General features: G+C 42.0%; 51 protein-coding genes and 1 other annotated feature (1 of these 52 running past the window's edge). Of the genes, 6 read left to right on the forward strand and 45 right to left on the reverse strand.

All coding sequences use genetic code 11. The features are described 5' to 3' along the window. Positions 1-534 precede the first annotated feature (534 nt). The 5 genes from NR125_RS15080 to zapA form a co-directional block, all read right to left on the reverse strand. Positions 535-942 carry a DUF350 domain-containing protein gene (locus NR125_RS15080; RefSeq protein ID WP_009333198.1) on the reverse strand — a complete coding sequence of 136 codons (408 nt, stop codon included), beginning with the start codon at positions 940-942 and terminating at the stop codon, positions 535-537. Between the two features lie 72 nt (positions 943-1014). Next, positions 1015-3372, reverse strand: coding sequence for an endonuclease MutS2 (locus NR125_RS15085; protein ID WP_256815616.1), 2358 nt, complete (start codon positions 3370-3372; stop codon positions 1015-1017). A gap of 29 nt (positions 3373-3401) precedes the next feature. Further along, on the reverse strand, positions 3402-5120 hold the full coding sequence (gene polX, locus NR125_RS15090; protein ID WP_071156176.1) for a DNA polymerase/3'-5' exonuclease PolX: 1719 nt from the start codon (positions 5118-5120) through the stop codon (positions 3402-3404). Between the two features lie 397 nt (positions 5121-5517). Next, positions 5518-6060, reverse strand: a complete 543-nt coding sequence (locus NR125_RS15095) for a CvpA family protein (protein ID WP_009333201.1) — start codon at positions 6058-6060, stop codon at positions 5518-5520. A gap of 2 nt (positions 6061-6062) precedes the next feature. After that, complete coding sequence (gene zapA, locus NR125_RS15100; RefSeq protein ID WP_009333202.1) at positions 6063-6329, reverse strand: cell division protein ZapA; 267 nt, start codon at positions 6327-6329, stop codon at positions 6063-6065. A gap of 159 nt (positions 6330-6488) precedes the next feature. Between zapA and rnhC the strand changes: the two genes are divergently transcribed. Next, entirely contained in the window at positions 6489-7427 is a 939-nt protein-coding gene (gene rnhC, locus NR125_RS15105) for a ribonuclease HIII (RefSeq protein ID WP_009333203.1), read from the forward strand. 169 nt (positions 7428-7596) lie between these two features. Here the strand turns inward: rnhC and pheT are convergent, their stop codons facing one another. From pheT to NR125_RS15120, 3 genes are all read right to left on the reverse strand, one after another. Further along, positions 7597-10011, reverse strand: coding sequence for a phenylalanine--tRNA ligase subunit beta (gene pheT / locus NR125_RS15110; protein WP_019383095.1), 2415 nt, complete (start codon positions 10009-10011; stop codon positions 7597-7599). Positions 10012-10155: 144 nt separating this feature from the next. After that, a complete protein-coding gene (pheS, locus tag NR125_RS15115) occupies positions 10156-11193 on the reverse strand; it encodes a phenylalanine--tRNA ligase subunit alpha (RefSeq protein WP_009333205.1) in 1038 nt (345 codons plus the stop codon). Positions 11194-11701: 508 nt separating this feature from the next. Next, entirely contained in the window at positions 11702-12451 is a 750-nt protein-coding gene (locus NR125_RS15120; protein ID WP_019383093.1) for a TrmH family RNA methyltransferase, read from the reverse strand. A gap of 141 nt (positions 12452-12592) precedes the next feature. Between NR125_RS15120 and sspI the strand changes: the two genes are divergently transcribed. Further along, the gene (gene sspI / locus NR125_RS15125) at positions 12593-12799 is read left to right on the forward strand and encodes a small acid-soluble spore protein SspI (protein WP_009333207.1); all 207 of its coding nucleotides are present in this window, start codon (positions 12593-12595) and stop codon (positions 12797-12799) included. Between the two features lie 123 nt (positions 12800-12922). On the opposite strand, the gene NR125_RS15130 is transcribed toward sspI, so the two are convergent. Beyond that, positions 12923-14008 (reverse strand): M42 family metallopeptidase, encoded by a 1086-nt coding sequence (locus tag NR125_RS15130; protein ID WP_019383092.1) that lies wholly within the window; start codon positions 14006-14008, stop codon positions 12923-12925. A gap of 108 nt (positions 14009-14116) precedes the next feature. Beyond that, positions 14117-14608: a dUTP diphosphatase gene (locus tag NR125_RS15135; protein ID WP_009333210.1), complete on the reverse strand. Its 492-nt coding sequence runs from the start codon at positions 14606-14608 to the stop codon at positions 14117-14119. 141 nt (positions 14609-14749) lie between these two features. On the opposite strand from NR125_RS15135, the gene NR125_RS15140 reads away from it, so the two are divergent. Continuing rightward, positions 14750-15163, forward strand: coding sequence for a hypothetical protein (locus NR125_RS15140; protein ID WP_009333211.1), 414 nt, complete (start codon positions 14750-14752; stop codon positions 15161-15163). Positions 15164-15194: 31 nt separating this feature from the next. Here the strand turns inward: NR125_RS15140 and NR125_RS15145 are convergent, their stop codons facing one another. The 26 genes from NR125_RS15145 to NR125_RS15270 form a co-directional block, all read right to left on the reverse strand. Further along, positions 15195-15764: a TVP38/TMEM64 family protein gene (locus NR125_RS15145; RefSeq protein ID WP_009333212.1), complete on the reverse strand. Its 570-nt coding sequence runs from the start codon at positions 15762-15764 to the stop codon at positions 15195-15197. Between the two features lie 63 nt (positions 15765-15827). Next, positions 15828-16100, reverse strand: coding sequence for a DUF1294 domain-containing protein (locus NR125_RS15150; protein ID WP_019383089.1), 273 nt, complete (start codon positions 16098-16100; stop codon positions 15828-15830). Between the two features lie 125 nt (positions 16101-16225). Then, entirely contained in the window at positions 16226-16585 is a 360-nt protein-coding gene (rplT, locus tag NR125_RS15155; protein WP_009333214.1) for a 50S ribosomal protein L20, read from the reverse strand. Positions 16586-16611: 26 nt separating this feature from the next. Then, positions 16612-16812, reverse strand: a complete 201-nt coding sequence (gene rpmI, locus NR125_RS15160) for a 50S ribosomal protein L35 (protein WP_009333215.1) — start codon at positions 16810-16812, stop codon at positions 16612-16614. A gap of 15 nt (positions 16813-16827) precedes the next feature. Continuing rightward, positions 16828-17331, reverse strand: coding sequence for a translation initiation factor IF-3 (gene infC / locus NR125_RS15165; RefSeq protein ID WP_009333216.1), 504 nt, complete (start codon positions 17329-17331; stop codon positions 16828-16830). Positions 17332-17508: 177 nt separating this feature from the next. After that, positions 17509-17632: a sequence feature (ribosomal protein L20 leader region), on the reverse strand. Positions 17633-17882: 250 nt separating this feature from the next. Next, positions 17883-19814: a threonine--tRNA ligase gene (gene thrS / locus NR125_RS15170; protein ID WP_009333217.1), complete on the reverse strand. Its 1932-nt coding sequence runs from the start codon at positions 19812-19814 to the stop codon at positions 17883-17885. 712 nt (positions 19815-20526) lie between these two features. Further along, the gene (gene ytxC / locus NR125_RS15175) at positions 20527-21411 is read right to left on the reverse strand and encodes a putative sporulation protein YtxC (RefSeq protein WP_034296638.1); all 885 of its coding nucleotides are present in this window, start codon (positions 21409-21411) and stop codon (positions 20527-20529) included. Positions 21412-21687: 276 nt separating this feature from the next. Continuing rightward, positions 21688-22617 carry a primosomal protein DnaI gene (gene dnaI, locus NR125_RS15180; protein WP_019383087.1) on the reverse strand — a complete coding sequence of 310 codons (930 nt, stop codon included), beginning with the start codon at positions 22615-22617 and terminating at the stop codon, positions 21688-21690. Continuing rightward, positions 22617-24053 (reverse strand): replication initiation and membrane attachment family protein, encoded by a 1437-nt coding sequence (locus tag NR125_RS15185; RefSeq protein ID WP_009333220.1) that lies wholly within the window; start codon positions 24051-24053, stop codon positions 22617-22619. The genes dnaI and NR125_RS15185 overlap by 1 nt, the downstream gene beginning before the upstream one ends. Positions 24054-24194: 141 nt before the next feature. Next, positions 24195-24656, reverse strand: a complete 462-nt coding sequence (gene nrdR, locus NR125_RS15190; protein ID WP_009333221.1) for a transcriptional regulator NrdR — start codon at positions 24654-24656, stop codon at positions 24195-24197. Between the two features lie 114 nt (positions 24657-24770). Further along, a complete protein-coding gene (locus NR125_RS15195) occupies positions 24771-25175 on the reverse strand; it encodes a hypothetical protein (RefSeq protein ID WP_009333222.1) in 405 nt (134 codons plus the stop codon). Positions 25176-25313: 138 nt separating this feature from the next. Further along, positions 25314-25688, reverse strand: coding sequence for an adenosylmethionine decarboxylase (gene speD / locus NR125_RS15200; protein ID WP_009333223.1), 375 nt, complete (start codon positions 25686-25688; stop codon positions 25314-25316). Between the two features lie 324 nt (positions 25689-26012). Continuing rightward, entirely contained in the window at positions 26013-27044 is a 1032-nt protein-coding gene (locus NR125_RS15205; protein ID WP_009333224.1) for a glyceraldehyde-3-phosphate dehydrogenase, read from the reverse strand. A gap of 245 nt (positions 27045-27289) precedes the next feature. Further along, a complete protein-coding gene (coaE, locus tag NR125_RS15210) occupies positions 27290-27889 on the reverse strand; it encodes a dephospho-CoA kinase (RefSeq protein ID WP_009333225.1) in 600 nt (199 codons plus the stop codon). A 24-nt stretch (positions 27890-27913) separates the two neighbouring features. Beyond that, entirely contained in the window at positions 27914-28549 is a 636-nt protein-coding gene (ytaF, locus tag NR125_RS15215) for a sporulation membrane protein YtaF (protein ID WP_009333226.1), read from the reverse strand. Between the two features lie 94 nt (positions 28550-28643). Beyond that, entirely contained in the window at positions 28644-29471 is an 828-nt protein-coding gene (mutM, locus tag NR125_RS15220) for a DNA-formamidopyrimidine glycosylase (protein ID WP_009333227.1), read from the reverse strand. Between the two features lie 294 nt (positions 29472-29765). Continuing rightward, on the reverse strand, positions 29766-32399 hold the full coding sequence (gene polA, locus NR125_RS15225; protein ID WP_009333228.1) for a DNA polymerase I: 2634 nt from the start codon (positions 32397-32399) through the stop codon (positions 29766-29768). Positions 32400-32777: 378 nt separating this feature from the next. Further along, a complete protein-coding gene (gene hflC, locus NR125_RS15230) occupies positions 32778-33710 on the reverse strand; it encodes a protease modulator HflC (protein ID WP_009333229.1) in 933 nt (310 codons plus the stop codon). Further along, positions 33703-34668, reverse strand: a complete 966-nt coding sequence (gene hflK, locus NR125_RS15235; protein ID WP_009333230.1) for an FtsH protease activity modulator HflK — start codon at positions 34666-34668, stop codon at positions 33703-33705. Before hflK ends, hflC begins: the two co-directional genes overlap by 8 nt. Positions 34669-34920: 252 nt before the next feature. Further along, on the reverse strand, positions 34921-36696 hold the full coding sequence (gene pnpS / locus NR125_RS15240) for a two-component system histidine kinase PnpS (RefSeq protein WP_009333231.1): 1776 nt from the start codon (positions 36694-36696) through the stop codon (positions 34921-34923). Next, positions 36693-37409: a response regulator transcription factor gene (locus NR125_RS15245; protein WP_009333232.1), complete on the reverse strand. Its 717-nt coding sequence runs from the start codon at positions 37407-37409 to the stop codon at positions 36693-36695. The genes pnpS and NR125_RS15245 overlap by 4 nt, the downstream gene beginning before the upstream one ends. A 226-nt stretch (positions 37410-37635) precedes the next feature. Next, positions 37636-38112: a MaoC/PaaZ C-terminal domain-containing protein gene (locus NR125_RS15250; protein ID WP_009333233.1), complete on the reverse strand. Its 477-nt coding sequence runs from the start codon at positions 38110-38112 to the stop codon at positions 37636-37638. 431 nt (positions 38113-38543) lie between these two features. Beyond that, entirely contained in the window at positions 38544-39485 is a 942-nt protein-coding gene (mdh, locus tag NR125_RS15255) for a malate dehydrogenase (RefSeq protein ID WP_009333234.1), read from the reverse strand. A 220-nt stretch (positions 39486-39705) separates the two neighbouring features. Further along, positions 39706-40974: an NADP-dependent isocitrate dehydrogenase gene (gene icd, locus NR125_RS15260; protein WP_009333235.1), complete on the reverse strand. Its 1269-nt coding sequence runs from the start codon at positions 40972-40974 to the stop codon at positions 39706-39708. Between the two features lie 214 nt (positions 40975-41188). Then, a complete protein-coding gene (gene citZ, locus NR125_RS15265; protein WP_034296644.1) occupies positions 41189-42310 on the reverse strand; it encodes a citrate synthase in 1122 nt (373 codons plus the stop codon). A gap of 555 nt (positions 42311-42865) precedes the next feature. Beyond that, on the reverse strand, positions 42866-43327 hold the full coding sequence (locus tag NR125_RS15270; protein WP_009333237.1) for a DUF441 domain-containing protein: 462 nt from the start codon (positions 43325-43327) through the stop codon (positions 42866-42868). Between the two features lie 226 nt (positions 43328-43553). Here NR125_RS15270 and ytvI point away from each other — a divergent pair, with 226 nt between their 5' ends. Then, complete coding sequence (gene ytvI, locus NR125_RS15275) at positions 43554-44675, forward strand: sporulation integral membrane protein YtvI (RefSeq protein WP_256815620.1); 1122 nt, start codon at positions 43554-43556, stop codon at positions 44673-44675. 160 nt (positions 44676-44835) lie between these two features. Here ytvI and NR125_RS15280 read toward each other — a convergent pair whose 3' ends face one another. The 8 genes from NR125_RS15280 to dnaE all read right to left on the reverse strand — a co-directional run bounded on the left by NR125_RS15280 (position 44836) and on the right by dnaE (position 55960). Beyond that, complete coding sequence (locus NR125_RS15280) at positions 44836-45222, reverse strand: FxsA family protein (RefSeq protein ID WP_009333239.1); 387 nt, start codon at positions 45220-45222, stop codon at positions 44836-44838. 127 nt (positions 45223-45349) lie between these two features. Then, entirely contained in the window at positions 45350-47110 is a 1761-nt protein-coding gene (pyk, locus tag NR125_RS15285; protein WP_009333240.1) for a pyruvate kinase, read from the reverse strand. An 84-nt stretch (positions 47111-47194) separates the two neighbouring features. Beyond that, positions 47195-48154 carry a 6-phosphofructokinase gene (gene pfkA, locus NR125_RS15290; RefSeq protein ID WP_009333241.1) on the reverse strand — a complete coding sequence of 320 codons (960 nt, stop codon included), beginning with the start codon at positions 48152-48154 and terminating at the stop codon, positions 47195-47197. Between the two features lie 392 nt (positions 48155-48546). After that, complete coding sequence (accA, locus tag NR125_RS15295) at positions 48547-49524, reverse strand: acetyl-CoA carboxylase carboxyl transferase subunit alpha (protein ID WP_009333242.1); 978 nt, start codon at positions 49522-49524, stop codon at positions 48547-48549. Further along, a complete protein-coding gene (gene accD, locus NR125_RS15300) occupies positions 49509-50387 on the reverse strand; it encodes an acetyl-CoA carboxylase, carboxyltransferase subunit beta (RefSeq protein WP_009333243.1) in 879 nt (292 codons plus the stop codon). The genes accA and accD overlap by 16 nt, the downstream gene beginning before the upstream one ends. 162 nt (positions 50388-50549) lie before the next feature. Then, positions 50550-51113 (reverse strand): FadR/GntR family transcriptional regulator, encoded by a 564-nt coding sequence (locus tag NR125_RS15305; protein ID WP_050807810.1) that lies wholly within the window; start codon positions 51111-51113, stop codon positions 50550-50552. A gap of 68 nt (positions 51114-51181) precedes the next feature. Continuing rightward, positions 51182-52420 carry an NADP-dependent malic enzyme gene (gene ystJ / locus NR125_RS15310; protein WP_009333245.1) on the reverse strand — a complete coding sequence of 413 codons (1239 nt, stop codon included), beginning with the start codon at positions 52418-52420 and terminating at the stop codon, positions 51182-51184. Between the two features lie 180 nt (positions 52421-52600). Next, entirely contained in the window at positions 52601-55960 is a 3360-nt protein-coding gene (gene dnaE / locus NR125_RS15315) for a DNA polymerase III subunit alpha (RefSeq protein WP_256815621.1), read from the reverse strand. A gap of 115 nt (positions 55961-56075) precedes the next feature. On the opposite strand from dnaE, the gene ytrH reads away from it, so the two are divergent. Together ytrH and ytrI are read left to right on the forward strand one after the other, a co-directional pair. After that, positions 56076-56471 (forward strand): sporulation membrane protein YtrH, encoded by a 396-nt coding sequence (ytrH, locus tag NR125_RS15320; RefSeq protein ID WP_019383072.1) that lies wholly within the window; start codon positions 56076-56078, stop codon positions 56469-56471. Continuing rightward, complete coding sequence (gene ytrI, locus NR125_RS15325) at positions 56468-56968, forward strand: sporulation membrane protein YtrI (RefSeq protein ID WP_009333249.1); 501 nt, start codon at positions 56468-56470, stop codon at positions 56966-56968. Before ytrH ends, ytrI begins: the two co-directional genes overlap by 4 nt. A 27-nt stretch (positions 56969-56995) precedes the next feature. Here ytrI and NR125_RS15330 read toward each other — a convergent pair whose 3' ends face one another. Beyond that, positions 56996-57671 carry the 3' portion of a DHH family phosphoesterase gene (locus tag NR125_RS15330; protein ID WP_256815622.1) on the reverse strand. 263 nt of this gene lie beyond the right edge of the window, so the window shows 676 of its 939 coding nt (coding positions 264-939); its start codon lies off the right edge, out of view; the stop codon is at positions 56996-56998.

A 57671-nucleotide genomic window follows, 5' to 3' on the forward strand; every position in this document is an offset into this window, starting at 1 on the left:
GAGCCGCAACTAGACAAACCGAAATGTGGAGGCGACTGCTCAGGGACGACAAGCATAAGACGAGCCCTGCAAGAAGGTGTTCTTTCCTTCTGGAAGGGATTGGCTTATGTCTCGAGTCCCTAGAAGCCGAAACAAGACAAGCTTGTGACCTCGAGGGGGTAGGCTACTTGCGCTAGACAGTTATTGAAGTTCAAAGTTTCACTTGCTAAACTTTTAGAAAAACGATGGACACCTTCTGAACTTTTAGAACATTCTAACTGTTCGACCTTATTATAATATAATGCTGGTTCTATGACAATTAGAATACGACCTTACAATCAGGAAGATATTTTTTTCAGAGGGCTGTCCAGCCTATCGGGGATATTCTTTTTAATGGACATAAAAAAAATCGCCATATATAATGGCGATTTTCCCATATCCTTATTTCACAAAAATATTATGTTATGAAAAATATATAAATGGCCCCTATAAGAAGAAACACTCCGCTAAGAACCAGCAGAACCTTTGCTAACTTTTCCAATGTTAATTCTCTCCTTATGATAAACCTGCACCAATGACATAAGACAATCCGATTGACAGCACCATGGAAATAAAACCGACTGCTTTGTTATTATTTTCAATTTCTTCGTCAATTCTAAACTTAGGTGTTAAAAATTCAAAAATGAAATAGCCGATCAACAAAAGAAAAAATCCAAAAATTCCCCACGTAATCATTGTCAGCAAGGTATCATTATGCATGATGGAATGTCTGAAGATATTGGCAATCCCAAAAATTTTCCCGCCGGTCGCCATCGCTACAGCGACATTTCCATTTTTGATTTCTTCCCAATTGCGATACTTGGTAACTAATTCAAAAACAGCTAAAAAAACAATCATACATAAAATGACTACACTATAATAAGCAGCTGTCTGAATAAATTCATTTTCCCAAAATTCTTTCATTTCCATTCTCCCCGCTGGAATTTAAGTACCCTCCCCCCTAATAAAAAACAAAAGGAGAGCGGGTGGCAAAGCTTATTTAAATTCAACGACTGTAACCCCTGTGCCGCCTTCTCCTGCTTCACCAAATCGAATTTTTTTAACTGACCTGTGATTTTTCAGATATTCCTGAACACCCTGCCTCAAAGCACCAGTCCCTTTACCATGAATGATGGAGACACGGGGATATCCAGCTAAAAGGGCATCATCTATATATTTCTCCACTCTTAAAAGTGCGTTTTCATATCGTTCGCCCCGTAAATCAAGTTCAAGGCTCACATGAAAATCTTTGCCTTTTACTGTTGCTACTGGTTTTGTTTCAACAGGTTTTGGACTCTTGACATATTCTAAATCCCTTTCGGCTACTTTCATTTTTAAGATGCCGATTTGAACCTGCCATTCATTGTCAGACACCTTTTCAAGCAAATGCCCTTTTTGTCCAAAACTCAGAACTTTTACCTCATCGCCTGCTTCAAACACATGTTTATTATTCTTTGGCTTTAATTTATTCTTTGCTGAGCTCATCTGCGGTGCAGCTTCGGACAGGCGTTTCTTTGCTTCTATCAGCTCATGTTCCTTCACTTCAGCATGTTTCTCCATGCGCATTTTTCTTAAGTCGCGGATAATTTCTTCTGCTTCTGCCTTGGCTTTCTCAACGATATCCTCGGCTCTTTCTGCTGCTTTCTCATGCATTGCATCTTTTTCCTCATAAAATTCAGCCATTTGCTTTTGCAGATCTTTATGAAGTTTTTCTGCACTTTTCAAAAAGTCATTGGCTTCTTCCATGTCAGCCTCTGCTTGTCTGCGGCTTTCTTCAAGGGATGCAATCATATTTTCAACCTGATTTGTATCTGCTCCTATATAGGATCTTGCGGTCTCAATCACTTGATCCTTGAGCCCAAGCCGTTTTGATATTTCAAAAGCATTGCTTCGGCCCGGAACCCCAATCAGCAGCTTATAGGTTGGACTAAGCGTTTCAATATCAAATTCAACACTGGCGTTGATAACTCCTTCTCTGTTATAGCCATAGGCTTTCAGTTCAGGATAATGAGTTGTGGCGATAACTCTTGCCCCCCGCTTGTATACTTCTTCAAGAATAGAAATCGCCAGGGCAGCACCTTCCTGCGGATCTGTACCTGCACCAAGCTCATCGAATAATACCAGACTATTGAAGTCAACCTGGTCAAGAATATCCACGATATTAACCATATGCGAAGAGAAAGTACTCAAGCTTTGTTCAATTGACTGTTCATCCCCGATATCAGCATAAACATTTCCGAAAACAGCCGTTTCAGAACCATCAAGCGCTGGGATCTGCAGACCGGCCTGAGCCATCAATGTACAAAGCCCCACTGTTTTTAATGTAACTGTTTTACCGCCGGTATTTGGTCCCGTAATGACAATGGTCGAATATTCAGCTCCGAGCTTAATATCATTTGCCACTACCTCATCAATAGGAATAAGCGGATGACGGGCTTTGAATAATGAAATTATCCCTTCATTATTAATTTTCGGCTTGGAGGCCTTTATGCGTTTACTGTACCTGGCTTTAGCAAACATAAAATCGATTTCCCCAAGCACCTCTACAATGGTTTCCAGTTCACTGCTGTTTTCAGCGGCCTGTACTGACAGTGCGATGAGAATCCGTTCAATCTCCTGCTGTTCTTTTACCCTGATGCCCTGCAATTCATTGTTCAGCTGGACAATGGACGCGGGCTCAATAAATAATGTCTGGCCAGAGGAGCTTTGGTCATGGATAATACCGCCGTAATGTCCCCGGTACTCCTGCTTTACAGGTATGACAAAACGGTCATTGCGGATTGTAATAATCGCATCAGAAAGCATCTTTTGGGCACTGGTGGAGCGAATCATGCTCTCCAGACGCTCTCTTACACGTGATTCTTTCGTGCGCAGCTGATTTCGAAGAGAACGGAGAGTCTCGCTTGCACTGTCAAGCACTTCTCCATTGTCGTCAACCGCATTGCGGATAGACGTTTCCAGGTCAGCCAGTACAATAATATTATCTGTATATCCCAGCAGGATCGGCAGGCTGCTTTCTTCCTCGGCAAATTCCTCGATGAACCTCTTCATCTGCCTGCTTGCATGAATCGTGCTGGATATCTGGTTAAGTTCCTGGGGACTAAGCATCCCTCCAATGACCGCTCTCTTCACATGAGGACGAATATCAAAAATGCCTCCAAGCGGTACATTTCCCTTAATTCTAAGTACTGTCACGGCTTCATCTGTCTCTTCCTGCCTGCGGATAACTTCTTCATAGTCAGTGGAAGGACGAATATTTATGGCCTTTTTTCTTCCCAAGGATGAAGAAACGTGCTCAAGCAGCTGTTCCTTCACTTTATTGAACTCAAGTATCTTCAATACTCTTTCTTGCATGAGGATTTTCCCCTTTCATGCCCAATTTCCTACTGGCGTTCTTTCAGAAATTTGAGCAAATCTTCTGTTTCCATGGCATTTAAAACGGATTCCTTCTTGATCCATCCCTTCTTTGCCGCAGAAACTCCGATTTCCATGTGATTTAAAGTGTCTATTTTATGTGCATCAGTATTAATCACTATTTTCACACCAGCTTCCTGAGCTTGTCTGATATGCTCGGAAGCAAGGTCCAGCCTGTTCGGATTTGCATTCAGCTCAAGGGCTGTATTTGTTTCTTTTGCAAGCTCGATGAGCATTTCCATGTCTACTTCATAGCCTTCCCTGCGGCCGATCAATCTTCCCGTAGGGTGGGCAATAATGTCGACATGGGCATTCTGCAGCGCCGTTTTCAAGCGAGCCATGATTTTCTCCTTCGGCTGTGAGAAAGAAGAATGAATGGAAGCAATGACAATGTCCAATTCCTCTAGAAGTTCATCATCATAATCAAGCGATCCATCGGGCAGAATATCCATTTCCACTCCTGACAGAATCGTGAAATCATCGAATTGCTCATTAAGCCGCTTTATTTCTTCTTTTTGACTGCGAAGTCTTTCAGCAGTCAAACCGTTCGCCACTTTCAAGTACTGAGAATGGTCTGTTATTGCCATATACTTATAGCCGCGGGCCCGGCATGCTTCAATCATTTCCTCAATGGAATAGGCGCCATCACTCCAGGTTGAGTGCATATGAAGGTCACCCTTAATATCTTCAAGAGATATTAATTCCATGTCTTGCGTATATTCATCCACTTCTTTCCCATCTTCTCTGATTTCAGGAGGAAAGAATGGAAGTCCGAAATGGGCGTAAAATTCCTCTTCATCTTTAAAGGTAAGGATTTCACCTGTTTCATTGTTTTCAACTCCGTATTCACTGATTTTTTCCCCGCGCTCTTTTGCAAGCTGGCGCATTCTGACATTATGATCCTTCGATCCAGTAAAATGATGGAGTGTAGTGGCAAATTCATGCGGCAGAACTATACGGAAATCAGCCGATATATCATAGGAATGTTCAAAAACAACGGAAACCTTTGTATCTCCTGCGGCAATCACTTCTTTAATCCCGGATAAACTTAATAACTGCTCTTTGACTGAAGCAGGATTGTCTGTAGCTATAATAAAGTCGAGGTCTTTGATTGTTTCCCTCATTCTCCTTAAGCTTCCTGCCCTTGAGTATTTTTCGATATCCTTCATTTCCTCCAGGGCGGCTTCTATGCCTACCGCTACTGGCAGCATATATGCAAGCGGCAGCCGTTCCGGTCTGGTTCCTGCATTTTCAAGGGCAGCGAGTATCTTTTCTTCCGATTTTTCCCCAAAGCCTGCAAGTCCGCGGACCTTCTTATTGCGGCAGGCATCCTCAAGATCTGCGGCATTTTCGACGCCCAGCTCTTTATATAGCTTGGCAATTTTCTTGCCGCCCAGTCCAGGGAGCTGAAGAAGAGGAATTAATCCTGAAGGCACTTCTTCTTTTAATTCATCCAGAACAGAAGACTTTCCTTCTTTTATGTACTCCTCAATAACAGCAGCGGTTCCTTTCCCGATGCCGGATAGCTTTGTAAAGTCTTTTATTTCAGTCAAGCTTTCATCATTTGATTCAAGTGCCAGTGCCGCTTTTCGGAACGCAGCTGTTTTGAAAGGATTTTCTCCTTTTAATTCCATATAAACAGCAATTGTTTCTAAAAGCCTCACAACATCTTTTTTATTTATACTCACGAAAACCACCTGCCTGTAACTGTATTCGTATTCGTATTATCTCTTATTTTGTGTTTGAACTTCAAATCATGGCTATCCTCTAAAGCCTCTTACTTAATAAGTGAGGTATTACCTTTTAATATTGCCCGTTGGTTTCCACTGCGGACACTTGCTTTCCGCGGGGAGGCACGGGAGCCTCCTCGGCTTCGCCTGTGGGGTCTCCCGCTCCCTCTCCTCCCGCAGGACATTGAATAACCTCCCTGAGCAACACCGCACGAAGAAAATGCGAACGCATTTTCGAGGATCAAGCGTCCTCCGCTCCAACCAACTCAGGGGATTTAGCTAGATTGTAGATTTAAATCCACAAAACTTATATTAACAGCCTTTCAAAAAGAAAACTTCTCTAGAAAAAGAGAAGTTACGCAGCCATATATTCAACCCACATTTCTTTGAGCTGGTTAGAGAGAACAGGCGTATTCTTAACCATTAATTCTGCCATAAAGGAATTATTGATCGGCCCCTGCAGCACTTCTATTGGAATCAGTGCGGCTATGTATAATAGAATAAACATGATAAGATAGACTTCGATAAATCCGAGAATGCCGCCAGCCCAAACATTCAGCTGTTTTAGAATAGGAAGATGGGCAACAAAATCAAGCATGCTTCCAATAATCTGCAGTAATATTCTTACCGCAAAAAAAATCACGACAAATGCAATGGCGCGATAGTAAGCATCTTCAAGATCTGCATTCTCAAATAACGTCTGAATCGCCGAGTCACTGCTAAAGCTGGGATATGGCACCCATAAAGTCAGCTTAGGTGCTAGCTCGCCGTAATACATACGGGCTACAATGAAAGCAATAATGAATCCAGTCAAATGAATTAATTGAAGGATAAATCCTCTTTTCAAGCCTATAAAAAAGCCAAAAACCAAAATAATGATAATTGCAAGATCCAGCATGACTACTTTCCGTCCTTTACTCTATTTAATTCGTTTTCCAGCCGTTCCAGACGGTCTGTTAGCTTTATATAATCATTAACAGCATTGACTGCGGTTAGCACGGCTAACTTACTAATGTCGAGTGAAGGATTCTTCGAACTGATCTCACGCATTTTATCGTCAACCAGCGAAGCGACAAGGCGAACATGGCTGGAGCTCTCTGAGCCTACTATTACATATTGCTGTCCATAAATATCTACACTTGTGCGATTTCTTTGTATCTCTGACAACGCCCATGCCCTCCTTTTTTAAAGAATCCTAATCAATATCATAACATGAACGTATATTGGTGGGAAGTCAAAGCATGTCAAAAGAGCTCAGTTCATGTAAATCTTTTTCCAAATAGAGGCAGCAGATTCAAACAGTTAACAAAGATGAGGAGAATTAATATGAGCCAGGTAGTACTTTTAAAAAAAGCAAATGAAATCTCAGAAATGAAGGCCTATTATTCAGGCAGGCTAAATGACAAGCTGCCTCCCGGAAGCGTATTTGCTGCAAAGGTGCCAGGGTGTTCGATCACTGCCTATAAATCGGGGAAAGTACTCTTTCAGGGCAGCGGAAGTGAAACAGAGGCAAAAAAATGGGGAGATACCGCACGCAGTGCACAGCCGAGCAAAAAAACCAGCCCTGCAGCGGCCAACTTGCCGGAAAATATCAGTTCCCTTTCTGTCATAGGATCAGACGAAGTGGGTACCGGTGATTATTTTGGCCCCATCACGGTTGTTGCAGCTTACGTAAAAAAAGATCAAATCCCATTGCTGAAGGAGCTTGGAGTAAAGGACTCCAAGAATCTGGGAGATGAAAAAATCATTGAAATCGCAAAACAGATAAAAGATATCGTTCCCTACAGCCTGTTAACCCTGCATAATGAAAAATACAATAAGCTTCAGCAATCAGGGATGTCACAGGGGAAAATCAAAGCATTGCTGCACAATCAGGCAATCGGGCATGTTTTAGGGAAAATTGCTCCTGAAAAGCCTGAAGCCATTTTGATTGACCAGTTTGCAAAGGAAGAGGTTTACTTCAACTATTTGAAAAACCAGCAGACCATTCAAAGGGAACGAGTCTTTTTCAGCACAAAAGCGGAAGGAATCCACCTCGCAGTTGCAGCAGCATCCATCCTGGCCCGCTATGCGTTTGTGCGCCACTTTGAAAATCTTAGCACAAAGGCCGGTTTCCGGCTCACTAAAGGCGCCGGTCCGAAGGTTGATGAAGCAGCAGCCCGGCTGATCAGAGATAAAGGGCGTGAGGCATTGCCTTCTTTTGTAAAACTGCACTTTGCGAATACTGAAAAAGCGATGAAGCTTTACAGCAGGAAGTATAATTGATAATGAAGCAGCCAATTTAAGGAGATTGGCTGCTTTTTTCCTGTTTAAGAGGACCATAACTCTTTGGAATATATATTTATCGGCCAAAAGCAGAGGTTTATCGGCCAAATGAGCTGTTTTAACGGCCAAATAAAGAAAAGGCAGCCTTCGGGCTGCCTTCCTCATTATTTTATCCTCTCAATACTGCTCCGGCTTTTTCCTTCACAGCATCCAATACTTTATCATGCGCTTTTGTTACATCTTCATCCGTTAGTGTACGTTCAGGGTCGAAGTATTTAAGGGAGAAAGCAATTGATTTTTTGCCTGGCTCCATCCGTTCGCCTTCGTACAGGTCAAAAACATGAACGTCTTTTAATAGCTTGCCGCCGGCTTCTTTAATGATTCCTTCAAGCTCGCCCGCTGCTGTTCCCTTATCTGCCACAAGGGCAATATCCCTTGTGATGGAAGGGAAACGCGGGATAGCTTCATACTGCAAAGGTGAAACTTCTTCATCCAGGATCGCTTTTAAGGAAAGCTCAAACGCATATGTTTCTTTCAAATCAAGCTCTTTTTCCACAGTAGGATGGATTTGGCCGACAAATCCCACTGATTTCCCGGAAAGCAATACTTCTGCTGTTCTTCCAGGGTGCATCCCATCCTTTTGTGCCTGACGGAATTCAGCCTTATCGGATAGTCCCAGCTTATCAAATAAGCCCTCAAGAACTCCTTTTACAGCGTAAAAATCAACCGGCTTCTTTTCTCCCTGCCATGGGTGGCTGTGCCATAAGCCAGTAACCGCTCCAGCAAGGTGCTCACGCTCTTCAGGCAGATCCTCTTCTCCATTGGAGAGGAAGACCGCTCCTGTTTCATAAACAGCCAGGCTGTCGTTCTGGCGTGCAGAGTTATATTTTAATACTTCTAGAAGCTGCGGAACAATACTTAATCGGAGCAGGCTGCGATCTTCACTCATAGGCATTGCCAGCTGCACAGGTTTGCGCTCTTCCAGTGCATATTGAGACGCTTTTGCTTCATTTGTTAATGAATAGGTTACTGCCTGGTAAAGTCCTGCACCTTCAAGGTAACGGCGGACCATTCTGCGTTTGTTCTGGTATTCAGATAGATGCCCTGGTGTAGAGGACCCAACAGGCAAAGTGGATGCCAGATTGTCGTAGCCAAATAAGCGGCCAACTTCTTCAATAAGGTCTTCTTCAATCGTAATGTCGCCTCTGCGTGTTGGAACTGTAACAGTAATCGTATCGTTATCAGTATTTGTTTCAAATTGAAGACGGGCAAATATATCCTCTACTTCTTTCATGGATAGTTCCGTGCCAAGCACATGATTGATTTTTTCAAGCGTTACAGACACCACAGCGGGTTCCACTTGCAGTGCATCTGCTTCCACGGAACCTTCAAGCACTTCCCCGCCCGCATATTGTGCAAGCAATTGAACAGCTCTTTCTGCAGCAGCTCTAACTCTGTTTGGATCCACACCTTTTTCAAAACGGGCACTTGCTTCGCTTCTTAAGCCATGATCTTTTGAAGCTTTTCTAACCGTTGCCCCTTTAAAATAAGCTGATTCGATAAGTACATTTTTAGTGTCCGACTGTACTTCAGAATTTGCCCCGCCCATGACGCCGGCAAGTGCAATGGGTTCAGACCCATTTGTTATTAAAAGGTGATCTGAGGTTAACTCACGCTTGGCATCATCAAGAGTAACAATCACTTCACCATCTCTTGCTTTGCGGACAAGGATTTGCTTTGATCCCAGCCGGTCATAATCAAAAGCATGAAGCGGCTGGCCGTATTCAAGCAGAATGTAGTTTGTGATGTCCACCACGTTATTGTGAGGGCGAATGCCCGCCGCCATTAAACGAGCCTGCATCCATACAGGAGATGGACCTATTTTTGCATTTTTTACAACCTTCGCAACGTAAAGAGGATTATCTTCTTTTGCTTCCACCTGAACTTCAATATAATCAGAAGCCTTTTCAGATGAAGTCTCAGCCTGCGGCTCAGGAAGCTTTACTCCTCTTCCTAAAATAGCAGCTACTTCATAAGCAACACCCAGCATGCTTAAGCAGTCAGAACGGTTCGGAGTCAGCCCAAGCTCAAGAATCTGGTCGTCACGATTAAGCTGCTCAAGAGCATCCTGGCCAACTTCTGTATCATTAGGGAAAACATAAATGCCTTCAGCATATTCCTTTGCAATCAGCTTGCTTTCAATGCCCAGCTCTTGAAGTGAACAGATCATTCCATTTGATTCTTCGCCTCGCAGCTTCGCGCGCTTAATTTTGAAATTGCCTGGAAGCACAGCTCCAACGGTAGCCACAGCCACTTTCTGCCCTTTATCCACATTTGGGGCACCGCATATGATTTGTACAGGCTCACCAGCTCCTGTATCAACTAAGCATTTATTCAGCTTATCAGCATTTGGGTGCTGTTCTCTTTCAAGGACATGCCCTACTACAACACCTTTGATGCCTTCATTCAAAACTTCTACACCTTCAACTTCGATACCGCTTTTTGTAATCTTTTCTGCAAGCTCTGCAGGTGTAACGCCTGATAAATCAACATATTCCTGCAGCCATTTATATGAAACGAACATTTATGATCCTCCTCTTTTATTGTCCAGCTCCTGCTTCTGCCCCCTCGAGGTTATAAGTCATTCTGCCATGAAGGTTAAAGAACAACCTTCATGGCAGCTTGCCTTATGCATGTCGGGGTTGAACAGTCGCCTCCGCTTTTCTAATTACTCATGAATTGAAAATTGCTTTAAGAAACGAACATCATTTGTATAGAAGTGGCGAATATCATCCACACCATACTTCAGCATGGCAATTCGCTCAGGTCCCATTCCGAATGCAAAGCCTGTGTATTTCTTAGAGTCGAAGCCTGCCATCTCAAGAACATTGGGATGAACCATTCCGGCGCCAAGAATTTCAATCCAGCCAGTGCCTTTACATACGCTGCAGCCTTTTCCGCCGCAGATTTTACAGGAAATATCCATTTCCACAGATGGTTCTGTAAATGGGAAGAAACTTGGGCGAAGACGGATTTCCCTGTCATCTCCGAACATTTTCTTCGCAAACACTTCCAGTGTTCCTTTCAAATCGGTCATTCGGATGTTTTCATCTACAACAAGTCCTTCTATTTGCATGAACTGGTGGGAGTGTGTAGCATCATCATTGTCACGGCGATACACTTTTCCCGGACAGATGATTTTAACCGGCCCTTTGCCTTCATGCTTCTCCATTGTTCTTGCCTGTACCGGCGAAGTATGGGTACGAAGAAGAATCTCTTCTGTAATATAGAAGGAATCCTGCATATCGCGGGCAGGGTGGCCTTTAGGGAGGTTCAAGGCTTCAAAATTATAATAATCTTTTTCAACTTCAGGGCCTTCAGCTACTGTATAGCCCATTCCAATAAACAAATCTTCAATTTCTTCAATAATGCGTGTCAGCGGATGATGGTTTCCTGATTTGACAGGACGTCCAGGAAGAGTAACATCTATCTTTTCAGCAGACAGCTTTTCCTGTACTGCCGCTTCCTCAAGATGCTTCTGCTTTTCTTCAATTCCTGCAGCAATACTGTCTCTTACTTCGTTAGCAAGTGCCCCCATTTTAGGGCGCTCTTCCGCAGACAGTTTCCCCATTCCTTTTAGAACTTCAGTTATTGGACCCTTTTTGCCCAGGTAAGAAACACGGATGTCATTTAATTCTTTTAAATCAGCAGCAGTGCTGATTTTTTCCAACGCTTCAGTTTGCAGTTCCTTTAAACGTTCTTGCATCTAAATATCCTCCTTGAAATTAATACTTTTACTTTTTTGGCCAAAATAAAAAACCTCTATCCCCATAAAGGGACGAGGTTTCGCGGTACCACCCTTTTTAACACATATATGTACTTCATGCACGTGTTCACTTCATTGGGATAACGGCTTATGCCGGTACATCTTTACATCGAAAAGCGGAGGCGACAAGCATAAGACAAGATGGCATGAAGGTTGAACTTTACCTTCATGACAGATTGGCTTATGACCTCTAGCCCCTAGGAGCCGGAGCTAGACAGTTATCTATTCTTTCTCGCTTACTTTTCAATGGTCCCGATGCCAACTCAGGAGGTGAATGTTCCCTTGCATTTCCTGTAAAAATGCTTTCAGTCTTAGGCATTTTCTCCCTGAAAAGGCTGACTGCAAGGTATTGGTCTCCGTCATCGTTTTGTTATTATAATTTTGCTGTTAATTATATTACATTCTTGAGGCTGTTTCAAACGGTTTTCAAAAAATGGCCGCCCATTTTCTATTTTCTTAAGTGATAAAGAAGAATTCCGGCAGCCACCGCCACATTAAGTGATTCGCTTTTCCCGAATATCGGTATATAAAGGTTTGCTGCTGTATTAGCCAGAAGCTCTTTATTCACCCCATTTCCTTCATTTCCAACGAGCAGCGCGAAGGAATCAGAGGACTCATACTTTGTGTATTCCCGGGCATTTTCCAAAGCAGTTCCATATACAGGAACTTTACTTTCTTTCAGTCTGCCAATCCAGTCAGACAGATTCCCTCTTAAAACCGGCAAATGGAAGTGACTGCCCTGTGCAGAGCGGAGCACCTTTGGGTTATATGCGTCAACGCTTCCTTCACCCACAATAACGGCATCGATACCAGCAGCATCTGCCGTCCTGATCATCGTACCCAGATTGCCGGGATCCTGGACGGCATCAATTAATAAAAACCGTTTTCCTTTTACTTCCTCGGAAGATGGTTCCTGACTGCAGACAGCAAAGATTCCCTGCGGCGTTTCCGTATCCGCCAGCTGCCCGATGATTTCTTCTGTAACCATTGTTACAGGGATGTCGCCATAATCCCATCCGGGAGGCATGTCTTTATTTTCACTAATGATTATTTCAGCTATTTGATTGGCTTTCAGTGCTTCTTCCACTAAATGAAAGCCTTCAACCAAAAAGGTTTCTGTTTTGTCCCGCTCTTTTTTGGTCAAAAGTTTCTTCCATTCTTTAATTTTTGGATTTTTTGCAGATTGTATATGCTTCAACACGGTCTCTCCTTTTATAGAAAATCCCGCACAACCGGAATTTCTTTATACAGTTTTTTCATTATAGCCTATTTGAAATACATAATAAAAGCGAAATTAGAGAAGATAATAACGAATTAAATCTGGAAGGAGTGCATCAAGGTGAATTTAAACCTGCGCAATGCCATTTTACACAATGTTTCAGGCAACTCTCAAGACGAACTTAAAGATACGATCGTAGATGCCATTCAAAATGGGGAAGAGAAAATGCTGCCTGGATTAGGTGTTTTGTTTGAAGTAATTTGGAAAAATTCTTCAGAGGAAGACAAGCTGGAAATGCTTCAAACATTGGAGAGCGGCCTTAAATAAAATGAAAAAACTCCGGTATAGCTCCGGAGTTTTTTTAATTCTGCTAAATAACAAAGGGTAAAACTTAGGCAACTGTCCAGCGCCATCAGCTCTCGGGTCAAAGCAGCGGGCCTTCAGCTTTTCTTATTCAAAAGTAATCCTATCCACTGTTTCCTGGTCAAGCTTCTTAATCACTTCAGCAATAAGCTTAACGGCATTTTCATAGTCATCGCGGTGAAGCATTGCTGCATGGGAATGGATATAGCGAGTTGCAATGGTGATGGAAAGTGATGGAACTCCATTATGAGTAACATGAATGGCTCCTGAATCTGTTCCGCCGCCAGCGATGGCATCAAATTGATATGGGATATTCAATTCATCCGCAGTGTCTGTTACTAGATCACGAAGACCTTTGTGCGAGACCATTGATGCATCATAAAGGATGATTTGCGGCCCTTTGCCCATTTTGCTCATGGCTTCTTTTTCAGAAATCCCTGGCGTATCACCTGCGATTCCCACATCTACACCAAATGCGATATCCGGCTCGATTTTTTGAGCCGAAGTGCGGGCTCCGCGAAGTCCAACCTCTTCCTGAACCGTTCCTACACCATATACTTCATTTGGATGATCAGCATCTTTCAATTGCTTAAGCACATCAATGGCAATTGCACAGCCGATGCGGTTATCCCAAGCCTTTGCCAATAGCATCTTTTCATTATTCATAACCGTAAACTCAAAATATGGAACCACCATGTCACCAGGTTTTACTCCCCATTCTTTCGCTTCTTCACGGCTTGAAGCACCAATATCAATGAACATGTCTTTAATTTCAACAGGCTTTTTGCGCGCATCCGGGGACAAGATATGCGGAGGCTTAGAACCAATTACCCCGGTGATATCTCCCTTGGACGTTACAATCGTCACACGCTGTGCAAGCATAACCTGTGACCACCAGCCCCCAACTGTCTGGAAGCGGATGAAACCTTTATCATCAATGTTTGTTACCATAAATCCAACTTCATCTAAGTGGCCAGCCACCATGATCTTAGGGCCGCCTTCTTTGCCGGTTTTTTTAGCAATCAGGCTTCCCAGTCCATCTGTTGTCACTTCATCAGCATATGCTGCTATGTATTTTTTCATAACCTCGCGCGGTTCGCGCTCATTTCCCGGAATTCCTTTCGCATCCGTTAAGTCTTTAAGCATGGTTAACGTTTCATCTAATTTAGCCATCATTTCGACTCCCTTAATATTTATTCAACCCTATTATACCGAACATGCGATTTAATATAAAGAATTATCAGACGGATATTTACTCCGGCTGCAGGCGGACCTGCAGGATTAGTATCCTTCAGCCTGCCTTTTATAATTTACTTCATTTTTATCTATATATGCTTTTTCTATATCTGAAGAGTTAAAACCAAGCATTTCCCCTAGCTGCAAATAGGCAGCAATAAGCTCTTTATAATCGGCTAGGGAACGGCTAGTCCGAAACTGTCCGATTTCATCATATACAGACAAAAACTGGCCATTCACTGACTCTGCCTTTTCCAAAGGAACAGCATATTCCTTTTCAGCATCAAATCCGCATTCAATTCCAAGTGATAAAATGAAATGTATACCGTCTACAAACTCTTCCAATACTGTTTCCTGAGGGGAGGATGGCTTAAGGCTCCAAAACTTGAAGCATCTTGTCTCATTTGCAAGCTCTCCCAATTCAACCAGCAGCGCAAGCACCTTACGTTCAAATAAATCTTCTTCCTCTAAACCATGATTTGATTCTATATGGCTGTCCAGCCCTTTTTGCATTTGAAATAATAGCTGATAATTCATTTTCCACCATCCTATAAGAAATAAATGATTAACATACAAAACATTGCCTATCAAAAAAATTATAACAAATCGCAAAAAGGTTGAAACTTTTTTTAATCTCATCCGTAAAGTAAGGAAAATAATAATGGAGGGCTGGTTAATATGTGGCTCCTGCGTATGCTATTGTTTGCTCTGATTCTTTTTCTTATATACACCGCGGTAAAATATCTGCTGAATTCTAAGAGAAAGCTCGAGCTTGCCCACGAACAGAAACGATATTATTTTTGGGATGACCAGGAAAATGTCAGGAAGAACTTCCTGATTACGTATAAAGGGGTTTTATTTGAGGGCGAAAAATATCTGGGAACCACGGACAATGCCTTTGATGTGGTCTCCATTTTCATCTGGCCGCACAATACATCGGCCCTTAAAGGGATGGTAAGGGAGGATTTTCTTTTTATAGAAAGAAAGATAACCGAGGCCTATCCCACTGCAAAAATTGACTGGAAAAGCCCTGTGAAGGAATTTATGCATAAAACAGCTTCACCAGGAGATGAAATTAAAAACCATTTATAAAAAAAACGTTCGGCAGCCCCGAACGTTTTTTTTATGCTGCTTTAAAGAATTCCTTCCATTTAATGACAGTCACCTTTTCCCTCAGCACAAATACTAAAACAGAAAGGGAAAGCAAAATCAGAATAACCATTGAAGGAGTGAATCGGCTGATGAATTCTCCGAAAATGGTATAAAAAACAGCCAGCGGCAAATTGGTGATCCAAGAATTTTTCAAATATTGATCAAAACCCTTATTCCTCTCCATAAGACAAAAGTTCAATAAATGGTAATGAATAAAAGGGATGAGCCTTAAAACCGCAACCTGACCGACAGTCAAATTCCGGTATTCCCCGAACCACCGCTTTCTTAGTAATGAAAGCTTTTCATGTGTCCTCGGCATTTTTGTGATCAAGAAATAAAAAAGAATGCTGCTGATCATCAGTCCTGCAATGGAGAAAACAGAACCAAAAAAACTTCCAAACAGAACTCCTCCAGTTATGCAGACAAGCGGTACCGGAATGAATAGAAACTGCCTGATGATATGAAAAAAGATAAAAGCAATGGGAGCAAGAATTCCAGCAGTCTCTGCCATGGCAAACAATAGAGTCAATTGATCATTCATGCCTTCACCTCTCCCCGATGTCATTCCTGCTGTTCCCTAAAGCTTATGGATAGCCCTGATTGTTTATGACAAGAGAATAATCAGGTACACAAGTAAGCCTGCTTCAAGCATCGCCAGGATAGGCAGTCCCCATTTAAACTGCACATGCTTTGTTTTATGCCTGAAAGCCTTCATTCCAAGAGTCATTCCCGCAGCCCCGCTCAAAATGGCTGTGATCCAGAGATTTTTTTCGCTGATTCGATACTGATTCCGTTTCGCCTTCTCCTTATCAAGCTTCATCAGATAAAAACCAGCCACATTCATAATCAGATAGATAAGAGCAATTGTCTTGACCATGAGCTTTCTCCTTTATATGTATTAAGTCTGTATTGAGCTTAAATGAAACAAAAGCTTCTGTCCATTTAAAGCAAAATAAAAACCATTCCCACATTTTAAGGGAATGGCTATTTTATGAATAATTATTACTTGCTAAGCTGCTGCTTTGCAACTGATGCTAATTCAGCAAATGCTTTTTCGTCAGCGATTGCTAATTCAGCAAGCATTTTGCGGTTAACTTCGATGCCAGCAAGCTTTAAACCATGCATTAAACGGCTGTAAGAAAGACCGTTCATGCGAGCTGCTGCGTTGATGCGAGTAACCCAAAGTTTGCGGAAGTCGCGCTTTTTCTGGCGACGGTCGCGGTATGCATACATTAGGGATTTCATAACCTGCTGGTTAGCAACTTTGTATAATGTATGTTTTGAACCGAAATAACCTTTAGCTAATTTGATGACTTTTTTACGACGTTTGCGAGTAACTGTACCGCCTTTTACACGTGGCATATTATTTCCCTCCTAATTTCGAGATATTACTTAAGATTTACTAGTAAGTTACGGATGCGCTTGTAATCGCCTGAAGAAACAAGAGTTCCTTTGCGAAGCTTACGCTTTTGCTTTTGAGATTTGTTAGCGAACATATGGCTTCTGTAAGCATGAGAACGCTTCAGTTTACCAGAACCTGTTCTTTTGAAACGCTTAGCAGCGCCGCGGTGAGTTTTCATTTTTGGCATTGGGAATTCCTCCTCTTACTTGTCGTTTTTCGGTGCTAAGACCATAAACATGCTTCGGCCATCCATTTTTGGATGCGATTCCACTACTGCAACTTCATTGCATGCTTGTGCAAACCGGATTAAAACACGCTGGCCAATTTCCTTATGCGTAATGGCACGACCTTTAAATCGGATCGATGCTTTTACTTTATCGCCTTTTTCAAGGAATTTAATAGCATTGCGAAGCTTTGTATTAAAGTCATGCTCTTCAATAGTCGGGCTAAGACGAACTTCTTTAATACTGATAATCTTCTGGTTTTTGCGAGCTTCTTTATCTTTCTTCTGCTGCTCGAATTTGAACTTTCCGTAGTCCATGATACGGGCTACCGGAGGTTTCGCATTCGGTGCAACCAGAACAAGATCCAGATTGGCACGAGAAGCAATTTCAAGTGCGTCGAATTTTGATTTAATACCTAACTGCTCGCCGTTTTGGTCAATAAGACGGACTTCGCGGGCGCGAATGCCCTCGTTTAACAACATATCTTTGCTAATAGCTAGACACCTCCAAGGTTTAATGCGAACACAACGTTTGGGTCAAGAAAAGCGCAAGCGCCTGCTGGAGCAGACAACTTTTAAGCTGCCAGCTGCACCGGACCAAAGCTGAATCGCAAGTTATGCAACATTTCTCTTCCGGAGCGGAAGCAGAGCTGTTTTTAACCAAATAAAAAAGTGCGGATGAAAACACCCACACTTACGTATATAAACAGAAAATGTTCACGTAAAACCTGCCAACTGCACTTTGCGTCAATCAGGTGAGAAGCGGGTGCTTCTTCTTTTCCTCAAACTGTATTCAATTTACCTTAGCTACTATATCACAAAGTATGATTTCGTGTCAAACGAATAACTTTTATCACAACGAAGAAAAGCATAACAAAATTAATCGCTTTTGGCAATATGATTTCAACATTTTTTCAAAATGAATTTAATGCCAACTTTCTGGTTTGCACAGCTGACTTGGGTATTACAGATTCTGCGGCTGTCACAAAAACTTCACAAAAAAGGGCTGCAGCTCGTGCAGCACTTTTTCATAATTATCGTTTAACTTCTGCTTTTAATGCTGAGATGAAGTCTTCAAATGAAACTGTTTCTGATTTTTGCTCTCCATATTTACGGACATTGACAGCTTTTTCAGCTACTTCATTGTCCCCCACAACAAGCATGTATGGAGTCTTTTGCATTTGAGCTTCACGGATCTTATAGCCGATTTTTTCATTGCGGTCATCCAGCTCTACGCGGAAGCCCTCTGCCTGAAGCTGCTCCCGGACTTGTTTTGCATAATCAAAGTGAATATCAGGAGAAACCGGAATGACCTGAACTTGAACCGGGGCAAGCCATGTTGGAAATGCTCCCTTATACTCTTCAATCAGGAATGCCACAAAACGCTCCATAGTGGAAACGACACCGCGGTGGATAACGACCGGACGATGAGGCTTTCCATCTTCGGCTACATAAGTCAGGTCAAAGCGTTCAGGAAGCAAGAAGTCCAGCTGGACAGTGGATAATGTCTCATCCTTTCCAAGAGCAGTTTTAACTTGAACATCCAACTTCGGACCGTAGAAAGCTGCTTCACCTTCTGCCTCAAAATAATCAAGGCCGATTTCATCCATGGCTTCTTTAAGCATTGCCTGTGCTTTTTCCCACATTTCATCGTCATCAAAGTACTTCTCAGTATCCTGTGGATCTCTGTAGGAAAGACGGAATGAGTAGTCATTGATATCGAAGTCTTTATATACTTCAAGAATCAGGTGTACTACGCGCTTAAACTCTTCCTTAATCTGGTCAGGGCGGACAAAAATATGAGCATCGTTCAGAGTCATGCCGCGTACACGCTGAAGGCCGGATAGTGCTCCTGACATTTCATAGCGGTGCATTGTTCCAAGCTCAGCAATACGGATTGGCAGTTCACGGTAGCTGTGGATGCCATTCTTATAGATCATCATATGATGCGGGCAATTCATTGGACGAAGAACAAGCTGTTCGTTATCCATTTCCATTACAGGGAACATATCTTCCTGATAATGATCCCAGTGCCCGGATGTTTTATAAAGATCTACACTTCCCATGATCGGAGTATATACATGGTCATAGCCCAGTCTTTCTTCCTTATCAACGATATAGCGCTCGATATTGCGGCGGATTGTTGCCCCTTTTGGAAGCCACATAGGCAAGCCCTGTCCGACTTTTTGCGAATTCATGAACAAGTTAAGCTCTTTGCCGATTTTACGATGATCACGCTCTTTCGCTTCCTCAAGGAGACGCAAATGCTCGGCCAGGTCTTCTTTCTTAAAGAAAGCTGTTCCATAAATGCGCTGAAGCATCTTATTGTCACTGTCGCCTCTCCAGTAGGCGCCAGCAATACTTAATAATTTAAACTCTTTTAGTTTGCCGGTCGATGGAACGTGGACTCCGCGGCAGAGATCAAAGAATTCGCCCTGCTCATAGATTGTCACTGTTTCATCTTCAGGAATGGCTTCAATCAGTTCAAGCTTGTATTCATCACCAATTTCCTTGTACATCTGAACCGCCTCATTACGGCTGACTTCCTTGCGGACAACGTCAAGGTTTTCATTAATGATTTTCTTCATTTCTTTTTCTATCACAGGAAGGTCTTCTGGTGAAAGTGATTCTTCGAGGTCGATGTCATAATAAAATCCGCCTTCAATGACAGGACCTACCCCAAGCTTTACATTTTTATATAAACGCTTGATTGCCTGCGCCATTAGATGGGCAGTACTGTGGCGAAGAACCTCCAGCGCATCGTTTGAGTCCGGTGTTACAATTTCAATAGCTCCATCCTTTTCGATTGGACGGCGAAGATCATACATTTCTCCATCCAGCTTGCCGGCAATTGCCTTTTTCTTCAGGCCCGGGCTGATCGAAGCTGCAATATCTTCTGTTGTCGTTCCCTTAGGGTACTCCTTTACAGCTCCATCTGGAAACGAAACTTTAACAACTTCTGACATGATATTTCCTCCTTATTTATAAAGTGAAACTCCAATCAGGAGTCATTTTCTCCTGATTGTTAGTTGAACTTATCGGGCCTTACGGGCAGTTATCCATACATACTTATCGAGTGTAACCAACTTGCATGGGTATATACTGTCCGTTAGACTGCGATAAAGCGCAAGCGCCTTGATCAGCCCCGACAAGCACAAGGCGGGCCTCATAAAAAGGCGTTCTTTCCTTTTTTGAAGGATCCCCGAAATGTGGAGGCGACTGCCCAGGGACGAAGACAAGCCCTGCAAGAAGGCGTTTTCTCCTTCTGAAAGGGATGGGTTAGTCTTTCGTCCCCTGGAGCCGCAGCTAGACAAACTTGTGACCTCGAGGGGCTAGGCGCTGGAGCTGGATTCAGATTTTGCTCCTAAAACGGGTTATACACTTGAAAAAATAAAAAAACCCGTCCCTAAAAAAGGGACGAGTTGTATTTAACACGCGGTTCCACCCTACTTCTCGTTCTCTTAGAAGAAAAACGACTCTGTAGTAAGATAACGGTCTTTTCCCGCCAGCCCATTTCCTGGCTGGAGTTCAGAGGCGGTAAGCATTCGAATCGTGTTAGGAAGGTTTCAGCCCTGCCTTCCCTCTCTTTAAACCGTATCAGAATACCCATATCCTCATCGCAACTTTTGCTCGATTTTTATAATATGTACGTTATTATAGTTTGTTATTTCAGGAAAATCAAGGGTATCTTTTACATTTTTCATCATCGGCATAAGAATGGGCGTTTTGATAATTATAAAAGGCTTCAATAGAGCTTAATTCAAGTCTTTCTTCAAAAATATTGCGGATTGTTCTGACCAGCGGCTGCTCGAAATCATCTGAATACAGATAAATGGCTGAAGGTGCGATTGAGAGCAGCGGCGCAATCGTAACAGAATCCACGTATACAGGATGATTGGATAATAGCTTGCGGTCAATCATTCTTAATAGCTCTCCGCGTTTAATTTCGCACAAGTGCTCATCATAAAAATAAACACCTTCATCCATCACGACATGGATCGTATTAATCTTTGGCTGCTTTCTTGACAGGAAGTCCCTCAATGTATGAATAAACATCTGATATTCCTGCTCCATTTTATATTCATCGATGGAAACTTCAACGTATTTGGTCATTTCATTCATAAGCGGCCGCATTCGGAATTTTACAAAAGAATCAAAAGAAAAGGAAATGTTATTCTGAAACAGCTGATCAATTGCGCTCCTCAAGCTTTCTTTTACATCCAGGCCACTGACAAACGCAGCAAGATCCTCCCTGCTTCCTTCCAAAATAGAGTGAATGATTTCAAGAATCTGCTGCTGTTCACCTTCATCCTCATAATAATAATGCTCCATCAGTATCCGTTTAAACCAATCATCCTGCTTCTGGTTCACTATAAATTGAAAAAATACTTCCTTAACAATATTCAGGACATTGCCGTTATTTCCAGCAGAGACTCTGACTATATGTCGATCTTCAAAATGAAGAATATTATTATCACATTGACAAAAAGACTGCAGCTGCACATAAAGATGCTCATAAAAATTCCTCGCATCCGTGCTGCTTTGGAAAATGATTTCGATCAACCAAATCCCCCCTTTATACAAATCTCTGTTCTATGTATATGGCGGACTTGGCCAAGTTAGAAGTGGGATTAGCCTTTTAGTGCATTAAACTATAAGAAAAGCGGAAGCGCCTTGCCCATGAAGGAACGCAGACTAAAAACGTCACGTCCTCCCAAAAGCTAATGCTTTCGGTCGTGCGATGTATACGCTGCCGAAGCTAGACAGTATCAAAGTTCAAAGGAATGATTTCTTACTTTATAACAAAAGCTGCCGGATACTTTATCGGCAGCTTTCAGATTATACTCTTCTGTTCGGTCCTTCTACAAGCACTGGTTCAGCAAGGTATTTAATGCGCTCCATGATTCTCCTTGCCTTCATTTTCTCTTCCTCTCCGCGCTGGCTGTAGGAGAGATGATGTTCAAGACCCTGCAGGTCGAAATTGGAAGTAAAGAAAGTTGGCAGGCTTTCCTGCATGCGGAACTGCAGAATCGGCCCTAAAATCTCATCCCTTGTCCAGCTGGACATGGTTTCTGCACCAATGTCATCAAACATTAAAACCGGTGCTTTTTTAATGGTTTCAATTTTGCTGTTAAGAGTTTGATCTCCAATTGAATTTTTCAATTCCCTGAATAGTTCAGGAACGTAGACAATCATGGAGGATACTTTCTGGCTTGCAAGCTTATTGGCGATAGCACCAAGCAAATAAGATTTTCCTACACCGAATTTCCCATAAAAATAAATTCCTTTTCCCTTGGATCCCGGCTGGTAGTCCATAACAAAAGATGCCGCCTTATCAACGGCCTCAATACGATCGTCATCATCATATATGGAATCAAAAGTGGCATGAAGGATATCAGATGGTACATATAAGCTCTGAATTAATTTTTCATTTCTCCGCTTCTCATCGTGCATGACCTTGCGCGGGCACTTATCATATTTCAGATCGACCGATCCTCTTTGAATCACAAGTTCCGGATGATAGCCCTGCATAAAGTTCACACAGCCCTCCAGGCTCGGACATTTATTGCACTCCTTGCTCTGCTGTGTATACTCAAAGAGTTTGCTAAGGCTCTTTTCAACCATCTCAGATGTCAATTCATCTTGATGAGTTTGGATAAAAGCCTTTACTTCAGGGTGATTAAGCGTTTGGTTTCTCATCATTTCATACCTTTTTTGAAAACCTTCATTGCCCGCAAGGCGCCTTAATGTTTCATTAATTTTCTCCATCAATCAGTCACCTCCTGTGAACGCAGTTTTTTTAATTTTTCATGAAGCTCCTTTTTCTTCATTTCCAGCTCATACTGATCCTTTTCGCTTATTTGCTGCTGGGGCTCTTTCTTTTTGGCTGATGAACTGCTTTTTTCATCAAACCAGTCCGGAAGCATCTCTGTCCTGATTGGCTTCTTTTTGTTACCGGTTGTGCTGGCAGTTTTCTTTCCTTCCGCCCAATCCAGGTATTGCCGGTGTTCTTTCTTAGCTAAAGCAATAGCTTCCTGGGGTGTTTTTATTTTCTTTCTAGCCCAGTGGCCAGCTATTTTTTCTACGTAGCCTTTGGTCAATTTCATATCTGTTTTGAGCATAACATATTGAATCAGTACATTAATTACCCCTGGCAAAAGCTTTTGCTGAAACATGACATCTTCAATGATCTGCATATCGCCTTTTGATGGCTCTGCCCCTCCTGATATATCTTTTAATAGCTGCCTTGGTGAGGTGATTTCCAAATAACGGATCAACTCTTCTTCCTGCGTTTCAGGCTGTTTTTTATGAGTCTGATGGATGGCAGGCTGAACCCTGTCAATCAGGGATGGCAGCTGGTCCTGGTTTTGGAATTGATACCAGTCCCGTGCAGATTTTCTCAACTCATCAATGTTTATCTCATTATCTTCATTTACAGCGCTGATGACGATATTTTTCATTTGAATGGGGTCGATTCCGTACAAAAAGGCAAGATTGCTGATAGATTCCTTTACTTTAACTGTAATGGCCTTTTTCGGTACTAGTGATTCATTCAGCCCTGCCTGAAGCAGTTCAAAATTAAAATCTTCATTCCCGATTTGAATACCTTCCTGCTCCTGCCTTCCAATATACCCTTCCACCTCTGATTCATTCATCAGCTGCACCACTTCATCGTCAATCTCAAAAGAACCAGGGTGTCCTGATTGAAATACATCCTGAAAAGCCTTGGTTACTTCCTCATACCCTGTAGCTGTCTTCACCTTCTGTTCTGAAAAGAAGCGTTTAAGCCTCATAAATTGGTTTCTGCCCAATTTCTTATAAAGATAAATATTAAGCATGCCATCAAGGAAAAATTGTTCAGGTGTCAGCGGGGGAAGCAGTTCATAAATAAATGACCTTGTCTCTTCATCTTTGTTTACGTATACCTTTAAAAGTCCTATCCCTTCAAGCTTAAGGCGGGCTTCATATATATCCTTAAGCCCCATGTCCATGAAATTCATTAAACTATGGTGTGAATTAGAAGATGACCATAGCCGATTTTCTTCAAGTTCCGCCCATAATGTCATATATAAACTGAAGCACACAGAGCCAATGAGCGGCTGGTATAACAGCGTCAGCACTTTTCGGTCATAATCATGCAAAAGCCCGCTGGCTGCTACTGTATATCGATCAATGGGGAGCATCTCCTGCCAATGCTGGGCCATGGTATTTCACCTTTTTCTATTAAGAATATTTATCACATTGATTAATATCAAAAACATATACCGTAAAAAAAGAGCCAAAGAAATCCTTCAGCCCATCAAACTATTTCATTCAAAATCAGGGACAGCGGCAACTGACCTGATTTAAGAGTGTTCTTTTTTGATTAATTCTTTGAGTTCATCAATAAAAACATTGATATCTTTAAATTGCCTGTAAACCGATGCGAAACGAACATATGCCACATCATCCACATTTGCGAGCCTGTCCATGACCATTTCGCCAATTTCATCACTTTTTATTTCAGAGACACCGTTGCTGCGGAGCTCTTTTTCCACTTCAAAAGTAATGTCCTCCAGGTCCTTTAGGGCAACCGGCCTCTTTTCACATGCCTTAATAAGGCCTCTAAGTATTTTTTCCCGGCTGAATTCCTCTCTGGTGCCTTCTTTTTTCACAACAATTAAAGGAATTTCTTCCACTTTTTCAAAAGTCGTAAACCGGTACCCGCATTTCTCGCATTCCCTTCTGCGCCGAATGGATCTGCTGTCATCAACAGGACGGGAATCGAGAACACGGGTATTATTGTTTTGGCATGAAGGGCATCTCATACAATCAGCTCCGAATTCTTTTATAAGTAAGTTATTTTGCTGGCGTTAGATCAATTACCGAATTTTATTTGATACTCTTATCTTATAAAAAAGGAGTTGTCAGTACAAGTACAACTATTTATCTGCGTTTCTTGCAGAACCGAGAAAATCATGCCGTTTATTCACCTTTTCATAAATGGAAAGAACTTCTCCCTTAAGGATTGGGTGGACACCTGCCGGGGAGGATTGCTCAGTTGAGATATTGATATCTACAGCCGTTTCGAAAGGCCTGACAGTCACGACTGTGACAATGGCAAAACAAGCTTTATTTTTCTTAATTTCTGCTGCTATCTCGCCGCGTTCTCTGGAAATGCTGAGAATGTTCACATTCTGGTCTGCTTTAAATAAATCTTCAATCGTTTGCATCATTTGAGCTGTATTGGTTCTATAATATCTTGTAGTGAGCTCAGGATCAGAGTGGTTTTCATTTGTCTCACACTGCTTTTTATAGCGGCTGGCAAGCTGCCTGAAAATAGACATCCTCTTTCCTCCGATATTTATTATGTATCCTTATTGTACTATTTTTGAGGAAGATACTAAAGGTAGTGGAAGAGTATTAAACAAAATAAAAAGAGGTGTATTGAATACACCTCTGGATTGCCTAAGATCATTCTGTTATTAAAGTACTTGAGCTTGTTTAACTTGAACTGGACCCATACCGCGAGGAATTTCGATATTCTCACGCGTTTGAGCTCCTAACGATTCTGCAATAAAGTCTGCAGCGATGTTAGGGTCAAGATCTCCACACGTATACACATCAATGCTGGCATAGCCATGCTCCGGGAAGCTGTGAATAGTTAAATGAGATTCAGAGATGATAACCACTCCGCTTACACCCTGTGGTGCAAATTTATGAAATGCAACCTCGCGAATTTCAGCACCAGATTTTAATGCAGCATTTACGAATGTCTGCTCAATAAAATCCATATCATTTAACTTTTCAAAATCGCATCCCCAAAGTTCTGAGATTACGTGACGACCCATAGTTTCCATATTCAAATTTCCCCCTTTAAACTTTTAAGCTATTAATTAATGAAATTCCAGATTTAAACTGGTCCATAACTACCACGGGGGAAAGTTAGTCCAGAGAGGTCCTAACCCTTTAAGTAGCTACCATACCAAAACCTCGGAGAAGTTCACGAGGATTAGTATACTTTGTTTAATTTCTTTTTGCAACACATTGTTTTACATTTTTTTTGGCAAAATTTCTGAAGGCTTTGTCCTTCTCAGGATTTAATTCTGTCCAATAAAAGGAGCCTGCCGGGGAATGGCAGGCTTTAAGGGTATGGGTAGTTTTATATTAAGAGAAATTGGCGATTATCCAATTTTTACTGCAGATGCCTGGAAAAGTTCCTGTGCAACAAATTTTGTTAAGTCTACAACACGGCAGGAATAACCCCACTCATTATCGTACCATGCAAGTACTTTTACTTTGCTGGTGCCGATTACCATTGTAGATAATCCATCGATGATGGCAGAGTGTTCATTTGTGTTGAAATCAATTGAAACCAATGGTTCGTCAGTAATATCAAGGATACCGTGCAGCGATCCCTGTGAAGCAGTTGCAAATGCCGCATTCACTTCTTCTAATGTAACGTCGCGCTTTAAGTCCACTACGAGGTCAACTAATGAAACGTTAGGCGTTGGGACACGGAGTGCCATTCCATGCAATTTGCCCTTTAAGTGAGGCAATACCAGCGACAAAGCTTTAGCGGCACCAGTGGAAGTCGGGATTATGGACTGTCCGCAAGCACGCGCCCGGCGTAAATCCTTATGCGGGTTATCAATATTTTTTTGGTCGTTTGTATATGCATGAACTGTTGTCATAAGTCCGTTTTCAATGCCAAATTGTTCATCAAGGACTTTTGCAACAGGTGCAAGACAGTTTGTTGTACATGAAGCATTAGAAATAATATCATGTTCTTCAATTTTTAATGCGCTTTCATTTACGCCCATAACAATAGTCACATCTTCATTTTTTCCAGGAGCAGTCAGAATTACTTTTTTAGCTCCGGCTTCAAGGTGAAGAGCTGCTTTATCACGTGAATTAAACTTTCCTGTTGCTTCAATGACGATATCGATGTTCAATTCTTTCCACGGAAGCTCTTCAGGATTTCGGCTGCTGACAAGCTTAACACTTTTTCCGTTCACCACAATAGCATTGTCTTCAGGAACAACACTTCCTTCGAATGGTCCGTGGTTTGTATCATATTTAATTAAGTGTGCCAAAGTTTCAGCTGGATAACTTGCATTTATGGCAACCACTTCAAGATTTTCATCAAGGATGGCTTTTCTAAAAACCATACGTCCAATTCTTCCAAAACCGTTAATCGCTATTCTCGCCTTCATGTTACGGCCCCTTCCGCATTAGTGTTATACTTTTTGTTACCCTAAGATGTAATTAGTATAACATATATAAAATCATTTGTGATGAATTAAATGCGGATTTTTTAATGTTTAACAATTCAGAAATATAAACCCTTTACTTTCACCATGTTTTATGGGGTAATGGTCTAAAAATCAGAAACATATAGTTTATTTTTGTCATACTAATTGGGTATTAAATGCAACAAAAAAGAGCCTGTGACAGGCCCTTAGATAGCATTCCATTTTCTTAAAATATCCCACAATTGTTTCTCTGTTTCTTCAATCCTGCCATTATTATCGATTACAGCATCGGCCAATGCCTTCTTTTCTCTTAAAGGCATTTGGGAATGAATTCTTGCCATTGCTTCTTTCTCGGAAAGCTGATTTCTTTGCATCAGCCTCTGCAGCTGTATACCTTCATCTGCATAAACTAATAATGTTTTGTCGCACATGTATTGTAATTTACTTTCAAATAAAAGCGGTATATCTAAAATAATCATCTGTTCATTACGGCTGATTGCTTGTTCCTTTTTGGCTGTCATTCTTTTGCGGACAGCAGGATGTACAATGCTATTTAAGGCTTTCCGCTCTTTTTCATCATGAAAAATAATGGAGCCCAGTTCCGCACGATCAATTGAACCGTCTTTGAGCAGAACCCTTTCCCCAAAATGACGGACAATTTCCTGATAAGCTTCTTCTCCTTTTTCAACAGCTAATCTGGCTTCTATATCCGCGTCGATTACAGTGTATCCTTTTTCGATGAGGAGAGATGAAACGGTGCTTTTCCCGCTTGCAATCCCGCCTGTCAAACCTACAGTCAGTGACATAGTGTGTTCCTTTCATATAAAATGCTAGATTTTTAATATCCCGATTACGATTAAAATAATTCCAGGGATGAATGAGAACTTATGGACCCACCCGCTTTTGGAGAAGAGGGATCCTACTTGCATTCCCATAAACACAAACAGAGAACTCATAACGGCGACTGTCATTGCCAGGTAGAAAGGCGAGTACCCAAGCATAGCTGCACCGATCCCAGCTCCGAAAGCATCAAGGGATAAAGCGAGCCCGAGCATCAGTGCTTCAATTCCTGTGATGGTTCCGGATTTGTCAAAATCAGCGGACATCGGCTTTTTCAGGATATTAATGACAAGCCCAAGAGATTTGATTTCCAGGTTCACAATCGTTTTTTCATGCGGCAGGACATCCTTAATCTTTTCCGGCCTGAAAAATTGATAAAGTACCCAGGCACCAAGAAAAATAAGTATGACTCCCCCAAAACTTTCAGCTAAAGCCGGAGATAAAAAGGCTTCTATAAAATGGCCAATTGTCATGGCAGCCATTAATGTTAAAGCTGAACAGCAAGCGATTATACTGATCGATTTAAATGGTATGCTCATTTTCCTTAAGCCATAGGTTAAACCGACACTAAAACTGTCAAGACTGACAGCAAAAGCAAGTATCAAAAGAGAGAATGTATGCGCCATAGAATAGAGCTCCTTCCTGTCAATCGCTACGATAGTATATGGAAGAAGCCCATCCAATGTTATTCGAAACGCATTTCAGCTCTATTCTGCATTATTATTTTTTCTGGCATGCTGGACAATAGACTGTCCCTCTGCCTCCTGTCACGATCCGCTCAAGCGTGCTTCCGCAGACTTTGCAATCTTCCCCTTTTCGCCCATACACATAAAGTTCAAGCTGAAACATGCCAATTTGCCCCTGGGAATTAACATAGGAGCGAATGGTGCTCCCTCCCTTATCAACCGCTTCCCTCAGGGTATCTGCAATCTCTTTGTGAAGTGTCTCCAATTCGCTTTTTGTTAAACTATTTGCCGCTCTTTCAGGATGTATTCGTGAACGGAATAATGCTTCATCGACATAAATATTTCCTAACCCTACGATCGTTTTCTGATCGAGAAGTGCAGTTTTGATATTGCGGGTGGTCCGTGCAAGTCTTGCAGCAAGATCTTCTGCCGTAAACTCTTCTCCAAATGGTTCCGGTCCCAGGTGTGCCAGCGGAAGAGTCTTAAATTCTTCACCCTTTGCATATAAGTGCATCGTTCCAAATTTACGGACATCCTTATATCTGAGCTCTGTGCCATCTGTAAAATGAAAAATCACATGAGTATGTTTATCAACAGGCTCTTCTTTTAAAAAAAGTCCGTACCTGCCTTCCATTCTCAGATGGGACACAAGGGCATAATCAATGGTATAGAGTATTAGAAACTTTCCTCTCCTGCCAATGTCCTGAAAAATTTGGCCTGCTAAAGCATCCTTGAATTGAACAAGCTCTTCCGGATGCTTAACCATTTTGGGCCAGAAAACCGAAACATGTGCAATGGTTTTGCCGATGACCAATTCCTGCAATGTTCTTCTGACCGTTTCAACTTCAGGAAGTTCAGGCATGGTCCTCCCTCCTTTGTAAATCAGTTAAAAATGCTTTGGACTTTGCTTTATGATATATATTGAATCCTGTTTGCCGGGGTGTTAATTTTCGCTGCAGGCACTCGCTTTCCGCGGGGCTTCCGGGAGCCTCCTCGGCGCTATGCACCTGTGGGGTCTCCCTGGGTTCGCCACTCCCGCAGGAGTCCCGCACCTTCCACTCCAATTAACACGATCTTTAATAGCACTTAGCATATCACAACAAGAAAAATCATTTTAGGTGAATTACTTGCAAAGTAATTTCCTCAAGACCAACTTTTATTTCGCATCAAACCACGTTGGCCCAAAGGAATAATCCACTTTTAGCGGAACTTTCAATTCTACTGCATTTTCCATAACGTCCGGTACGATTTTTTTGAGCGTTTCTATTTCATCCTCTGGCACCTCAAAGATCAGTTCATCGTGAACCTGCAGCAGAAGGCGTGCTTTGAGTTCTTCTTTTCTTAGGCGGTCAGCCATGTCAATCATGGCTTTTTTTATTATATCGGCCGCGCTTCCCTGGATTGGTGTATTCATGGCGGTTCGTTCTGCAAAGCTTCGCAGGTTGAAGTTTCGGCTTGTGATTTCAGGCAGATACCTTCTTCTGTGAAGAAGGGTCGAGACATATCCCTTTTGTTTAGCATCATGGATAATATCATCCATATACTGCTTAACGCCAGGATAACTTTCCAGATAGCGGTCAATAAATTTACCCGCTTCTTTCCGTGTGATACCCAGGCTTTGGGACAGGCCATAATCACTGATTCCGTAGACAATTCCGAAGTTTACGGCCTTTGCATGGCGCCGCATATTGGATGTAACTTCATTGGCATTAACGTGGAATACTTCCATTGCCGTTTTCGTGTGAATATCCATATCTTCAATAAATGCTTCAATCAGCTTTTCATCATTCGCAATATGAGCCAGTACTCTCAGTTCAATCTGCGAGTAGTCTGCTGCAAAGATGGCCCAGCCAGGTTCTGAAGGGACAAATGCCTGCCTGATTTTTCTCCCTTCCTCCAGACGGATCGGAATATTCTGCAGGTTCGGATCTGTTGAGCTTAACCTTCCTGTCTGTGTAAGAGCCTGATTAAATCTGGTGTGGACTTTGCCTGTTTCATAGTTAACCACCTTAAGCAGGCCTTCAATATAAGTGGATTGAAGTTTGCCAAGCTGGCGGTAATGCAGAATGTCCCGGATAATTTCATGGCTGTTCTCTAGTTTCTCCAGAACATCAGCAGATGTGGAATACCCTGTTTTTGTTTTTTTAATGGCAGGCAGCCCTAATTTTTCAAAAAGGATCACACCGAGCTGTTTTGGAGAATTGATATTAAACGCTTCTCCGGCAAGCTCATGTATGCGCTTTTCGATTTCATCCAATTTGGAGAGCAGGTCTTGTCCCATTGTTTTCAGGCGCTCAAGATCCACTTTAATACCGGTTGATTCCATATCAGCCAAAATCAGAGACAGCGGCATTTCCAGGTCATAAAAAAGCTCGGATTGCTGGTTTTCCTTCAATTCACTATCCAATTTTTCCTTCAATGTCATCAAGGCCGCTGCTTTCCTTGCCAAATGCCCGGCGAGTTCCTTTTCTTCCGGAATCCGCCTTTTTGCTCCTTTTCCGTAAAAAGCTTCATCAGATTGAATCGCATTATAGCCATGATTTTTTGCTATAGAGGCCATATCTTCAATAGTCTGAGATGGGTTAATAAGATAAGAAGCAATATAAAGGTCAAAATCGGCACCTTTTAGATGAACTCCATGATGCCGGAGTGAGACTTCCGATCTTTTGGCATCATAGACTGTCTTCTTTTTCGTTTCATCTTCAGCCCACGTTTTAAAAACATCTGACTTTAAGGCCGTTTCTTTGGAGAAGAAAAAATTCCCCTTATCATTCGCAACGGAAAAACCAATGATGTCTGCATAATGGTAATTATCTTCTAGAAGCTCAACATAAAATGCATTTTCATCGGTAAACATCTCTTCCTTAATCTCATCCGCAATGATAAATTCAATTTCTTCAAGTTTCTCTTCGACCGCTTCTGTGTCACCGCCCAGCTTTTCCAGTAAAGAGTTAAAGCCTAATTCTTTAAAGATGTTTATAACTTTTTCTTTATCAAAACCTTCATATTCAATATCTTCAATTTTAATTTCAACAGGGGCTTCTCTGGTGATAGTGGCAAGTTCTTTGCTCATTAAAGCTTGATCCCTGAATTCTTCCAGCTTTTCTTTCAGTTTTTTCCCGCTCACCTTATCAACAGAATCCAAGAGCTCTTCAAGGGTTCCAAACTCTTTCAGCAATTTAAGGGCTGTTTTTTCCCCAACTCCCGGAACTCCTGGGATATTATCGGAACTATCTCCCATTAGGCCTTTCATATCAATAATCCTGTCAGCTGTGATTCCGTATTTCTCTTCTATATGAGCTGGTGTGTATTCTTCAATGTCAGTAATGCCTTTGCGGGTAATGCTGACTGTTACAGCATCAGAACTTAACTGTGTTAAATCCTTATCCCCAGATATAACTTTAACTTCATAGCCATCTTTTTCGGCATGCAGGGACAGTGTTCCAATAATATCATCCGCTTCATAGTTTTCCAGTTCATATCTGGAAATCCCGTAAGCATCAAGAAGTTCTCTGATATAGGGGAACTGCTCTGATAGCTCAGGCGGTGTTTTCTGCCTTCCGCCTTTATACTCGCTGAAGGTTTTATGGCGGAAGGTTGTTTTTCCGGCATCGAACGCCACAAGAAGATGAGTTGGTTTTTCATCCTCGAGAATCCTTTGCAGCATCATGGTAAATCCGTAGACAGCATTTGTATGTATTCCTTTATCATTGTTTAAAAGCGGCAGAGCAAAAAATGCCCGATAAGCTATGCTGTTGCCATCAATCAGAACAAGCTTTTTTTTATCCAACTAATATCTCCTCCTATCAGAAAAGCGGAAGGCGCCCGCTTAATAAAGGCACGCAGACTAAAAACGCCACGTCCTGTGGCAACGTCTGCATAACCCACATCCTCCCAAAAGCTATCGCTTTCGGTCGTGCGATGTTTATGCTGACGAAGCCTTCCATGTCCTGTGGGCCTCAAGCATATGACAAGCCGGCTGAAAGGGTGTTCTTTAACCTTTTAGACGGATTGGCCTAGACCCTAGAGCTGATGGCGCCTGAAGCTAGACAGTTATCTAACTAGAAAAGCGCAAGCGCCTTGCCCACAATAAAAAAGCCGTTATTTTCCTTTATTCTATCATGAGCAGATAGAGAAAGAAAAATAACGGCTTTTGGGTTAAAAATTATTAATCCGTATACCCCATCAGCAGTCGGGCATATGGTGAGTCCGAAGGGAGAACAATTACAGTTTCACCATTAATGGTCTTTTTATATGATTCTAGCGTGCGGTACAAGGAATAAAATTCAGGATCCTTTGAGAAGGCTTCGTTGTAGACTTTCGCAGCTCCCGCTTCTCCTTCCGCCCGGATCGTTTCAGCATCCGCCTGGGCCTTGGCCAGCATTTCCCTGACATTCCTGTCCGTTTCAGCAATGATGATATTCTTCTGGGCATCACCCTTGGACAAGTATTCCTGGGCTGTTGACTGGCGCTCTGAAATCATTCTGGTGTACACGGACTGTTCGTTTTCAGAAGGTAAATCTGTTCGTTTAATTCGTACATCTGTTACTGTGATTCCATAGTTATCATTAGAAAGCAATTCATTCACTTTAGTAGTAATTTGATCATTCAATGATCCCCTTGATGACTTTTCATCATTAATTATTTCATCATAATTCAGCCGGCCCAATTCGGAGCGGGTCACAGAGTAGATGAATTCTTCCATTCTGGCCTCCGCTCCCTCCAATGTTCTGGCATTTGAGATCATTTTCTTCGGGTCATCAATTTTCCATACTGCATAATTATCAATAATCATAACCTTTTTGTCCTTTGTATTGATTTCAGCTTCGGACACGTCATAAGTCATTTGGTATTTAGGGAGCGTGGTAACACTTTGGATAAATGGTATTTTGTATGTTAATCCAGGCTCGCTCTCAATCCGGACTACCTCTCCAAATTGACGGATGACCCTGTACTCCCCTTCCTTTACAATAAAAAGGTTGCTGAAAAGAATTACGAGTGCGGCAATGACAAGCACAAGGATGAGTCCAAGTTTGGTATAACTTTTCCACTGGAAATTCCCGCCCCGTTCATTGATATTTACCACATTTTGATCACTCATTATCCTCACCAGCTTCCTCTTTCGGTTTGGCCTGTTCTTTCTCAAGCGGCCTGATCGGGAAATATTTCATTGTATTTCCATCGTCATTCATAATGTAAATTTCAGCACCTGGAAGGACTTGCTCCAGCGTTTCAATGACAAGCCGCTCTCTTGTGATATCAGGATTATTCTTATATTCTCCATACAATTTATTAAATACTGCCACATCTCCACGTGCTCTTTCCAGACGGGCCGCTTTTTCACCTTCCGCTTTGGAGGCAAGAGCCTCCTTCTCACCTTCTGCTTCATTCATTCTCTGGTTCTTATATTTTTCTGCTTCATTTTTTTTGGTATTGGCGGTTTCCCTCGCATCCGTTACATCCGTAAAGGCTTTTCTGACATCATCATTCGGCAGTTCCACATCCTGCAGTTTGACTGCAAGAACGGATATACCAATATCATATTTGCCAATTAAAGAGGTTAGGAGCTCTCTGACATCCGCTTCAATTTCTGCTTTTCCTGAAGTTAGTGCATCATCAATTTTAGATCCCCCTATAATACTTCTTAAGGATGAGGAAGTAGCATCATATAGGATTTCTTCTGGATCTTCAGCATTATAAAGATATTTTTCCGGATCCGTAATTTTCCACTGTACCACCAGATCTGCCAGAACGATATTTTCATCACCGGTTATCATCTTTGTCTCATCAGGAAAATCCTTTATTTCTCCATCCTTTTCTTCATATCCAAACTGGAGCGAAAAGGTTTCCTTTGAAAGCTTCTCCACGGTTTGGACAGGCCATGGCAGTTTGAAATGAAGTCCCGGCTCCGTAATGCCTTCCTCCACTTTCCCAAATGTTAAAATGACTGCCTGATCCGATTCATCGACGGTGTACCATGTTGTAAAGGCAACTATACTTAAAATAACAATTGCCAGAATTAGCCCTGCGATTGTATAAATCCGCTTTAAGCTGACCATTTCTCTCTCCCCTTCCCTAGCACTCTTTCTATAACTTTTCATACGATTTATTTACGTAAAGGTTTCATAAATATGACAAAAGTTCAAGAAAGAAGGAAAATCAGCAAAAATGAAAAAGGCGAAAGCGGGGTCAGCTTTCACCTTTTTCTATGGCTCCTTGGATGAAGGGGTTTAACAATTATGATTTTATCAGCGGAATGTAAAGGGGACATAAATCTGCTGTAAAAATAATGTAAAGATAAACCTGCCACTTCACCCATTTTTTTCATTATTCATTTTGGGAAGTTCAATTATAAAGGAGGTACCTTTGCCGACCTCACTTTTTACTGAGATGGATCCTTTATGTGCTTCAACCAGATGCTTAACGATGGCAAGGCCCAGTCCTGTACCGCCTGAATTCCTGCTTCTAGCTTTATCCACCCGATAAAAACGTTCAAAAATACGAGGAATTTCACTGGCTTCAATTCCAATCCCCGTATCCCTTATTTCAGTCAAAACTGTGCTGCCGGTCTTTGCTGCTGAAATATAGATGACTCCCTGATTCGGCGTATAAGAAATTGCATTGGATATGATATTTATAAACACCTGCTTAAGCCGGTGAATATCACCTTCGATATATACCGGCTTTTCATCTCTCTGATATTTAAAAACAATTTCCTTTTCTGCTGCTTTCCCTTTCATAATGGCCATCACATCTTCGAGTACATCAGTCAGGTCCAGCTGCTGAATGGAAAGGCTGAATCCTTGCTTTTCGATTTTCGATAGATCCAGCAAATCCTGAATAAGAGATTGAAGCCGGTCACTCTCCTTCAAAATGATACTGAGGAAATCATTTAAAGCCTGTTTGTCTTCCATCGCACCATCCAAAAGAGTTTCCGAAAAACCCTTTATCGAAGTTATAGGTGTTTTCAATTCATGGGAAACGTTTGCTACAAAATCCTTCCTCATCTGCTCAAGCTTTTTCAGTTCTGTAATATCATGAAAAACAAGTAAAATCCCTTTCCATTCATCATTCGTGCCAATAATCGGGACTCCATATACTTCAAAGTAACGTCTTTCGATATTGACGGGAATAATAAGCTGTTTTTTTACTTTCTGCTCAGTCATGAAAATTTCTTCGACCATTTCGGTAATACCTTTGTGCTCAATCACTTCATAATAGAGTTTATAAAGATATTCGGAAGGATTTACATTGAAAACCTCTTTATAAGGCCGGTTCATTAAATTAATATAGCCTCTGCTGTCAATAAGAATCAGGCCGCTTCCCATGTTTTCAATGAGAGCCCCAAGCCGGTCCTGCTGCATTTCCTGGGACTTCACCATTTCCTGAAGATTCCTCGCCAATACATTGATAGACTTACTAAGCATACCTGTTTCGTCTTCCTGGTCTTCATATGTTCTTGCACGGTAGTTTCCCTTTGTAAGTTCAATTGCAACCTTTGTAGCTGACTCGATAGGTTTTGTATACCGTGCGGTAATTCTTGATCCAAGCAGAATAATCACAAATAAAGAAAGCCCCAGGCTGATAGTCAAAATCCACCAAATCTGCTGGTAAGCCTTTTGGAATTCAGCCATCTTTGTGCTTAAGAAGATATAGCCGTCCTTCTCGCCATTTATTATGACAGGCTGCCAATAATAGTGCAGGTTAAACCCTCCGGCCACTTCCAATCCTGATTCATTTGCAGATTCCTTTTTTAGTACTTCTAATATAATTTCCTGATGCCTGCTTTGTGTTGTCTCACTTTTAACGCTGCTGTCCAATAGTATTCTGCCCTGGCCATCCGTAACTGTTACACGCAAATCAAGAATGTCCCCGAACTCATTGATTTTGTCAATACTTAGGGATCCAATGCCCCCGTTGCCCTCAACATAGCTCGATACCAGTTCAGACTCTTTTTGCAGACGTGCATCAAATGTTTGTAAATAATAGCTTTTAAAAAGCTGGCCTAAAAGAAGGCCCAACGCAATTAAAACAACCAGAATTAAAGTGAGCAATGCGAATAGCAGGCGGGTGCGAAACGTGTTCATTCTCCTTTAGGCTCCTCCAATTTGTAGCCCAGTCCGCGAATGGTCTTTATATATACAGGTTTTTTAGTGTTGGTTTCAATCTTCTCTCTTAAATGGCTAATATGTACATCAACGATTCTTGTGTCTCCCGCAAAATCATAATTCCAAACTGCGCTAAGAAGCTGATCCCTTGTAAGAACACGGCTCTTATTCTTGGCAAGATATAATAGCAATTCAAATTCCTTCGGAGTTAATTCAAGGAGTTCATCTTCAAAATAAGCTTCATAATGCTGCGGAAATATCTTCAGGCCGCCAATCCGCAAAGAATCGCCATCTTCTGTTTTCTCCTCAGCAGCCTCAGGAACAAATTGAGTTCTCCTTAAGATGGCTTTAACTCTGGCAACCACTTCCCGGGGGCTGAAAGGCTTTGTCATGTAATCATCCGCACCCAGTTCAAGGCCAAGGACCTTATCAAATTCATCATCCTTGGCAGTCAGCATTAAAATAGGTGTCGCAATTTTCTGCTGTCTAAGCTGTTTGCATACTTCAATTCCATCAAGCTTTGGAAGCATAAGATCAAGTACAATTAGATCCGGCTTTTCAGAAATGGCCAAATCTTTTCCCTCCTGGCCATCCATGGCTGTGATCACTTCATAGCCCGCCTGCTGCAGGTTATATTGAAGTAAAGTTACGATAGATTGTTCGTCATCTACAACTAGAATTTTCTTATCCATACGATCCTCCGAGTGAATGAATTACCCCTGTTTTGAAACCTCAGCTGAAACAGCACCATTGGAGTGTCAGCGATCTTTATAAAAGCAGGTATCCCTCCTGCCTATCAAACCCCTATTTGCCATATACCTTTATTATAATATATTTCATGATTTTTTTTCGGATCAATTGTTGGATAAGACTGGATTCATAAAAAAAGATGTGCGTCTTCTGCACATCTTTTTACTATCAGAAATTATCCAGAGCATTCCCATCCATTGGCTGAGGCTTGTATGGCGGGCATATAAGGAGCTGTCCGTTAATAACCGTCTGATCCTCTTCATTTGTTCCCTGTACCTTAATTTGTACGGTGTGACTTGACGTGTTCACTTCTGTTACCTCGAATAAAAATTGAACGGTGCCATAATGATAGACAGGCTTCACATACTCGATCTCCTGCTTTAAAACATGGCTTCCTGGCCCCGGCAAATATTTTGATATGGCAGAGTTAATGATGCCATTCAGCATAACACTTGGCACAATCGGCTTTTTATAAGGTGTTTGTGAGGCATAGTCATGCTGGATATATAAAGGGTTTGCATCGTTCGTTAAGCCCAGGTACAGCAATAGGTCCTTATCTTCTATTTTTTCTGTAAGCGTCAGTTTTTCACCAACAGAAATTTCATCAATGGTTCTTCCCAGTTTTCTTTTCTTTCCAAGCAGCATATCTTAGCACCTCCAAGTATTGTAACCGTTTACATAATTGCTGTAAAAAAATAGACTGTAAAATATTTTAAATTATTCAGTCTATTTTTTATATGATATCATTTTATACTATTTCCCAAAAGAGCTTCCAGTAAAAAAATTCGGAGAGCCGACCCCGAATTTTTTTACTATTTATTTTTCAAAGTTATTGATTAGCTTAAGAATTCTGCACGTTGATTTCAGCACGGGTCACTTGCTTTCTGGGGGCGGGCGGTGCGCCGCCTCGCCGCTCCTGCGCCTGTGGAGTCTCACCAGGACATTGAATAATCTCCCTTGAATCAACACCGTACAAAGGAAATGCAATAGCATTTTCGAGGTTCAAGTGACCTCCGCTCCAATCAAATCAGCGATTAAACTGAGACTGCTGCAGCGAAAACACTAGCCATCTTTCCTTAGTACGCTAAAACTTCCATTACCTTGCGAACTGAATCTGCCGATTTATCGAGGGCAGCTTTTTCCTCGCTTGTCAGTTCAAGTTCTATTATTTTTTCAATACCGTTTGCACCAAGGATTGCAGGCACACCCAGATAGATTCCTTCGTAGCCATATTCTCCTTCAAGGTAAGCAATGGAAGGCAATACACGTCGCTGATCTTTAAGGATAGCTTCACACATTTCCACAAGGGAAGCAGCCGGAGCATAGTATGCACTTCCGTTGCCTAATAAGTTGACGATTTCTCCGCCGCCTTTACGCGTGCGCTCAACTATGGCATCAAGACGATCTTTTGAAATTAATGTTTCCAAAGGAATGCCGCCTGCATATGAATAGCGGACTAGCGGAACCATATCATCACCGTGTCCGCCAAGTACGAATCCTGTAATGTCTTTAACAGACAAATTCAGTTCCTGGGCCACAAATGTGCGGAAGCGGGCTGTATCAAGAACACCCGATTGACCAATTACACGGTTTTTGGGGAAGCCTGATTCTTTGAAGACTGTATAGGTCATCGCATCAACTGGATTAGTCAGGACAACAATATAGCTATTTGGGGAATGTTTTACAATCTCCTGAGCTACGCTTTTCATAATCTTCTGGTTCGTTTGAACAAGGTCGTCCCGGCTCATGCCTGGCTTCCTGGCTATGCCTGCTGTAATAACGACAATGTCAGAGTCCTTTGTATCTTCATAGCTGGAAGTACCCGTGATGTTCGCATCAAATCCTTGAACAGGACTTGCTTCAAGCATATCAAGAGCTTTACCCTTTGTAGGGTTTTCCATTTGCGGAATATCGACCAGCACAACGTCTCCAAGTTCCTTTTGGGCAAGCAAAAATGCGGTTGTCGCTCCAGTAAATCCCCCACCGATTACAGAAATCTTTTTGCGTTTCAATGACATGAGCAGTTCCTCCTTTAGGAAATGAAAGTATCAGGAATTTGCATTCCTTATGTAAGAGGCTGTTTTATTAAAACAGCCATCCTATTAGCTTTACACATTCATCACTTACAAAAATCGCCAGCTGCCCAGCTGCAGAAGTTTCCCCAAGAAGCAATCCAAATAACACTGCAGAAATAGTATATTAGCCAAAAGCGCCTTTTATTAAAGGCGCTTTTGTTTTTTACTCCATATTTTTAATTAATTCGTCTGCAAACTCTGAGCATTTCACTTCAGTTGCTCCATCCATTAGACGGGCAAAATCATATGTTACGACTTTTGAAGCGATAGATTTTTCCATAGATTTAACAATCATGTTTGCAGCTTCGTTCCATCCAAGGTGTTCAAGCATTAATACACCTGAAAGAATAACAGAAGAAGGGTTAACCTTATCAAGGCCAGCATACTTTGGAGCTGTACCATGAGTTGCTTCGAAGATCGCATGTCCAGTTTCATAGTTAATGTTTGCTCCTGGAGCAATACCAATGCCGCCAACCTGTGCAGCAAGTGCGTCAGAAATATAATCGCCGTTCAAGTTCATTGTCGCAACAACATCAAACTCTTTTGGACGGGTAAGGATCTGCTGAAGGAAAATATCAGCAATCGCATCTTTAACGATAATTTTGCCAGCAGCTTCTGCATCTGCCTGTGCTTTGTTCGCTGCTTCAACACCCTGCTCATCTTTAATGCGGTCATATTGAGCCCAAGTGAATACTTTTTCTCCGTACTCCCTTTCAGCAAGCTCATAACCCCAGTTTTTAAAGGCACCCTCAGTAAATTTCATGATATTGCCTTTATGTACAAGTGTTAGAGATTTGCGGCCTTCTTTAATTGCATACTCGATGGCAGCGCGTACAAGACGGCTAGTTCCTTCTTCTGAAACAGGCTTAATGCCGATGCCTGAAGTTTCTGGGAAGCGGATCTTATTAACGCCCATTTCATCCTGAAGGAATGAAATTAGCTTTTTAACCTCATCAGAGCCTTTTGCATACTCAATGCCAGCATAAATATCTTCAGTATTTTCACGGAAAATAACCATGTCAGTATCCTGAGGGCGCTTAACTGGAGAAGGAACACCTTCAAACCAGCGAACCGGACGCAGGCACACAAATAGGTCAAGCTCCTGGCGAAGCGCAACATTCAGGGAACGGATGCCGCCGCCGATTGGCGTTGTTAATGGTCCTTTAATCGCAATTAGATATTCATTAATCACATCAAGTGTTTCAGAAGGAAGCCACTCACCAGTCTGATTGAAAGCTTTTTCTCCTGCTAATACTTCTTTCCAGACAAGCTTGCGCTCACCATTATAGGCTTTTTCAACTGATGCATCCAATACACGGGAAGCTGCTGCCCAAATATCAGGACCTGTTCCGTCTCCTTCAATAAAAGGAACGATTGGATTGTTTGGTACATTTAATACACCATTAGTAACTGTGATTTTTTCACCTTGCATTGTTATACCCTCCATTTTGAAAAGTGCGAGCATCAGCCTTTATTTTTATATAGTTTCGGCACGATGCTGCATCAGTATATCAGAATCAAAGGTTAGAAGGCATTTGCCCCTAACCTTTTCCCTGCTCTCTCTATTACAGCAATTTTTTGATAAAAAGTAAAATGCTGAGTAGTAATTAGTTCTATTAATCTGCTTTTTCTGCTTTTTCTGCTTTTTAAAGACCTCTTTGCTCTACTGGAACGAATTTTTGCATTCCCGGGCCTGTATAGTCAGCACGCGGGCGGATCAGACGATTATTTTCATATTGTTCGAGAATATGGGCCAGCCAGCCGGATACGCGGCTTACAGCGAAAATCGGCGTGAACAGATCGTGGTCGATTCCCAGGCTGTGGTATACAGATGCAGAATAGAAGTCGACATTTGGCGGAAGTTTTTTCTCTCCGGTAACAATTGCTTCAATTTGCGTGGACATTTCGTACCAGTGTGGTTCCCCGGTAAGTTCTGTAAGCTTTTTGGACATTTCTCTTAAGTGCTTGGCACGAGGGTCGCCCTGACGGTATACACGATGTCCAAATCCCATGATTTTCTCTTTCTTTTCAAGCTTTTCACGGATATATGGCTCCACATTTTCAAGAGTGCTGATATCAGTAAGCATTTTCATTACCGCCTCATTGGCACCGCCATGCAAAGGCCCTTTTAAAGCGCCAATTGCAGCTGTAACTCCGGAATAGATATCTGACAATGTGGCTACACATACACGTGCAGTAAAAGTGGAAGCATTTAGTTCATGGTCTGCATGAAGAACCAGCGCTTTATTAAATGCTTCAATTGCGATTGGTTCAGGCTCTTTGCCTGTAAGCATGTATAGGAAGTTGGCTGCAAATCCAAGATCTGTTCTAGGAGCAATTGGCTCAAGGCCTTTTCTTACTCTAGCAAATGCCGTTACGATAGCAGGCATTTTAGCTTGAAGGCGAATTGCTTTTTTATAATTTGCTTCTTCACCCATCTGGTCTGCTTCTTCATCATAAAGTCCCAATAGAGACACTGCAGAACGCAGAGCAGCCATTGGATGCACTTTGTCAATTGGATATGTTTTAAAATGGTTCAGAACTTCCTCTGGAAGAGAGTAGTTTGCTGCAAGCTGACTCTTCAACTCATCCAGCTGGGATTGAGTAGGAAGCTTTCTGTGCCATAAAAGATAAATAACCTCTTCAAAGCTTGCATTTTCAGCCAAATCATCAATATTGTAGCCTGCATAGGTTAATGTATCGTCTATGATGGAGCTGATAGACGAAGTAGTAGCTACTACCCCTTCAAGACCGCGTGTTACTGTCATACCGAATCTCTCCTTTACATAATAAAATTTCCCCATACCCATTTTTGTCTGTACATTAAACATAAGTAAGCCGAACCTGATTTTTCATTTTTCAGAAAAGCTTCCTTGTCATGTCCACATTCTGTTTTATCTATACTATGAACACTTTTATAGGGCTGCTGGAGCCGTTGCAAAGTCGGCTGTATTAGCCGATCTACAGACCAAAACCATGAAAGGTGAAACTTCCATTTAGTGAAAGGGCACTCCACGATATACGGAAGAAATAAACTTTCTTTTGGCATGCATTCCATCGAGCGGTTGCTCGGTACTCTTTAAAAAAAAGAAAATGCTTACATTTTTTTCTGAATAGAAAAAATAAAATATATTAATAACATTTTAATAGAGCTTAACTGAATATAATAGGTACCGTGAAATAGGTTACGCTTACAAGTCCTATTATAAACAATTATCTGACTTTTGTGAATGAAAAGCACTTAAAATGTTAAAAAATATTATTTTCCAAAAAAAGTTTATTTACAATAATGCCCAAGGGCAATGAAAAACCTTTTGAATCCTTCATTTAAAGAGTTCAAAGATTTTCATTGCCATATACGCAATTCCTGCCCCTATCAGAGGACCGACGGCAACACCTTTAAAAAGGGAAACAGCAAGTATGGTCCCAAGAACAAGAGCAGTTGTTATATGAGGGTCTTCAGCCAGCAGAACGATGCCGCCTTTTGCCAAAAGCGCAACTGCAATCCCTGAGACAAGGGCAACCCATGCATAAGGGGACTTGAACGCTCCACCTAAATCCCGGAAGCCGATTTCACCGCTTGCTATAGGCGCCAGGACAGCGATTGTAATTATGGTTACGCCCCAGTTAATCCCTTTGGACTGCAGGAATGAAAAGGCTTTTGAATCGAGGCCGGCTGCTTTAAGGACAATCAATACAAAGACAGCAATGATCAATGATTGATTTTTTGCTATTACACCAATACCCAGCAATAGAATCAAAAAAATGAGCGATTGGGAAAACATTTGCTAATTCACCTGCCAGCTTTCTATATTATCGTAACATAATTTAATTCATTTTAATAATTTCTGAGTTCTTTACCGGATTTTAATAAATAGAATAAGTATTACTAGACAATAGCTAATTATTTTTAGCTTCATCAAAATTGATGTATGATATGACTAATAACATTACATAAAAACGGCAGCTGCAATGACTTAGTCTGTTCTAATTAAATAAGGAGGCTATTACTTGAACCCGGCATATATCTATCGGACCGTAAGATTTTTCTTTGTTATTGGAGTAGTGATCTTAAGTCTCTATGCTTTCTTATATTTATCCAAAGTGACTTACCCTTTCATTATTGGACTGGCCATTGCCTTTCTAATTAATCCCTTTGTCAACATGATGGAAGTTAAATGGAAAATTCCCAGGGCTCTTGCAGTCCTCATTGCTTTGATTCTTATCTTTGCCATTTTTGCTGGATTAATCACATTGCTGGTGGCAGAGATCGTATCAGGTGCAGATTATTTGGCAAAAGTAGTACCGCAGCACCTCGATACTTTAATTGACTTCATTGAGCAGTTCTTTGCTGGGCAAATCATTCCTCTTTATAACCAGCTTGCCAGTTTATTTAATAATCTTGGCACAGGCCAGCAGGATACCATAATGACGAACATAGAAAATGTCGGGAAGCAATTTGGCTCCACTCTGGGAGATTTTATCCAGGCATTCTTCGAGAAAATCCCAAATATCCTTTCCTGGTTTCCCAATGCAGCAACTGTCCTGATATTCTCGCTGCTGGCCACTTTTTTCATCAGCAAGGATTGGCATAGGCTTTCAGGCCTCTTCAGCCGCATACTGCCCAGCCGTGCAAAAAAGAGCGGCAGAACTGTATTTGCCGATCTGCAGAAGGCCTTGTTTGGCTTTGTCAAGGCACAGGCTACCTTAGTATCTATCACGACTGTTATCATACTTGCCGGACTGCTGATTTTGCGTGTCGATTATGCTATTACAATTGCACTGGTGACTGGCCTTGTCGATATAATACCCTATCTCGGAACAGGGCTGGTTTTTGTGCCATGGATCATCTATGAAGCAATCGGCGGAGAAATGAGCAGGGCAATCGGACTTGGCATTCTTTATATCATCGTATTGGTACAACGGCAGATTATGGAGCCAAAGATCCTTTCATCAAGTATTGGACTTGATCCTTTAGCTACCCTGATTGCTTTATTTGTCGGTTTTAAACTGATTGGATTTCTGGGCTTAATCGCCGGGCCGGTTACTCTTGTACTCATCACAACTCTTCATAAAGCTGGAGTATTCTGGGATATCTGGTTGTTTATAAAAGGCAATGAGGAAGCAGATTAAGATGATGATCTGAATGTGGGCATCCCTTAATCAGGCTATGTAATGGATTGCCTATTTGGCACTTGCATAATCAAAAGTGTGAATGCGCCCGAAAATAAAATGGCCAATAAAATAAACAAGCCGCTCCAATTTAAAGGAGCGGCTTTATATATAGCTTTTTTCACCTGATTATCGTGATTGTTCCCTTGTTCATCCATTTTTTCAGACCTATATACAGGATGTTTTTAAGTACTTTTCTTGCAGAAGGAAGAAGCAATGTAAATCCTAATGCATCTGTAATGAATCCCGGTGCAAGAAGCAGGGTGCCTCCAATAAGGATGCAGGCCCCATCAAGAATGGCATCTCCAGGCATTTGCCCGCAGCGCAGCTGATCCTGTATTTTTCTGATTGTTTCAAGACCCTGTTTTTTGGCCAGATAAGCACCGAGAACGCCTGTAAACAAGATAACCGCAAGAGTAGGCCATAGACCAATTGTGTTCCCTGATAGCAGTAAAACACCAATTTCAGCAGCAGGAACGATTATCATCAGCAAGAGAATGTAGCGCATCAAGCCACCTCTATTTTGTATAAGACTTACCTTTATTATACCAAACATGAAACTGAGAATATAACAATTTGTCTGTCCCAGGAATCAAAAAAAAAAGAAGGGCGAACCCTTCCTTTTTTAATCCTAATTACAGCACGCTTGCGTGGCCGTTATAAATTACGCCTCGCTGAGAATCGACTGTTACTTCCTGCCCATCTTTGAGAAGGGTTGTTGCTTTTTCAACCCCTACAATGACAGGTATGCCAATATTAAGGCCCACGACAGCCGCATGGCTTGTAAGTCCGCCTTCTTCTGTAATAAGTGCACTGCATTTTTCAATGGCAGGGACCATTTCACGGTCAGAACCGATAGTAACCAGAATAGAGCCTTCTGTTACTTTTGCCAATGCTTCCTCTGCATTTCTTGCCACAACGACTTTTCCAAAGGCAGATTTGCGCCCGATTCCTTGTGCCTTAGCCAGGATATCCCCCACTACATGAATTTTCATTAAATTGGTGGTACCAGCTTCACCAACAGGCACACCAGCTGTAATAACCACTAAATCTCCTGATGCGACAATTCCGCTGTTCACACTTTCCTCAACTGCAATATCAAGCATATCGTCTGTAGTAGACGCTTTTTGGCCAATTTGAGGATAAACACCCCATGTTAAAGATAAGCGCCGTGATACATAGTCGTTTGAAGTGACAGCAACAATAGGAGCTTTTGGACGGTACTTTGAAATCATCCTTGCTGTATGGCCGCTTTCAGTCGGTGTAATAATGGCGTTAACATCCAGGTTTAGAGCTGTATGTGCCACTGATTGTCCAATGGCATCTGTAATGTTATGTTCATTATCTTTGCTTCGGTTTGATAGAATTTCTTTATGATCCAAAGCAGATTCTGCTCTTGATGCGATGTTGTGCATCGTCTGCACAGCCTCGACAGGATAAGAGCCCGCAGCCGTTTCACCGGATAACATGATAGCATCAGTACCATCAAAAATGGCATTTGCTACATCACTCGCTTCTGCGCGTGTTGGACGGGGGTTGCGCTGCATGGAATCCAGCATTTGTGTTGCAGTAATGACAGGTTTACCCTGTGCATTGCACTCTTTAATTAATTTCTTTTGCACAAGCGGAACTTCTTCTGCCGGAATTTCGACACCAAGGTCTCCGCGCGCTACCATAAGACCGTCGGAAATTTCAAGAATTTCATCAATGTTATCTACACCTTCCTGATTTTCAATCTTAGGAATGATGTTGATATAAGAGGCATTGTGCTCCTCAAGCAGCTGTCTGATTTCTAAAACATCAGACGCTCTGCGGACAAAAGAAGCGGCAATGAAATCTACGCCCTGTTCGATTCCGAAGATGATGTCCTGAGCATCTTTCTCCGTTATGCCAGGAAGATTCACAGATACACCCGGAACGTTGACGCCTTTTTTATTTTTAAGTGTTCCGCTATTTAAGATTTTTGTGTGAATTTCACTGTTGGCTTTATCGATTTTTGTTACTTCAAGTCCAATTAAACCGTCATCAAGCAGAATTTTGCTTCCTGTGTGTACATCTTCAATTAGCCCTGCGTATGTAACAGAAAACTTTTCTGCTGTTCCTTCAACCTCGTTCATGGAGATAATAATGTTTTCCCCAGCTCTCAGTTCAATCGCACCTTCCAGCATATTGTTTGTGCGGATCTCCGGCCCTTTTGTGTCTAAGAGGATTGCTACTGTCTTTCCTGTCTTTTCGGCAGCTTCACGGATGTTCTGAATTCGCTGTCCATGCTCCTGGAAATCACCATGGGAAAAATTTAACCGGGCAACATTCATTCCTGCTTCAATAAGCTGTGTTAACTTTTCAACACTTTCACTGGCAGGTCCAATAGTACAAACGATTTTCGTTTTACGCATTTTAATTTACCTCCTGATTTGATGCAGCTTGAATACCAGCACTGACAGCTTTATGCCGCTTGTGCCGGCTTATATCTGATTAGATTAAATAGACAGCTCTTTCGAAAGTTTGTATAGGTCCAGGTCAAGTGTATGCTCTCTATCCAATATTTCTATTATATCATGGTCAACAAGTTTATTATTTTGAATTCCTACCGCACGTCCGCCTTTGCCTTCAAGGAGAAGTTCTACTGCATGTGCTCCAAGGCGGCTTGCCAGCACCCGGTCGAATGCAGTTGGGGATCCGCCCCTCTGCATATGGCCAAGTACAGAAACCCGCGTATCAAAGTTTGTTGTATCCTTAATCTGCTTGGCAAATTCCACTCCGCTGCAGACTCCTTCTGCAACCACAATGATACTATGTTTCTTGCCCCGTTCATGTCCCTTTTTAAGTCTCTCTGCAATTTCATCCATACTATAGCCTGCTTCAGGAATGAGGATTGTTTCCGCACCGCCTGCTAATCCTGCACATAAAGCGATGTCTCCTGCATCTCTTCCCATTACTTCAATGATAAATGTTCTTTCATGGGAAGTAGCCGTATCACGGATTTTATCAATTGCATCAATAACCGTATTTAAAGCTGTGTCAAAGCCAATAGTATATTGGGTTCCCGGAATATCATTATCGATGGTGCCAGGTACGCCCACACAAGGAAATCCCTGCTCTGTCAAAGCTTTTGCTCCACGGTATGAACCGTCCCCGCCAATTACCACAAGACCTTCAATACCGTGCTTATTCATCTGTTCAATGCCTTTTTGCTGGCCTTCTTTTGTTTTGAACTCTTCGCTTCTTGCCGAATGCAGGACTGTGCCGCCGCGATGGATGATATCACCAACCGAACCAAGGTCAAGCTTCTTAATATTCCCTGACATTAAGCCGGAATATCCGCCATAAACACCATACACTTCAATATTATGATAAATCGCTTTACGGACAACTGCACGTACAGCTGCATTCATGCCAGGAGAATCGCCGCCGCTTGTTAATACTCCTATTTTCTTCACAATAATCACCCCGAATGTATATTTATATAAAATAAGAAAGCGTGTTGTCTGCTGAGCTGTTTATTCACAGCCTATAAATCATGGACACCGCCTGCCCAGGAATTTTGTATGTAATATAGGCTCTTCTTTATGTAAAGCAGAGCATAGTCTGCTTATCTTATTATTTAACAAAACGCTATTGAATATTTCTAAAATACCATGAAGAAGGGAGCATCTCAACTTTATCAGGCAAATTCAAGGAAATACAGAATTGTCGGGTAACTGAAAGCGGTTTAAATAGAAAAACCTGCATTTTTTACTTTGAAAGTGGTATTTGTATAAGCCTCCCGCTGACGTAGATGGCTTGTGCACTGAAATAGGCAAAAAATAAAAGCGTGCCCGAAAGCACGCTTTTATTTTACCCCAATAAATTCCTTTAAAAACGAATATTCACCAATGGATTTGAACTTGTTGTACCGGTGATCGATCAGCTGATCTTCAGAAAGATCCAACAAATCCTTCAATGATCGATAAAGGACCTCTCCGATTTCTGCAGCCTGTACCTTTACATCTTTGTGGGCTCCGCCCTTTACCTCTTCGATAATCTCATCCACAACACCTAATTCTTTTAAATCCGGAGCAGTAATTCTCATGGATTCTGCAGCCTTTTTGGCCTGCGTGGCATCTTTCCAGAGAATAGCAGCAGCTCCTTCTGGAGAAATAACCGAATAAGTGGAGTTCTCAAGCATATGAATATGGTTTCCCACACCGAGAGCCAGCGCTCCGCCGCTTCCGCCTTCACCGATGACGATACAGATAACAGGCACCCTAAGGCTGGCCATTTCAAACAGGTTTTTTGCGATCGCCTCACTCTGTCCGCGTTCCTCTGCGGCTTTCCCAGGATAGGCGCCCTTTGTATCAATGAAACAAATAATCGGCCTTCGGAATTTATCTGCTTGCTTCATTAGTCTTAATGCTTTTCGGTAACCTTCGGGATGCGGCATTCCAAAATTTCTGCGGATATTCTCTTTTGTGTCTTTTCCGCGCTGATGCCCGATGACGGTAACCGGAAGGCCCCTAAACTTTGCAATGCCTCCAACAATGGCTTCGTCATCCCCAAAAGCACGATCTCCATGACACTCGAAAAAATCCTCAAAAAGAAAGGAAATATAGTCCTGAGTGGTAGGCCTTGCGGGATGTCTTGCAATCTGCACACGATCCCACGGTTTCATATTTTCATATATATCGGCTTCTAATTTCTCCAAGCGCGCTTCCAGCTTCTCTATCTCAGAGGATAGGTCTACATCGGCTGTTTTTGTGAACTCTTTTAATTCAGCAATCTTTTTTTTCAGCTCCATAACCGGACGTTCAAATTCTAATTCTCCTGCCATTGGAAGTCACCTCCTGGTTGATGTATTGATAAAATGGCTGATATCTTGTCCTTTAACTCTGTTCTGGGGATGACTGCATCCAATTGACCGTGTTTTAATAAGAATTCTGCTGTCTGGAAGTCTTCCGGCAGTTCTTCACGGATCGTTTGTTCTATGATTCTGCGCCCCGCAAAGCCAATCAATGCACCTGGTTCCGCCAAATTGTAATCTCCCAGTGAAGCAAAGCTTGCAGACACACCGCCTGTTGTCGGGTGAGTCATGATGGAGATAATCAGGCCTCCATTATCACTGAATCTTTTTAAGGCTACACTTGTCTTAGCCATTTGCATTAGGCTTAATACGCCTTCCTGCATTCTTGCTCCGCCTGATGCGGTAAATATAATAAAAGGAACTCCAAGTTCATCAGCTTTTTCAATGGCACGGGTAATTTTTTCTCCGACTACTGAGCCCATGCTTCCCATTCTGAATGTGGAATCCATAACGGCCACTGCTATTTTTTGGCCATTTACAGTGCCTGTCCCAGTCACTACCGCTTCATTAATCTTTGTTTTTTCCCGATCCTTTTCTAGCTTTTCAATATAATCCGGGAAATTAAGAGGATTTTCAGATATCATGTTTGCGTTAATTTCATCAAAGCTATTGGCATCCAAAAAGCTTTCCAAACGCTCTTTTGAATTCATGGTGTGGTGGTATTGACAGTGGAAACACACTTTAAGGTTCTTAACCAATTCTTTTGTATACATGATCTTCTTGCAGTTCGGACACTTTGTCATGATTCCTTCCGGCACATCCTGCTTTGCCGTTTCCGATGGAATGGTTGCATATTTCTTCTTCTTCGTCTTAGTGAAAATATCTTTAAGCAAGATGAAACCTCCCTGATAATAGCTGAATCAATTCCATTAATTTCAACAGTGGTCAGACCACCGATTTAAAAATGAATGCCTAACTCTACTAGGCTCCATTAATGCTTGTCTGATTATTTAAATATAGAGGATATCAGCTATAAAATTTGCAAAAAATTGTCGTTAGCCTTTCGACAATTTTCTCAGATTTCTATATACACGAATAACTTCGGATTCATTTCTGGAAATCAATGTCTCAATCAGCTTTGCATATTGTTCCTTGGTTACCATCATTGTCTCCAGATCCAAAGAATTATAATAATCTTTAAGGATAATCCAGATGCGGAGGAATAGATGATTATCTGCAAGTGTGACGATTTCCAGAAAAAAGTCATCATCTGAGTAGTCTGCTTCAAGAGACCACTTTTTGAACCTAAGAAGCTGATCTTCTCCAGCCTTTTGAATGATTAGCCATAAACAATCAAGTTCGATCAAGAACTTGGTTTCTTTAACATCTCTGATGGATTTCTTATCCTGAAGAATAAACGTGCTAAGCAGCTGTACGAGCTGATGACCTCTAAAATCCCTCATAAAAGTCCCCTCGCCCCTCCTTGTCTCTATTAAGCCAAGAAGTTCAAGGGCTCTTAATGCTTCCCGAACGGAAGAGCGCCCGACACCCAGGCGCTCTGACAGCTCTCTTTCGGAAGGCAATCGATCTCCAGGCTTAAGTCCGTCATGTTCAATCATGGACCTAAGCTGTTTGACAATGCCGATATAAACCTTCGTGTTATTTTGAGGTGGATTCACGTATGGAGTCACTCACCTTTTCCAATGACAGCAAGTTGCTTCGTTTTTTCCTTTACTTCTTCAGGATCCACTTTAATGCGGGCAACACCGGTTTCCATTGCTGCCTTTGCCACTGCAGCGGCAACTGCAGGTGCGACACGGGGATCGAATGGCCCAGGGATGACATAATCCGCATTCAGCTCATCCTGATGAACCAAATTGGCAATGGCTTCTACAGCAGCTACTTTCATTTTCTCATTGATATGAGTTGCACGGACATCCAGAGCCCCTCTGAAAATTCCAGGGAAAGCCAGCACATTATTGACCTGGTTTGGAAAATCGGATCTTCCTGTCCCAACTACCATCGCTCCAGCTGCTTTCGCTTCATCAGGCATAATTTCAGGAGTTGGATTAGCCATAGCGAAAATAATCGGGTCCTGATTCATGGCACCAATCATCTCTGCCGTTAACGCTCCAGCCGCAGAAACCCCGATGAATACATCTGCACCTTTAATAACATCAGCTAGGCTTCCCTTGGCATTTTCACGATTCGTATACTTCGCTACTTCATTTTTTATCTCATTCATTCCCTGTGGGCGGCCTTCATAGATGGCACCCTTGGTGTCACACATAATAATATCGCGAACACCATAGCTGTATAGAAGTTTAATGATGGCAATTCCGGCCGCACCGGCACCGTTTGCCACAACCTTAATTTCATTCATTTTCTTTCCTGAAAGCTTCAAGGCATTCACAAGACCTGCAACAGTCACAATGGCAGTGCCATGCTGGTCATCATGGAAAACAGGAATATTTGTTTCCTTTTTTAGTCGCTCTTCTACATAAAAGCAATTTGGAGCAGCAATATCTTCAAGGTTTACGCCTCCAAATGTAGGTTCAAGAAGTTTTACAGTCTCAACAATTTTATCAACATCGGTCGTATTGAGGCAAATCGGAAATGCATCCACTCCTGCAAAACTTTTGAATAGTACAGCTTTACCTTCCATTACAGGCAGGGCGGCTTCCGGCCCGATATTTCCTAATCCCAGCACAGCTGTTCCATCGGAAACAACCGCAACCATATTACCTTTCATCGTATATTCATAGACAGTTTCCGGCTTATCATAAATCTCCTTGCAGGGCTCAGCAACCCCTGGGGAATAAGCAAGGCTTAAGTCTTTGGCATTTCGCACCTGTACTTTTGATTTAGATTCCAATTTCCCTTTATTAGCTCTATGCATATGCAGTGCTTCTTCGCGTAAGGTCAAAATTTTCACTCCTCATATTCCGGATAGGATTTATATATAAACATAGATCGACGAAGAAATACCTGCTGCCGTTCTGCTTGATTATCAGATGGCGCAGGGCTTATCCTTCGCTTCAGTGGTCAGACCAGTTTATTTTTCTTCTTACAAATATACCATAATTGTTATTGTTGTAAAGGGTAATTACTTTAAAATGACGTTATTCTGCCCAAGCACTTTCATAAGCAATTGAAGGAAATCTTCTGATGGCGAGATCAGGTCTTCTTCACCCAGGCGAATGGTTTTTCGGGAGCTTTCATAATATAAAACCACCTGAACCCGGCCTTCATTTTTCTTAAATAACTCTTTAAGCAAACGAAGATTTTCAGATGTTTCCCGATCCTCGGTAATCCTTAAATATAAAACTGGATCTTTGTTTTGCATTTTTTCAATTGCTTCCTTCACATCATCCAGATGCTGGACAATCAGCTGCTTCTTTCCGTCCCGTTCCTCAATCCTTCCTTCCGCAAAGACGATGCTTCCCTGGGAGCATTGCATTGAAAATCGGTTAAACACCTTTGGAAAAACAACTGCCTCCATATCCCCTGTCTGATCGCTCAAGGATAGAAATGCCATTGGCTCTCCTTTTTTCGTACGGATCTTTTTCACTTCGGATAAATATGCAACTGTTTTTGCCTTATTTGCATTTCTTTCGAGTTCAATCAGCGGACTGGCATCCAGCAGGTGAAAAGATGATTCGTAGATTGAAACCGGATGATCTGATAAATACAGGCCCAGCACATCTTTTTCAAATCTCAGCTTGTCCTCGGAACGGATCGGATCTACTTCGGTATATTTAGGCTTAGGAAAAAATTCATCATCCTCAAAGAAATCAGCTTGATCGTCTTCCGGCATAACAAGCTGGGCATGTTCCGCAGCCACATCCAGGCTGGCAAGCAGAACAGCTCTATCTTCCCCAAATTCATCAAAGCTTCCTGAATGAACCAGGGACTCGAGGACCTTGCGATTAACAGCTTTTGTTGAAACCCTTATGCAAAAATCAAACAGATCTTCAAAGCGCTTATTTTTCCTAGCCTGAAAAATATCCCTTAAAGCTGCAGCACCTACGCCTTTTATGGCTGCAAGACTATACCTGATTGAATCTTTCTCTACCAGAAACGAATAGCCGCTTTTATTTATGGATGGCGGGCTGAGCGCCAAACCCATCTGTCTCAGTTCTCCGATATACTGGGCAATCCTGCCTTCATTGCCTACTGCTGAAGTCAGCAGTGAAGCCATGAAGTAAAGCGGATAATGAGTTTTTAAATATGCCAGCTGATAAGCTATGAAACTGTATGCAACCGCATGGCTCCGGTTAAATCCATAGTTTGCAAACCGGACAATTAGATCATATATATCATGAGCAGCTTGTTCATTATAGCCTTTCTTTACTGCTCCCCCTACAAAATGGACACGCTCACGGTCAAGCACTTCTTTTTGCTTCTTGCTGACTGCTCTCCGAAGCAAATCGGCTTCACCCAGTGAAAATCCTGCCATTTTTGCAGCGATTTGCATTATTTGTTCCTGATACACGATGACACCATACGTATTTTCAAGAATAGGCTTCAAATCAGGATGCGGAAATATAATCGGCTTCCTTCCGTGCTTTCTGTCAATAAACAGCGGGATATTTTCCATAGGGCCGGGGCGGTAAAGGGCATTGACAGCCACAATATCTTCAAAGCGCGTTGGCTGGAGCCTTGTCAGCACACTTCGCATCCCCTCAGACTCAAGCTGGAAAATGCCTGTAGTATCTCCTCTTCCCAAAAGACTGTATACTGCCTCATCATCCAGGGGAATGTTTTTTATATCAATCTGTGTGCCTGTCTTTCTCTGTATAGAGCTTAAGATATTCTCGATTAGTGTCAGGTTCCTAAGACCGAGAAAATCCATTTTTAATAGGCCGACATCCTCAAGATGCTCCATCGAGTATTGGGTCAAATAAACATTCTCATGTCCCTTTTGAATGGGAATGGCCTCAACCAGCGGGTGCTCGCTGATTACAACGCCGGCAGCATGAGTTGATGTGTGCCTTGGGAGACCTTCCAGTTTGATAGCCGTTTCAAAAAGTCTGCGATTTAAATCGGATTCCTCGGTGAATCTTCTTAAAGGCTCTGATTCTTTGTAAGCCTCTTTGAGACTGATGCCCAATTTGGAAGGTACTTTTCTTGAAAGCATGTCCAGCTCTTTCGGATTAAGCCCAAATGCCCTGCCGACATCCCGTAGTGCCGCCTTAGCTGCCAATGTTCCAAACGTAAGAATTTGAGCAACATGCAACTCTCCATATTTCCTGGACACATACCGAATCACCTCATCCCTTCTGTGATCCGGGAAATCGATATCAATATCAGGCATGGAAATTCTTTCTGGATTAAGGAACCGCTCAAATAATAGCTGATGCTCAATTGGATCCACATCTGTAATATATAAGACATAAGCAACCATTGAACCGGCAGCAGATCCCCGCCCCGGACCGGTTAAAATTCCATTTTCTCTCGAAAACTTCATAAAATCCCAAACGATTAGAAAATAATCGCTGAATTTCATATTCTTAATTATATTCAGCTCATACTGCAAACGCTCCCTATGCTCACCATCTGCATCCGGATATCTGTCAGCAAAACCCTTCCAGCAAACTTCTGCCAATAGCTCATCGGCACTCATCCCTTTTACAGCAGGGTATTTAGGGAGGTTCTGTTTATCCAGCTCAAGCATAACATTGCATTGCTCTGCTATCTTAATCGTATTCTCCAAAGCATCCGGATAACCCGATAACAATTCTGCCATTTCCCCGGATGACTTTAAATAATACTCATCGCTCTTCAGCCGCTCTCTCGCTTCATCCTGAAGCTTTTCTCCATTTTTAATGGCCAGCAGGCACTCATGGGCAAAAGCATCTTCTTTTTTTATGTAACAAACACCATTTGAAGCCGCCAGGCCAATCCCGGTTTCCCCGGAAAGCTGAACCAGAAGTTCATGGTTTTTTTTCTCTTCACGCAGCCCATGATCCTGTATAGTGAAAAAGAATGAATGCGGCTCGAAAAGACTGCTGAAAAGTTCAGCTATTCTTTTTGCCTGGCCGTATTCACCCGCCTCAAGATAGTGTTCTATTTCCCCGTCAAGGCCGGGAGTTAAAGCAAACAATCCTCCTGCATAGTGCTTAAGCCATTTAACAGGGATGCCTTCAGGCGATTTTGTCTGGACTGTGCTTGTGATTTTTAATAGATTCTGAAAACCCTGCCTGTCTTTAGCCAAAAGGACCATCGGATAAGCTTCCCCTTCGGAAATCTCGCTTAATACATCCACAGAGAGGCCCAGGATTGGCTTTATGGACTGCTTAAGACATTCTTTATAAAAGGCAACAGCTCCGTACATGACATTCCGGTCCGTTAAAGCCAGGGCAGGAAACCTGTTTTCCCTGGCGCCTGACACTAGCTGTTCTATTCTTGCCGTGCTCGATAGCAGGCTATAAGCGCTATATACATGAAGGTGAATAAATGACACGTTTCTCACACCCTTAATTTCTCTGTATTTTCATTATAGAACGCCCGTTTCCAAAAAGAAAATATGTTCTCTTTTTAACGGCAGCTAAAAAACATATTTTTCTAAGTTTGTCCATATGATGAAGTATCAAGATAATTCTGGCAGGGCCATTCCTGCAGCGAGGATGGATGATATGAATACCCAGCCCTTTTTTTCCACTTTAATTGATAGTTATTTTATTGCTTTCGGTGTTTTGATAGGAGGTTCAATCATTGGAGGTATGGCTGCTTTTCTGACAGGAAAGCCTCCTTTAAATCAAATCTTCCAGATTTCAAATATGATACGCATCTGGGCTATCATTGCAGCAATCGGGGGAACCTTTGATACAGTTTACAGCTTTGAAAGAGGTGTCATGGACGGACAGACAAAGGATATATTTAAGCAATTCATGCTGATTCTTTCTGCTCTCGGAGGGGCCCAGACAGGCGCCATGCTTATTAACTGGCTGACTCAGGAGAACATTTCAGCATGAGGATACCGCCTTACTACCGATTGCCATCCTGGCAGCGCTTTTTAGCAGGAATGGCCCTAGGGGGCATCATCAGCTGGTTTATTTTTTTATTTGTTTTTGGGCAATGGCAGGAGAGATACAGCAAAGAAATCAAGCTTCAAAAGGATGCTATTTTTGAATTGGAAAAAGATAAGGAAATCTGGCAGGAGGAATTCAAAAAACTAAATAAAGAAAACCAGAAAAAACTGACTGTCCAGGATATATCCATTAAAATTGTCAACAGCGAAAAATATAAATTGGATTCCTTCAGTGTTTTTCAGCTGGAAGATGAAATAAAAGAGGATATTAGCATGATGGTTGCCAAAGACATCGATACTGTTTACAAAAGCAGCGAACTGATCAAGAAAATAATAGAAAATAAAACACATCGGGTAAATGAAAAGAGATACCGGGTCGAAGTTAAAGAACTGGTCATCTATACAACCGTCTCAATTGAATTAAATATCATGCTGGATTAATGCCCGGCTTTTGCCGGGCATTATATTTTAGTTAGCTTTGCAGACATCCTCCAAATCTCTTACAACCGATTCCATCTCTTCCCATGAATAAATGGAAGCTCCGGCAGCAAGAGGATGTCCTCCGCCATTATACTTTCTTGCAACTTCATTAATAATTGGACCCTTCGAACGGAACCGCACACGGATTTGATCGCTCTCCTCGATAAAGAAAACCCAAGCTTTTATTCCCTTCACATCGCCTAGAACACTTACAAGCAGGGAAGCTTTAGAAGGTACTGCCTGAAATTCTTCGAGCAGTTCTTTTTTCAGGATCATGACAGCTGCACCGCTGCCTCTCATTTCAAAATTTTGCAGTACATAGCCTTTCAATTTAACAATATTTGCGTCCAGCTCATACATCTTATCAAACAGTTCCGGCCGCGAAAAATTATAGTGAATCAGTTCACCTGCATATGCAAACGTCTTTTCTGTCGTGCTTGGATAGAGGAAACGGCCGGTGTCCCCTACTATTCCGGCAAATAACAATCTAGCAGCTTCATCAGACATTTTCAGACCCTGATCTTTGCCGAAAAGATAAAACTCATAAATCATTTCACTGGTAGAGCTTGCATCCGTATCAACCCACATCATATCTCCATATGGATCCATATTCGGGTGATGGTCAATTTTGATCAGTTTATTACCCGTTCCATATCTATCATCA

The sequence above is a fragment of the Cytobacillus sp. Bac17 genome, assembly GCF_024519925.1.
Lineage (GTDB): Bacteria > Bacillota > Bacilli > Bacillales > Cytobacillaceae > Cytobacillus > Cytobacillus pseudoceanisediminis.

Coding starts and splice junctions, on each gene's coding strand:
- NR125_RS15080 (WP_009333198.1), bottom strand. CDS start 942: ATGAAAGAATTTTGGGAAAATGAATTTATTCAGACAGCTGCTTATTAT.
- NR125_RS15085 (WP_256815616.1), bottom strand. CDS start 3,372: ATGCAAGAAAGAGTATTGAAGATACTTGAGTTCAATAAAGTGAAGGAA.
- NR125_RS15095 (WP_009333201.1), bottom strand. CDS start 6,060: ATGCTGGATCTTGCAATTATCATTATTTTGGTTTTTGGCTTTTTTATA.
- rnhC (WP_009333203.1), top strand. CDS start 6,489: ATGAGCCAGGTAGTACTTTTAAAAAAAGCAAATGAAATCTCAGAAATG.
- pheT (WP_019383095.1), bottom strand. CDS start 10,011: ATGTTCGTTTCATATAAATGGCTGCAGGAATATGTTGATTTATCAGGC.
- pheS (WP_009333205.1), bottom strand. CDS start 11,193: ATGCAAGAACGTTTAAAGGAACTGCAAACTGAAGCGTTGGAAAAAATC.
- NR125_RS15130 (WP_019383092.1), bottom strand. CDS start 14,008: ATGGCTAAATTAGATGAAACGTTAACCATGCTTAAAGACTTAACGGAT.
- NR125_RS15135 (WP_009333210.1), bottom strand. CDS start 14,608: ATGAATTATCAGCTATTATTTCAAATGCAAAAAGGGCTGGACAGCCAT.
- NR125_RS15140 (WP_009333211.1), top strand. CDS start 14,750: ATGTGGCTCCTGCGTATGCTATTGTTTGCTCTGATTCTTTTTCTTATA.
- NR125_RS15145 (WP_009333212.1), bottom strand. CDS start 15,764: ATGAATGATCAATTGACTCTATTGTTTGCCATGGCAGAGACTGCTGGA.
- NR125_RS15150 (WP_019383089.1), bottom strand. CDS start 16,100: ATGGTCAAGACAATTGCTCTTATCTATCTGATTATGAATGTGGCTGGT.
- rplT (WP_009333214.1), bottom strand. CDS start 16,585: ATGCCACGTGTAAAAGGCGGTACAGTTACTCGCAAACGTCGTAAAAAA.
- rpmI (WP_009333215.1), bottom strand. CDS start 16,812: ATGCCAAAAATGAAAACTCACCGCGGCGCTGCTAAGCGTTTCAAAAGA.
- infC (WP_009333216.1), bottom strand. CDS start 17,331: ATGTTGTTAAACGAGGGCATTCGCGCCCGCGAAGTCCGTCTTATTGAC.
- thrS (WP_009333217.1), bottom strand. CDS start 19,814: ATGTCAGAAGTTGTTAAAGTTTCGTTTCCAGATGGAGCTGTAAAGGAG.
- dnaI (WP_019383087.1), bottom strand. CDS start 22,617: ATGGAGAAAATTAATGAAACATTAAGGCGCCTTGCGGGCAATGAAGGT.
- NR125_RS15185 (WP_009333220.1), bottom strand. CDS start 24,053: ATGGCCCAGCATTGGCAGGAGATGCTCCCCATTGATCGATATACAGTA.
- nrdR (WP_009333221.1), bottom strand. CDS start 24,656: ATGAGATGCCCTTCATGCCAAAACAATAATACCCGTGTTCTCGATTCC.
- NR125_RS15195 (WP_009333222.1), bottom strand. CDS start 25,175: ATGTCTATTTTCAGGCAGCTTGCCAGCCGCTATAAAAAGCAGTGTGAG.
- speD (WP_009333223.1), bottom strand. CDS start 25,688: ATGGAAACTATGGGTCGTCACGTAATCTCAGAACTTTGGGGATGCGAT.
- NR125_RS15205 (WP_009333224.1), bottom strand. CDS start 27,044: ATGAAGGCGAGAATAGCGATTAACGGTTTTGGAAGAATTGGACGTATG.
- coaE (WP_009333225.1), bottom strand. CDS start 27,889: ATGTCACTGACTGTAGGTTTGACAGGCGGGATTGCAAGCGGGAAAAGC.
- ytaF (WP_009333226.1), bottom strand. CDS start 28,549: ATGGCGCATACATTCTCTCTTTTGATACTTGCTTTTGCTGTCAGTCTT.
- mutM (WP_009333227.1), bottom strand. CDS start 29,471: ATGCCTGAACTTCCTGAAGTTGAAACGGTCAGAAGAACATTGCAGGAA.
- hflC (WP_009333229.1), bottom strand. CDS start 33,710: ATGAGTGATCAAAATGTGGTAAATATCAATGAACGGGGCGGGAATTTC.
- hflK (WP_009333230.1), bottom strand. CDS start 34,668: ATGGTCAGCTTAAAGCGGATTTATACAATCGCAGGGCTAATTCTGGCA.
- pnpS (WP_009333231.1), bottom strand. CDS start 36,696: ATGAACACGTTTCGCACCCGCCTGCTATTCGCATTGCTCACTTTAATT.
- NR125_RS15245 (WP_009333232.1), bottom strand. CDS start 37,409: ATGGATAAGAAAATTCTAGTTGTAGATGACGAACAATCTATCGTAACT.
- NR125_RS15250 (WP_009333233.1), bottom strand. CDS start 38,112: ATGCTGCTTGGAAAGAAAAGAAAACTGGGAAGAACCATTGATGAAATT.
- mdh (WP_009333234.1), bottom strand. CDS start 39,485: ATGTCATTGAAACGCAAAAAGATTTCTGTAATCGGTGGGGGATTTACT.
- icd (WP_009333235.1), bottom strand. CDS start 40,974: ATGCAAGGTGAAAAAATCACAGTTACTAATGGTGTATTAAATGTACCA.
- citZ (WP_034296644.1), bottom strand. CDS start 42,310: ATGACAGTAACACGCGGTCTTGAAGGGGTAGTAGCTACTACTTCGTCT.
- NR125_RS15270 (WP_009333237.1), bottom strand. CDS start 43,327: ATGTTTTCCCAATCGCTCATTTTTTTGATTCTATTGCTGGGTATTGGT.
- NR125_RS15280 (WP_009333239.1), bottom strand. CDS start 45,222: ATGCGCTACATTCTCTTGCTGATGATAATCGTTCCTGCTGCTGAAATT.
- pyk (WP_009333240.1), bottom strand. CDS start 47,110: ATGCGTAAAACGAAAATCGTTTGTACTATTGGACCTGCCAGTGAAAGT.
- accA (WP_009333242.1), bottom strand. CDS start 49,524: ATGGCAGGAGAATTAGAATTTGAACGTCCGGTTATGGAGCTGAAAAAA.
- NR125_RS15305 (WP_050807810.1), bottom strand. CDS start 51,113: ATGATTGAACATGACGGACTTAAGCCTGGAGATCGATTGCCTTCCGAA.
- ytrH (WP_019383072.1), top strand. CDS start 56,076: ATGATGAAGTATCAAGATAATTCTGGCAGGGCCATTCCTGCAGCGAGG.
- ytrI (WP_009333249.1), top strand. CDS start 56,468: ATGAGGATACCGCCTTACTACCGATTGCCATCCTGGCAGCGCTTTTTA.